General features: G+C 65.9%; 48 protein-coding genes, 3 tRNA genes and 1 pseudogene (2 of these 52 cut by a window edge). 27 read left to right on the top strand and 25 right to left on the bottom strand.

The window, feature by feature from the left end:
* Positions 1 to 953 carry the 3' portion of a helix-turn-helix domain-containing protein gene (locus BB934_RS13815; RefSeq protein ID WP_099510146.1) on the top strand. The gene continues 481 nt to the left of window position 1, outside the view, so the window shows 953 of its 1,434 coding nt (coding positions 482-1,434); the start codon falls outside the window, past its left edge; the stop codon is at positions 951 to 953.
* A 5-nt stretch (positions 954 to 958) separates the two neighbouring features.
* On the opposite strand, the gene BB934_RS13810 is transcribed toward BB934_RS13815, so the two are convergent.
* On the bottom strand, positions 959 to 1,474 hold the full coding sequence (locus BB934_RS13810) for a GNAT family N-acetyltransferase (protein ID WP_099510145.1): 516 nt from the start codon (positions 1,472 to 1,474) through the stop codon (positions 959 to 961).
* A gap of 6 nt (positions 1,475 to 1,480) precedes the next feature.
* Positions 1,481 to 2,203 (bottom strand): glutamine amidotransferase, encoded by a 723-nt coding sequence (locus tag BB934_RS13805; protein WP_099510144.1) that lies wholly within the window; start codon positions 2,201 to 2,203, stop codon positions 1,481 to 1,483.
* A 350-nt stretch (positions 2,204 to 2,553) separates the two neighbouring features.
* On the opposite strand from BB934_RS13805, the gene BB934_RS13800 reads away from it, so the two are divergent.
* The 4 genes from BB934_RS13800 to BB934_RS13785 all read left to right on the top strand — a co-directional run bounded on the left by BB934_RS13800 (position 2,554) and on the right by BB934_RS13785 (position 9,872).
* On the top strand, positions 2,554 to 2,943 hold the full coding sequence (locus BB934_RS13800) for a response regulator (RefSeq protein WP_099510143.1): 390 nt from the start codon (positions 2,554 to 2,556) through the stop codon (positions 2,941 to 2,943).
* Between the two features lie 214 nt (positions 2,944 to 3,157).
* A complete protein-coding gene (locus BB934_RS13795; protein ID WP_099510142.1) occupies positions 3,158 to 6,796 on the top strand; it encodes a FecR domain-containing protein in 3,639 nt (1,212 codons plus the stop codon).
* A 2-nt stretch (positions 6,797 to 6,798) separates the two neighbouring features.
* Positions 6,799 to 8,778: a CHASE2 domain-containing protein gene (locus tag BB934_RS13790; RefSeq protein WP_237050274.1), complete on the top strand. Its 1,980-nt coding sequence runs from the start codon at positions 6,799 to 6,801 to the stop codon at positions 8,776 to 8,778.
* Positions 8,779 to 8,984: 206 nt separating this feature from the next.
* Positions 8,985 to 9,872, top strand: coding sequence for a cation diffusion facilitator family transporter (locus BB934_RS13785; protein WP_099510141.1), 888 nt, complete (start codon positions 8,985 to 8,987; stop codon positions 9,870 to 9,872).
* Between the two features lie 66 nt (positions 9,873 to 9,938).
* On the opposite strand, the gene BB934_RS13780 is transcribed toward BB934_RS13785, so the two are convergent.
* Positions 9,939 to 10,472, bottom strand: coding sequence for an SRPBCC family protein (locus BB934_RS13780; protein WP_099510140.1), 534 nt, complete (start codon positions 10,470 to 10,472; stop codon positions 9,939 to 9,941).
* A gap of 504 nt (positions 10,473 to 10,976) precedes the next feature.
* Here BB934_RS13780 and BB934_RS13770 point away from each other — a divergent pair.
* On the top strand, positions 10,977 to 12,674 hold the full coding sequence (locus tag BB934_RS13770; protein ID WP_099510139.1) for a methyl-accepting chemotaxis protein: 1,698 nt from the start codon (positions 10,977 to 10,979) through the stop codon (positions 12,672 to 12,674).
* A gap of 498 nt (positions 12,675 to 13,172) precedes the next feature.
* Here the strand turns inward: BB934_RS13770 and BB934_RS13765 are convergent.
* From BB934_RS13765 to hemC, 7 genes are all read right to left on the bottom strand, one after another.
* A tRNA-Gly gene (locus tag BB934_RS13765) sits at positions 13,173 to 13,247 on the bottom strand.
* Positions 13,248 to 13,273: 26 nt separating this feature from the next.
* Positions 13,274 to 13,349: transfer RNA gene (locus BB934_RS13760), tRNA-Ala, on the bottom strand.
* Positions 13,350 to 13,398: 49 nt separating this feature from the next.
* Positions 13,399 to 13,474, bottom strand: a tRNA-Thr gene (locus BB934_RS13755).
* An 81-nt stretch (positions 13,475 to 13,555) separates the two neighbouring features.
* A complete protein-coding gene (locus BB934_RS13750) occupies positions 13,556 to 15,169 on the bottom strand; it encodes a heme biosynthesis protein HemY (protein WP_099510138.1) in 1,614 nt (537 codons plus the stop codon).
* Between the two features lie 15 nt (positions 15,170 to 15,184).
* The gene (locus BB934_RS13745; protein WP_099510137.1) at positions 15,185 to 16,828 is read right to left on the bottom strand and encodes a COG4223 family protein; all 1,644 of its coding nucleotides are present in this window, start codon (positions 16,826 to 16,828) and stop codon (positions 15,185 to 15,187) included.
* A 132-nt stretch (positions 16,829 to 16,960) separates the two neighbouring features.
* Positions 16,961 to 17,653 (bottom strand): uroporphyrinogen-III synthase, encoded by a 693-nt coding sequence (locus BB934_RS13740; protein ID WP_099510136.1) that lies wholly within the window; start codon positions 17,651 to 17,653, stop codon positions 16,961 to 16,963.
* Positions 17,653 to 18,579 (bottom strand): hydroxymethylbilane synthase, encoded by a 927-nt coding sequence (hemC, locus tag BB934_RS13735; RefSeq protein ID WP_099510135.1) that lies wholly within the window; start codon positions 18,577 to 18,579, stop codon positions 17,653 to 17,655. Before hemC ends, BB934_RS13740 begins: the two co-directional genes overlap by 1 nt.
* A 283-nt stretch (positions 18,580 to 18,862) precedes the next feature.
* Here hemC and tsaD point away from each other — a divergent pair, with 283 nt between their 5' ends.
* From tsaD to BB934_RS13715, 4 genes are all read left to right on the top strand, one after another.
* Positions 18,863 to 19,918, top strand: a complete 1,056-nt coding sequence (gene tsaD / locus BB934_RS13730; RefSeq protein ID WP_099510134.1) for a tRNA (adenosine(37)-N6)-threonylcarbamoyltransferase complex transferase subunit TsaD — start codon at positions 18,863 to 18,865, stop codon at positions 19,916 to 19,918.
* A 189-nt stretch (positions 19,919 to 20,107) separates the two neighbouring features.
* A complete protein-coding gene (locus BB934_RS13725) occupies positions 20,108 to 20,386 on the top strand; it encodes a hypothetical protein (RefSeq protein WP_099510133.1) in 279 nt (92 codons plus the stop codon).
* Positions 20,383 to 21,378 carry an NAD(P)H-dependent glycerol-3-phosphate dehydrogenase gene (locus tag BB934_RS13720; protein WP_099510132.1) on the top strand — a complete coding sequence of 332 codons (996 nt, stop codon included), beginning with the start codon at positions 20,383 to 20,385 and terminating at the stop codon, positions 21,376 to 21,378. The genes BB934_RS13725 and BB934_RS13720 overlap by 4 nt, the downstream gene beginning before the upstream one ends.
* Before the next feature lie 18 nt (positions 21,379 to 21,396).
* Positions 21,397 to 21,810: an EVE domain-containing protein gene (locus BB934_RS13715; protein WP_099510131.1), complete on the top strand. Its 414-nt coding sequence runs from the start codon at positions 21,397 to 21,399 to the stop codon at positions 21,808 to 21,810.
* Positions 21,811 to 21,876: 66 nt separating this feature from the next.
* On the opposite strand, the gene BB934_RS13710 is transcribed toward BB934_RS13715, so the two are convergent.
* A complete protein-coding gene (locus tag BB934_RS13710; protein WP_099510130.1) occupies positions 21,877 to 22,599 on the bottom strand; it encodes a Crp/Fnr family transcriptional regulator in 723 nt (240 codons plus the stop codon).
* A gap of 235 nt (positions 22,600 to 22,834) precedes the next feature.
* Here BB934_RS13710 and BB934_RS13705 point away from each other — a divergent pair, with 235 nt between their 5' ends.
* The 4 genes from BB934_RS13705 to BB934_RS13690 all read left to right on the top strand — a co-directional run bounded on the left by BB934_RS13705 (position 22,835) and on the right by BB934_RS13690 (position 26,367).
* Positions 22,835 to 23,245, top strand: coding sequence for a DUF1761 domain-containing protein (locus BB934_RS13705; protein ID WP_099510129.1), 411 nt, complete (start codon positions 22,835 to 22,837; stop codon positions 23,243 to 23,245).
* 123 nt (positions 23,246 to 23,368) lie between these two features.
* On the top strand, positions 23,369 to 25,327 hold the full coding sequence (acs, locus tag BB934_RS13700) for an acetate--CoA ligase (protein WP_099510128.1): 1,959 nt from the start codon (positions 23,369 to 23,371) through the stop codon (positions 25,325 to 25,327).
* A 185-nt stretch (positions 25,328 to 25,512) separates the two neighbouring features.
* A complete protein-coding gene (locus BB934_RS13695; RefSeq protein ID WP_099510127.1) occupies positions 25,513 to 25,776 on the top strand; it encodes a DUF6356 family protein in 264 nt (87 codons plus the stop codon).
* 84 nt (positions 25,777 to 25,860) lie between these two features.
* Positions 25,861 to 26,367, top strand: a complete 507-nt coding sequence (locus tag BB934_RS13690; RefSeq protein WP_099510126.1) for a L,D-transpeptidase — start codon at positions 25,861 to 25,863, stop codon at positions 26,365 to 26,367.
* Between the two features lie 62 nt (positions 26,368 to 26,429).
* Here the strand turns inward: BB934_RS13690 and BB934_RS13685 are convergent, their stop codons facing one another.
* The 6 genes from BB934_RS13685 to BB934_RS13660 all read right to left on the bottom strand — a co-directional run bounded on the left by BB934_RS13685 (position 26,430) and on the right by BB934_RS13660 (position 30,168).
* Complete coding sequence (locus BB934_RS13685) at positions 26,430 to 27,740, bottom strand: class I SAM-dependent methyltransferase (protein WP_173909455.1); 1,311 nt, start codon at positions 27,738 to 27,740, stop codon at positions 26,430 to 26,432.
* Positions 27,741 to 27,812: 72 nt separating this feature from the next.
* Positions 27,813 to 28,706: a sigma-70 family RNA polymerase sigma factor gene (locus tag BB934_RS13680; RefSeq protein ID WP_099510125.1), complete on the bottom strand. Its 894-nt coding sequence runs from the start codon at positions 28,704 to 28,706 to the stop codon at positions 27,813 to 27,815.
* Entirely contained in the window at positions 28,693 to 29,154 is a 462-nt protein-coding gene (locus BB934_RS13675) for a carboxymuconolactone decarboxylase family protein (RefSeq protein WP_210422166.1), read from the bottom strand. The genes BB934_RS13680 and BB934_RS13675 overlap by 14 nt, the downstream gene beginning before the upstream one ends.
* Positions 29,155 to 29,288: 134 nt before the next feature.
* Positions 29,289 to 29,588: a CcdB family protein gene (locus BB934_RS13670; RefSeq protein ID WP_099510123.1), complete on the bottom strand. Its 300-nt coding sequence runs from the start codon at positions 29,586 to 29,588 to the stop codon at positions 29,289 to 29,291.
* Entirely contained in the window at positions 29,588 to 29,833 is a 246-nt protein-coding gene (locus BB934_RS13665; RefSeq protein WP_099510122.1) for a type II toxin-antitoxin system CcdA family antitoxin, read from the bottom strand. Before BB934_RS13665 ends, BB934_RS13670 begins: the two co-directional genes overlap by 1 nt.
* Positions 29,834 to 29,937: 104 nt before the next feature.
* Complete coding sequence (locus tag BB934_RS13660) at positions 29,938 to 30,168, bottom strand: DUF1674 domain-containing protein (protein ID WP_173909454.1); 231 nt, start codon at positions 30,166 to 30,168, stop codon at positions 29,938 to 29,940.
* Between the two features lie 126 nt (positions 30,169 to 30,294).
* Here BB934_RS13660 and htpX point away from each other — a divergent pair, with 126 nt between their 5' ends.
* The 3 genes from htpX to BB934_RS13645 all read left to right on the top strand — a co-directional run bounded on the left by htpX (position 30,295) and on the right by BB934_RS13645 (position 34,400).
* A complete protein-coding gene (gene htpX / locus BB934_RS13655) occupies positions 30,295 to 31,233 on the top strand; it encodes a zinc metalloprotease HtpX (RefSeq protein WP_099510121.1) in 939 nt (312 codons plus the stop codon).
* A gap of 51 nt (positions 31,234 to 31,284) precedes the next feature.
* Positions 31,285 to 32,547 carry an RsmB/NOP family class I SAM-dependent RNA methyltransferase gene (locus BB934_RS13650; protein WP_099512837.1) on the top strand — a complete coding sequence of 421 codons (1,263 nt, stop codon included), beginning with the start codon at positions 31,285 to 31,287 and terminating at the stop codon, positions 32,545 to 32,547.
* Positions 32,548 to 32,642: 95 nt separating this feature from the next.
* Entirely contained in the window at positions 32,643 to 34,400 is a 1,758-nt protein-coding gene (locus BB934_RS13645; RefSeq protein WP_099510120.1) for a heparinase II/III family protein, read from the top strand.
* Positions 34,401 to 34,473: 73 nt separating this feature from the next.
* On the opposite strand, the gene BB934_RS13640 is transcribed toward BB934_RS13645, so the two are convergent.
* Positions 34,474 to 34,710, bottom strand: coding sequence for a hypothetical protein (locus BB934_RS13640; protein ID WP_099510119.1), 237 nt, complete (start codon positions 34,708 to 34,710; stop codon positions 34,474 to 34,476).
* A gap of 343 nt (positions 34,711 to 35,053) precedes the next feature.
* On the opposite strand from BB934_RS13640, the gene BB934_RS13635 reads away from it, so the two are divergent.
* The 3 genes from BB934_RS13635 (at position 35,054) to BB934_RS13625 (ending at position 38,124) form a co-directional block, all read left to right on the top strand.
* The gene (locus BB934_RS13635) at positions 35,054 to 35,857 is read left to right on the top strand and encodes a class I SAM-dependent methyltransferase (RefSeq protein ID WP_099510118.1); all 804 of its coding nucleotides are present in this window, start codon (positions 35,054 to 35,056) and stop codon (positions 35,855 to 35,857) included.
* 91 nt (positions 35,858 to 35,948) lie between these two features.
* A complete protein-coding gene (gene purH, locus BB934_RS13630; protein ID WP_099510117.1) occupies positions 35,949 to 37,541 on the top strand; it encodes a bifunctional phosphoribosylaminoimidazolecarboxamide formyltransferase/IMP cyclohydrolase in 1,593 nt (530 codons plus the stop codon).
* Between the two features lie 262 nt (positions 37,542 to 37,803).
* Positions 37,804 to 38,124 (top strand): heavy metal-binding domain-containing protein, encoded by a 321-nt coding sequence (locus BB934_RS13625; protein WP_099510116.1) that lies wholly within the window; start codon positions 37,804 to 37,806, stop codon positions 38,122 to 38,124.
* A gap of 7 nt (positions 38,125 to 38,131) precedes the next feature.
* Here BB934_RS13625 and BB934_RS13620 read toward each other — a convergent pair whose 3' ends face one another.
* The 3 genes from BB934_RS13620 to BB934_RS13610 all read right to left on the bottom strand — a co-directional run bounded on the left by BB934_RS13620 (position 38,132) and on the right by BB934_RS13610 (position 44,979).
* Positions 38,132 to 39,490: an MFS transporter gene (locus BB934_RS13620; protein WP_173909453.1), complete on the bottom strand. Its 1,359-nt coding sequence runs from the start codon at positions 39,488 to 39,490 to the stop codon at positions 38,132 to 38,134.
* Between the two features lie 199 nt (positions 39,491 to 39,689).
* Positions 39,690 to 44,513: an NAD-glutamate dehydrogenase gene (locus BB934_RS13615; RefSeq protein ID WP_099510114.1), complete on the bottom strand. Its 4,824-nt coding sequence runs from the start codon at positions 44,511 to 44,513 to the stop codon at positions 39,690 to 39,692.
* Positions 44,514 to 44,628: 115 nt separating this feature from the next.
* Positions 44,629 to 44,979 (bottom strand): winged helix-turn-helix transcriptional regulator, encoded by a 351-nt coding sequence (locus BB934_RS13610; RefSeq protein ID WP_099510113.1) that lies wholly within the window; start codon positions 44,977 to 44,979, stop codon positions 44,629 to 44,631.
* A gap of 95 nt (positions 44,980 to 45,074) precedes the next feature.
* Here BB934_RS13610 and BB934_RS13605 point away from each other — a divergent pair, with 95 nt between their 5' ends.
* From BB934_RS13605 to BB934_RS13595, 3 genes and pseudogenes are all read left to right on the top strand, one after another.
* Positions 45,075 to 46,091, top strand: coding sequence for a zinc-binding alcohol dehydrogenase family protein (locus tag BB934_RS13605; protein WP_099510112.1), 1,017 nt, complete (start codon positions 45,075 to 45,077; stop codon positions 46,089 to 46,091).
* A 79-nt stretch (positions 46,092 to 46,170) separates the two neighbouring features.
* Positions 46,171 to 47,128, top strand: a pseudogene (locus tag BB934_RS13600) (IS630 family transposase).
* A gap of 610 nt (positions 47,129 to 47,738) precedes the next feature.
* Positions 47,739 to 48,119, top strand: coding sequence for a DUF2794 domain-containing protein (locus tag BB934_RS13595; RefSeq protein WP_099512835.1), 381 nt, complete (start codon positions 47,739 to 47,741; stop codon positions 48,117 to 48,119).
* 13 nt (positions 48,120 to 48,132) lie between these two features.
* Here BB934_RS13595 and BB934_RS13590 read toward each other — a convergent pair whose 3' ends face one another.
* On the bottom strand, positions 48,133 to 48,675 hold the full coding sequence (locus BB934_RS13590; RefSeq protein WP_099510111.1) for a GNAT family N-acetyltransferase: 543 nt from the start codon (positions 48,673 to 48,675) through the stop codon (positions 48,133 to 48,135).
* Between the two features lie 87 nt (positions 48,676 to 48,762).
* Here BB934_RS13590 and BB934_RS13585 point away from each other — a divergent pair, with 87 nt between their 5' ends.
* A complete protein-coding gene (locus tag BB934_RS13585) occupies positions 48,763 to 50,295 on the top strand; it encodes an MFS transporter (RefSeq protein WP_099510110.1) in 1,533 nt (510 codons plus the stop codon).
* A 100-nt stretch (positions 50,296 to 50,395) separates the two neighbouring features.
* Positions 50,396 to 50,722 (top strand): GYD domain-containing protein, encoded by a 327-nt coding sequence (locus tag BB934_RS13580; protein WP_162299163.1) that lies wholly within the window; start codon positions 50,396 to 50,398, stop codon positions 50,720 to 50,722.
* A gap of 80 nt (positions 50,723 to 50,802) precedes the next feature.
* On the opposite strand, the gene BB934_RS13575 is transcribed toward BB934_RS13580, so the two are convergent.
* The 3 genes from BB934_RS13575 to BB934_RS13565 form a co-directional block, all read right to left on the bottom strand.
* Positions 50,803 to 51,585: a Bax inhibitor-1/YccA family protein gene (locus BB934_RS13575; RefSeq protein ID WP_099510109.1), complete on the bottom strand. Its 783-nt coding sequence runs from the start codon at positions 51,583 to 51,585 to the stop codon at positions 50,803 to 50,805.
* 228 nt (positions 51,586 to 51,813) lie between these two features.
* Positions 51,814 to 54,402, bottom strand: coding sequence for an ABC transporter permease (locus tag BB934_RS13570; RefSeq protein WP_099510108.1), 2,589 nt, complete (start codon positions 54,400 to 54,402; stop codon positions 51,814 to 51,816).
* Between the two features lie 12 nt (positions 54,403 to 54,414).
* Positions 54,415 to 55,107 (bottom strand): ABC transporter ATP-binding protein, encoded by a 693-nt coding sequence (locus tag BB934_RS13565; protein ID WP_099510107.1) that lies wholly within the window; start codon positions 55,105 to 55,107, stop codon positions 54,415 to 54,417.
* Between the two features lie 72 nt (positions 55,108 to 55,179).
* On the opposite strand from BB934_RS13565, the gene BB934_RS13560 reads away from it, so the two are divergent.
* Positions 55,180 to 55,854 carry an arylesterase gene (locus BB934_RS13560; RefSeq protein WP_099510106.1) on the top strand — a complete coding sequence of 225 codons (675 nt, stop codon included), beginning with the start codon at positions 55,180 to 55,182 and terminating at the stop codon, positions 55,852 to 55,854.
* Positions 55,855 to 55,920: 66 nt separating this feature from the next.
* On the top strand, positions 55,921 to 56,850 hold the 5' portion of the coding sequence (locus BB934_RS13555; protein WP_099510105.1) for an aldo/keto reductase. The gene runs 114 nt beyond the window's last position; only the first 930 of its 1,044 coding nucleotides appear in the window; its start codon is at positions 55,921 to 55,923; its stop codon lies beyond the right edge, outside the window.

Raw genomic sequence — 56,850 nt, 5'->3', positions numbered from 1 at the left:
ATTTTCCCGAACTGGACGAGGCCGCCGAAGCCCTGGCCTCGGACCTTGCCGCGACGGGCCACGAGCCGTTCTTCGCCATCGCCGAGCGTCTGCACGCCAAGCACAGTATCCGGGTGCGGGTGATGCCCATCGACGTGATGCCGGACTCATTGCGCCGCTACGACCACCACCGCCGGCAGCTCCTGATTTCCGAACTGGTGGATCCGTCCGGCAGGACCTTCCAGGCCGCCTACCAATTGGCCTTCGCCGAGATGCGCGACACCATCGATGCGCTGGCCGTGCGCCTGGAGCCGGTGGACGGGCCGGCCCGGCGCCTCCTGCGGGTCTCGTTCGGCAATTACTTCGCCGGGGCGCTGATGATGCCCTACGGCAAGTTCCACGCGGCGGCGGAGGCGCTCGGCTACGACGTCGAGGTGCTGGGCGCCCGCTTCGGCGCGAGCTTCGAGCAGGTGGCGCACCGGCTCACGACGCTGGCCCGCGCCAATGCGCGCGGCATTCCCTTCTTCCTGGTACGGGTGGATTCGGCCGGCAACGTGTCGAAGCGCTTCTCCTCGGGCCGCTTCCCGTTCTCGCAGTTCGGCGGCACCTGCCCGCTCTGGAACCTGCACTCCACTTTCCGCACACCCGGACATGTGGCGACCCAGATCGTCGAGCTGCCGGATTCCTCCCGCTGGTTTTCCATTGCGCGCACGGTCAAGCGCGCCTTCAACCCCTGGGGCGCTCCGGATCCGCAATTCGTGGTGGGCCTCGGCTGCGAGCTGAAATACGCCCACCGTCTCGTCTATGCGCGGGGTCTCGACCCTGCCTCTGCCGACGCCACGCCGATCGGCATCAATTGCCGCCTGTGCGAACGGCCCGCCTGCCCGCAGCGCGCGGCACCGCCTCTGATGCATGCCCTGATCGTCGACGAGATGAAGCGCGGCGTCTCGCCGTTCGAGTTCGACGCGACTTAAAGCCCTCAGGCAGGACGGTCGTGCCGATAGAAGGCATTCGGGATGCCGTGCAGATCGCGTAAGCCCGTGAACGCCATGCCGGCTTTTTCGAGCACCCTGCGGGACGCCATGTTCTCGGCAACCGCAAAGCCGATCACATGGTCGACGGGGACCATGCGGTAGATCCAGTCCAGAAGCGTCCCTGCGGCCTCGCTCGCATAGCCCCGGCCCCAGAACGGCCGCATGACGCTGTACCCGAGTTCGAGCTCGCCGGTCTCATCGAAGCGGCCGAAGCCGGCGCGCCCGAGAAAGCGGCCCTGCGGATCCAGAATTTTGAACTTGGTCCAACCGTTCTCGGCGTAATCTTTCCGAAAGCCGTCGAACTTCGCGCGCAGGAACGCCTCGTCCCAGGGCGGATCGCCCATCTGGAGGAAATGCTGCACCTCTGGGTCGCGGTGAAGCTCCGCGAGCAATGGAAAGTCATCAGCTTCCCAAGGATGGAAGCGCAGGCGCTCACTGACCAGAACAGGTGTCTTCATCATAGGCTATTATCGCTTTTCATCGAGCCAATGATCGAGGAACCGGTCGAGCCAGCGGGACACATGCGGATCGTGCTGGAAGCGTCCGGCCAACTGCCGGATGCGATCCTGCGCGCCGGGCATGCGCAGACGCTCCTCGGCCATCACGGTCCAGCGGCACATCATGGCGTGAGTGACCTCTGGGTGGAACTGGAGGCCGAAGGCCTTCTGGCCCGCCCGGATCGCCTGGGTCGGAAAGTCGTCGCCGGTCGCCAGGGTCTCGGCGCTGGCGGGGCAGTCGAAGCCCTCCCGGTGCCAGTGATAGACATGGCTCGGCCAGGGCACGCCCCAATCCTCGCTCAGGGCATTGCCCGCCGCCGTCGGCAGCAGCGGGTAATAGCCGATCTCGGCGCGGCCCTCGGGATGCGCCCAGACGCTGGCTCCGAGGTGCTTCGCCATCATCTGCGCGCCGAGGCAGAGGCCGAGATAAGGCTTGTTCTCCTTGAGCGGAACCGCGATCCAGTCGATCTCCGCCTTGACGAAATCGTCCGGATCGTTGGCGCTCATCGGGCCGCCGAAAATCACCGCGCCTGTATGTCCGGCCAGCGTTTCCGGCAGCGGATCGCCGTAGCGCGGGCGGCGGATGTCGAGGGGAAAGCCGCGCTCCCGCAGCAGGCGCCCGCCGCGCCCGGGGGTCGAATGCTCCTGGTGCAGGACGATGAGGATTGGTGCCTTGGGAGGCCGCCTAGGCATGGTGTCGGTCCGATTGGCAGGTCTTCAGGGTTGGGCGGGAGCAGTCGCGCGGGATCATGGCTCGATTATTCAGGACAAGGCCCGCCCTTCGCAAGGGGCGCGAAGGGAGGCCTGCCCTTTCCGAACGCAGCGCCATATCGACCCGGACAGACTAGGCAACGGAGATTAGCCCCCTAAATAGCGTGGCGGAACGATATCATGGATCGGCCGAGGTGCTGTGTTCTTTTGCATGGATGGGCAAAGGTGATAAAAGCCTCTGATTCACAGGGCCGACGTCCGAGGCATCAGGGCATGTCTCCTCCCTTCAGCGAAGAACTCCACCCGCGACCAGCGCGAAAGAAAGCGAAACCGTGACCGACAGCTTGACCAGCGAAGGCGACCTCAGCGGCCTGCGGATTCTTGTGGTGGAGGACGAGGCTGCGATCTCCCTGCTCCTGGAGGACATGCTTCTCGATTTCGGCTGCGAGGTGATCGGCCCGGCCGCGCGGTTGTCGGCAGCACTCGACGCGGTGGCGCGCGAACAGGTCGATCTGGCGATCCTAGACGTGAACGTTGCCGGCGAGCCGATTTACCCGGTGGCCGAGGCCCTGGCGCAGCGCTCGATCCCCTTCGTGTTCTCCACCGGCTACGGCAGTGCCGGAATCCGCGACACCTTCCGCGACCGCCCGGTCCTGCAGAAGCCCTTCGCCCAGCACGATCTGAAGCAGAAGCTCCTGATGGCGTGCAGGAAGGCGCCGTAACGGAAGCGATCTACGCAAATCGAAGTACTCCCTTCGAGGGCGTTCTTCGTGCCGCTCCCGGTCGAAGTGGCAAGTCTGTGGCGCGAATGCCGCAATCGTTCACCCTGTGCTGCAAAACACACCGTCCACGAAGTGAATCGGCTTTGATCCTGCGCTCTTGCTGCTAAGGTGCGGTAACGTTAGATCAGGTATTCTCCCGACCCGGCCGATTCCCATGCCCCTACGATTTCTCAGGCTTCTGGCCGCGACCAGCGCCCTCGCGCTTTGCCTTGCCGATGCGCAGGCGCAAGCCCCCGTGCCGCGCCCTGCGCCGGCCGCCGGCGCCATCGTGGCCGCCAAGGGCGGCGAGGAAATGCGCTTCGTGCGCGAGGATCTGTGGCGCTCCGCCCTCATCCAACAGAGCGTGCTGGGCGGCGATACGCTGCGCACCAACGAGATCGGCAACCTCGCGATCCTGTTCAACGACCAGACCCAGATTCGCGTCGGCCGCAACTCGACCCTGACCGTCAACGACGTCGCCGGCGGCACGGCCGGCACGACCCAGCTCAGCCTGCAGGGCGGCAACATCTGGGCCCGCGCGGCCCGCGGCGGCTCGGGCGTCGACGTCAAGACGCCGGCCGCGGTCGCCGCCATCCGCGGCACCGACTGGTCGCTCTCGGTCGACGGCAGCCGCACCTCGCTCATCGTGCTCGAGGGCGTGGTCGAACTGTCCAATGCCCAGGGCTCCGTGACGGTGCGCCAAGGCGAAGGCGCCGTTGCATCCCTCGGGCAGGCACCGACGAAGTTCGTGCTCACGAACTCCAACGACCGTGAGCAGATGCTCTTCTACATGAGCCTGCGCGACACCTTCTCCTCCATTTCCACGTCGCCGCTGACGGGACGGGCCTCGCGCGGCGAGCGCAACCGGATCGTCTCGATCCCGCCGCAGGCGCGCAGCGCGGAGGATTGGCTCGTCCTCGCCGAGGTGGCGCCCTCCCTCGATGGCCGCGCAGTCGCCACGGACGCCCTCGCCCAGGCCCGCAGCCAGCGCCTGAGCCCATCGCAACGCGCCCGCGCCGATCTCGTCGAGGCCGCTCTCCTCGGCTCGCAGCATCGCTGGTCCGAGGCGGCGGCCCTGTTTGCCAGGGCCGAGCGGGGTCTCGATCCGAAGCGGCGTATCTTTGCGTCCTACGGGCGCTACGTGGCCCAATCCCTGGCCGATCCGAAGCGAGCCTATGCCGAGCCGAAATTCTCGCAGAACGAGCCCTTTGCGGTGCTTGCCCATGCCTATGTGGTGGCCTTCCGCGAGGATCTGAAAGCTGCGGCGGAGGTGCTGAAAGGCGCGAAAAAGCGTTTCCCGAACGACGAGCGCATCGCGGTGATGTCGGCGCAGATTGCCTATGTCCTCAACCGGCGCGAGGAAATGCGCGAGGCCATCGCCAGGGCCAAGGCCATCGATCCGGACGACCCGGAGGTGATCACCGCCGACAGCAATATCCGCGGCGACATCGACGGTGAGGTGAACGCGGCCGTCGAGGCCCTGCGCCGGGCCGCCGCCATCGCGCCGGGCAACTCGAATGTCTGGAACAGCCTCGGCCTGTTCGAGTCCGATCGCGACCGGCCGCTCGCCGCCGAGGAGGCCCTGCGCCGCGCCATCGAAGCCGATCCGGGCAGCCCCGTCTCCTATGCCAATCTGGCGATCCTGCTGCTCGACCAGAGCCGGGTCGACGAGGCGGGAGCCCTGATCGACAAGGCCTTGTCCCTCGATCCCGCCTTCAGCGTCGGCTACATCGCCCGTGGCCGCTACCTGTTGCAGAAGGGCGAATCCGCCAAGGGGCTTGAGGCCATCCTCGCGGGATCTGCCGCCAATCCCGGCCTGTCTCAGGGCCTGCTCATGGCGGCCATCGCCTATTACCAGGACGGCGACGAGGAACTGGCGGATCAGGCCCTCGACAATGCGGACCGGCTCGACCCGAACGATCCCGTCGTCGCGAGCGTCCGCACAGCCATTGCCATCGACCAGTATCAGGCGGACCAGGCGGTGATCGCCGCGCGTGAGGCCGTGCGCCGCTATCGCCAGCGCGGCGGCGATTTCGCGGGCCTTGCCATCAACAAGGAAGGCGGCTCCTATCCGGCCCAGGCCTATCGCTTCCTGAACCTCAACGAATGGTCGCGCTTTTACGGCGACCGGGTCTTCGATCCCTTCAGCGCCTCGACCTATTTCGACCTCGCGGCCGTGGAGCGGCCGGCCCTCATCACAGGCAGGCCCGACATCTCGAACATCGAGAGCGGCGTCGGCGTGGATCTCACGGCGCTCAACCTCACGGTTCAGGGGCTATTCTTCGACCCGCTCGCCGTTTCGGGCCGCATCGGCCGCATCGACCTGCTGCGCCGCCCCTTCCTCGACGTGGAAGTCGGCGGGTCCCTGCTGCATCACAACGGCCGCAACGGCTGGGGCGCGGATGTGAATGTCCAGGGCTTCTCGAACGAGCCGCTTCCCACCTCCTTCAGCCTCACGGCAAGCCGCGCGAAGGCCAACGGGCGCGATATCATCGACCGGGATGGCGTCGACAACGGCTCCGTGTTCGTCGGCGTGGCTCCCTCGGCCGCCGACCGCTTCCTCGTCTTCGGCGCGGGAGCGAACCTGGACCCGGCGCTCGCACGGATCGAGACGGCAACCAATCTCTTCGAAGGGCGGCAGAATTCCCGGTCGCTGCTCGGCGGAGCAGGCTGGAGCCACAGCTTCAGCGACAGGAACGTCTTGACGGGAGCCGTCTTCGGCCTGAACGGCCTCGACCGGCGCTACACGAATACGGCCAGTGCCGAGATCCAGCCCGGTATCATCATCGGCGCCCGCGACTGGACCCGCAACAGGATCGAAGGCGTCTCGGCCGCCCTGTCGCATATGATCGGGATCGGAGACCTGACCCTTCATTACGGTCTTGAGGCGCAGCGGGGACGCAGCACCTCTCAAACCGTCAACAACGCCTTCGTCTATAACATCGCAACCCAGCAGTTCGAGTTCCTCGACACCGATGACCGCACATCGGCATCGTTCGAGAGCACCCGCCTCTATGCGGACGTGTTCTGGCGTCCGTTCGACTGGTTCGAAGCGCAGGCCGGCGTGCAGGGAAGCCGCATCGAGGTCGCCGGTCAGGACAACGACGCGGTGTCTCCGCGCATCGGCATCGGCGTCTCCCCTTTCGAAGGGCAATGGCTGCGCGCCGCCTATCGCGGAGACACGCTGCAGCCCATCGCCTTTACCTTGGCGCCCGTGACCACGGTGAGCCTCGTGCCGAACACGCTCCCCACGTCGCTCGGGGCAGAAACCAAGACGCTGATGCTGCGCTGGGATGCGGAATGGTCGCCGAACGTCTTCACCTCGGTGGAGTACCAGCGCCAGGATGCGGAGGATCTGAGCCTTCCGATCGCTTATAGCTTCGACAGCATCGACATCGCGAAAGCGCGCGTCGAGCGGCTGGCCGCATCGGCGAACCTTTGGCTGACCCACGGCATCGGCGTGTTCGGCACGATCGGCACGATCTCGTCGGAGGTGCGCTCGGAGGAAGCCCTCGGCGCGGACGTGCCCTTCATCGCCGGCAAGTTCGCCCGCGCCGGCGTCACCTTCGTTCACCCGAGCCGGCTCAGGCTCACCGTCGCCGGTACTTACGTCGGCGATCTCAAGGGCAACCTGGCTGGCCGCGCGATCGACGATTATTGGACTTCGGATGCAGCGCTGACCTGGGAGACGCCAGATCGCCGCCTGCTCTTCGGCCTGAGCGTGCTCAACATGTTCGACGAATATTACGAGCTCGTCCCCGACATCCGCGGACCGGGGCGCACCTTCGAGGCGAGCCTGCAAGCCAGGTTCTGAACATGAGCGACCGGAACGGGGCATCGAGCGATTACAGCGGCGGAGAGCCTCTCTGGCGCCACTTCGTCATGGCGGGCCTCATCGCGGCGCTCCTCATCCCTGTGCTGTTCTTCCCGCCCTTCCGCCTCATCGAGGCGCGGCTCTACGACATCCTCTCAGTCATCTCCCCGCCTCTTCCGGCAGAACCAGGCGCCGTGATCGTGGCGATCGACGAGCCCTCCATCGGCGAGATCGGCCAGCGCTGGCCCTGGCCGCGGGACATCCATGCAAAGCTCGTCGAGAGCCTGCGCGCGGCGGGTGCGAAGGTGATCGCGTTCGACATCATCTTCGCCGACCCGACCACCGAGGAGGCCGATACGGCGCTCGCAAAAGTGCTTGGCCCGGATGTGGTCCTGGCGGCGGACGACGTCACGACGCCGCTGGAGCAGGGCACCCAGGTCACCAGGGTCAATCCGCTCGATGCCTTTCTCGATGCCGGTGCCGTTGCAGGCGTCGCCTCCATGCATCTCGACGGGGACGCTTATCTGCGCCGCATGCCGCCGATATCGGATTCTTTCGCTGCCGAAGTGCTTCGGCTGAAGGGAGAACCGCAAGCCGTCGCTCCCGATGGCGCGCTGATCCAATACTTCGGACCTCGCCGTTCCTATCCGACCTCGTCCTATTACCAGGCCCTGGATCCGAAGAATTTTCTTCCGCCGAATTATTTCAAGGACAAGGTCGTGCTGGTGGGCTTGAGCCTCCAGGCCGCGACGACGGCCGATGCGGGAGCGCCCGATACATTCCCGACGCCCTATACGCTGACCGAGGGCACGCTCACGGCAGGCGTGGAGGTCCAGGCCACGATCCTCGACAACCTCCGGCACAATCGCTACCTGCTGCCCGTGCCACGCCCGGTCATGGTGCTGCTCGTGATCGCCGGAGCATTCCTCGCCGCCGCGTTCTGCACGCGCGGCGTCACCTGGCGGACAGGATTGTCGGCAGTCTTTCTTCTCGCCTTCTTCGTCGTCGGGGCCTGGGTGCTGCTGCGCTTCGGGCGCGTCTGGGCGCCGCCGGCTCTGCCGGCCGCTGCGGCGCTGGCCGTGTTCGGCAGCCGCTTCGGCCTCGACTATGCCCGTGAGCGGCATCTGCGCCGCACCGTGTCGGAAGCCTTCTCGCGTTATTTGTCACCCGATCTCGTGGCGCAGCTCGCCCGCGATCCGAGCGCCCTGAAGCTCGGCGGCGAGCGGCGCAACCTGTCGATCCTGTTCTGCGACGTGCGCGGCTTCACGACCCTGTCGGAGAAGCTGAAGGACGAGCCGGAGCGGCTCACCACCCTCATCAACCGCCTGCTCGACCCGCTCTCGGAGGCGGTTCTCTCGGAAGGCGGCACCATCGATAAATATATCGGCGATTGCGTCATGGCGTTCTGGAATGCGCCGCTGCCGAGCCCGGATCATCCCCTGTGCGCCGCCCGCGCCGCCATGCGCATGCTGGAGGCGGTCGAGATCCTGAATGCCGAGCTGCGGCAGGAGCAGGGTGAGGATGCGCCCGTCTTCGCCATCGGGGTCGGCATCAACACGGGCGATTGCGTGGTCGGCAACGTGGGGTCGCGCTGGCGCTACGATTATTCCGTGCTCGGCGACACGGTGAACCTCGCCTCGCGCCTCGAGAGCCTGTCGAAGGAATACGGCGTTTCCATCGTGCTCGGGCCTGCCACCGCGAAGGCCCTGCAGGACCATTTCGTGCTGATCGAGCTCGACCGCATCGCCGTCAAAGGCCGCAGCGAGAAATCGGCCATCTTCACCATCGTCGCGCCTGCCGGGCAAAGTCAGGATCCGGCGCTTGCGGAACTGATGGAGCTGCATCCCACGCTTCTCGACAGCATCGCGGCCGGCAGACGCGTGGAAGCCCTGGAGCTCGTTCAGCATTGCCAGACACTGGCGCCGTCCCTGTCGAAATACTACGGCAAGGTCCTGGTCAAGGCGGCTGCGATCCCCGAGTGATGCGGTCGCCCACGGGCCGTGGCGCCTATGGAGACAGGACCCGCGCTCGCGATTCCGCTGCCCACTTGACTCTCGTGCGAAATCTTCGTCCGCATCCGTGATTTTGCAAACCAATTGCAAGTAAAAACAATATCTTGCGCTTGCGGGAACAGTCTCTATAAGGTCGCCTCGTTCCTCCCGCCGAGCCCTCATTGTCGTATCGCGCCATGGACAAGATTCAAAAACTTGCCATCGGCAGCATATTCGTCGGAACCGTCGTTTTCGTCCTGAAATATGCCGCCTATTACATCACGGGCAGCATCGCGCTCTATTCGGACGCGCTGGAGAGCATCATCAACATGGTGACGGCGGTCACGGCCTTCCTGGCCGTCCGCCTCAGCGCCACGCCGGCGGACGCCAATCACCCTTACGGCCACCACAAGGTGGAGTATTTTTCCGCCGTCCTCGAGGGCGTGCTCATCATCGTCGCGGCGCTCGCGATCCTGCGCGAAGCCTCTTTCGCCTTCATGGCACCGAAAGCCATCGACGCGCCGCTTCCGGGCCTTGCCATCAACGCCCTGGCCGGCGCGATCAATGCGGTCTGGGCCTGGCTTCTGATTAGCCGCGGCCGGCGCATGCGCTCGCCGGCGCTGGTGGCCGACGGGCGCCACCTTCTCACCGACGTGTTCACGTCGGTGGGCGTGATCGTCGGCCTGCTGTTCGTCCCGCTCACCGGCTGGGCCTGGCTCGATTCGGCGCTTGCGGCTCTTGTTGCCATCAATATTCTCTGGTCGGGCTGGGGGCTGATGAAGGAGAGCATCGGCGGCCTCATGGACGAGGCCCTGCCGGAGGCGACGCTTGCCCGCGTCCGCGAGATCATCGCGATCAATGCGCAGGGCGCCATCGAGGCGCACGATCTGCGCACGCGCCATGCGGGCCGGATGACCTTCATCGATTTCCATCTGGTCGTGCCGGGCGGCATGAGCGTCACCGATGCCCACGACATCTGCGACCGCCTGGAGCGCGCGCTGAAGGCCGCTGTGGAGGATGCTCTCATCACGATCCACGTCGAGCCCGACAACAAGGCCAAGCACTCCGGTATCGTGGTTCTGTAGGGCGCTACCTTGCTGGATGCACCGCTCCGCCCGGTTCGACCGAGCGGAGCCTTGGCTTTGCGTTCGTCAGGCTGAAATCCGCCGGTCGTAGTCCTGGCGCAGGCGGGTCCAGCTGTCCCAGAACGGCTCCGGCTTCCGGCCCGTGGCATGGGCGACCAGGATATCGAGATGCGTATGCCATCCCGCGCCGACCATCAGCATCATCTTGCGATCGGGCAGGCGGCGGTGGACCACGGTGAGCAGCACCTCCTTGCCCCTCGGCTCGAGCTCGAAGGAGACGTCGCCGCTGCCTTCCCAAGTGATGGAAAGCCTGTGGGGCGGGTCGATCTCGGTGATCCGGCTCTGCATCCGGTGCTCGGCTGGGAATCCGTCCGGCCGCTGGCTCGACGGGTCGGTCAGCTCGTCGTTTCGCCACACCAGTTCGACGGGCGCGCCGGCCCTCATCTCCATCTGGCCTGCCGCCAGCCACCGGCTGCGCAAGTCGCTGTCCGTCAGATACGCCCAGATCCGTTCGACAGGTCCTGGCAGCAGGCGCTGGATCGTCAGCGTATCGGGCTCGGACAGCGTGCCGTAGGCGTCGAGGGTCGCGAGGTCGGTCATGGATCGTCTCCTTCGGGGGTGGGGGATTGGTTTGCATCCTCCTCGCGGAGGAGCCGTTCGAGCATGTCCAGGCGATCGTTCCAGAAATCATCGTATGAGTCGTCGTCGCAGAGGATCCAGGAGCGCGGATCGGCACCCGAAACCTGAAAGATACGGCCCAGCCGGGATGTTTCTAATTCAACCATGTGGTTTAATATAATCGCTCCTTTCGAAGAGTCAACCAAATGGTTTAATGACGTGCAGAGATCCTCCCTTCTGGAAATGGGATGGTGCGCTCGGGCTCGCGTCTCTGTCGAGTTGATGACGTTTCCACAAAGTAAATAATGAAAAAATCGTTAACAGATTTAAGCCAAACACAATAATTTTCTTACGAAAGCGAGCATGATTAAGTAATTCCCCGTAATGCATCGCCGTATTGGGACCGGTTATAAACGGACACCTGGTTTATGCGCGTCGCGGGGGCGCGCGCCCCTCGCGGCGATGCGAGCAGGTCATGTCAGAACCATGCGTTTCCTCAATAATCTCAAATTGATCGTCAAAATCGCGATCCCGACCGTTGTTTTCGTCGCCATCGCCATCGGATTGGTCACGGTCGCGAAAACCGGTCTCGACGCGCTGTCGGCTGACACCAAAGAGCTGACCGATGTCGAAACCGCCCGGCTGATCAGGATCCTGCAGATCAATGCCGAGGTGAACGAGGCAAGCATCCAGGAAAAGAACCTGATCCTGTTCTCCTCGGTGGAGGCCGACCGGCTTCAGAGCGCCGAAGGCGTCTATCAGCAGTACAAGAAGCTGGCCCTGCAGCACATGGACGAACTGACTGCCCTGTCCGGCACGCCGGAGCGCCGCGCCGTCAACGACAATATCAAAGCGACCCTCGTCGCCTATTTCAGCCAAATGGACAAAAGCGTTGCGCATGCGCTGAAGGATGACGATTTCTCCGCGCTGCAGATTTCCAACGGCGAGGCTCGCGACCTGCGCCGGAAGACCCGCGATCTCCTGACCGAACGCATCACCGCCAACCAGAAGGCTCTCGACCACGCGGCCCAGGAAGCGGAAGAGCTGGCGTCCGGGACCTCCACTCTCCTGATCGAAGCCTCTGTCCTCGGCCTGATCGTCGCCATCGGTCTGCTCGGCTGGATCGTGATCTACGCCATCGCGCGCCCGATCTCGGCGATGACCGGAGCCATGGACCGGCTTGCGAACGGCGACCTGTCGGTCACTGTGACCGGCACCGAGCGCAAGGACGAGGTCGGCGCGCTTGCCCGCTCGCTCCAGGTGTTCAAGGACAACGCGATCGAAGCCCGTCGTCTCGCCGCCGAGCAGGAGGTCGAGAACCAGGCCAAGATGCGTCGGGCGGAGGCGCTCGACCAGCTGACCCGGCGCTTCGAGACGAATGTCTCGACCCTGACGCAGGGCCTCTCAGCGGCCGCCACCGAGATGGAGGCCACAGCCCAGTCGATGACCCAGGTCGCAAGCCAGACCACCCGGCAATCGGTGACGGTCTCCTCCGCCGCCCAGCAGACCTCGGCCAATGTGCAGACGGTGGCTGCGGCGACGGAAGAGCTGTCGATCTCGATCCGCGAGATCGCGTCTCAGGTGGACCAGTCCTCGCAGATCGCCGACCGGGCGGTGCAGGGCGCGCGGCGCACCAACGCGGCGGTTCAGGATCTCGCGGTCACGGCTAGCCGGATCGGCGACGTGGTGCAGCTGATCAACACCATTGCCGGCCAGACCAACCTCCTGGCGCTCAACGCCACCATCGAGGCGGCGCGCGCCGGCGAAGCGGGCAAGGGCTTTGCCGTGGTGGCGACCGAGGTCAAGGAGCTGGCAAGCCAGACGGCCAAGGCGACGGAGGAGATCTCGACCCAGATCGGCTCGGTGCAGCACGCGACCCAGCAGACGGTGTCGGCCATTCAGGAGATCGCCCGCACGATCACCGAGATGGCACAGATCTCGACCTCGATCGCAGCGGCGATGGAGGAACAGGGTGCGGCGACCGCCGAGATTGCGCGCAATGTGCAGGAAGCGGCGCGCGGCACGGAAGCCGTGACCGGCAGCATCTCCGATGTGCAGCAGGGAGCGGGCGAGACGAGTTCGGCGGCTGGGCAGGTACTGGGCGCGGCTCAGGATCTGGCGCGCCATTCCAGCGATCTCGGCCAGGAGGTCGCCTCCTTCCTCCACGGCGTCAAAGCGGCGTAACGAACATCACGCGAGAGCTTCGACAATCGATTTGGGCCCGGCTATATCGTTAGCCGGGCTCATTTCTTTGCCGCTACGCTGAAACAAGCATCGCTCGAAGCGCTTTCTATTCATGACGGACCACGATCTCCCTCCTGGAGCAAGGCCCGTCAACGAGAGCGGATCGGCCACATGCTCGTGCGGGTTCCTTACCAAAGCCGCTTCCGCAGAAAATCGACAAACCGGGCACCCGCCCCGGCATAACTGGATGGAGGCTCGCATAGCGATTTCGCCTGGGCTGAAGACCCCCTCCACGTCGAGACATTGAGCGCTGGAGACACCTTCGGCCCGACAATCTGGAATTACGGACCGGTTTACCCGGATGAAACGTCAATGACGTGTGACCTTGAGTCACCGCGGGCCCGGCTCCAGCATGGAGCGGGCCCGTTTGCTTGAGGCCTAAACACGAAAGGCGCCCGCTTGGGCGCCTTTTCGATGGATTTCCTCATTCGAAGGAATTGGAGCGGGCGAAGGGATTCGAACCCTCGACCCCAACCTTGGCAAGGTTGTGCTCTACCCCTGAGCTACACCCGCACGCTCCGTTTTCTCTCTTAGCAGGATGGTGGAGCCAGGCGGAATCGAACCGCCGACCTCTTGAATGCCATTCAAGCGCTCTCCCAACTGAGCTATGACCCCCTGCCATTCCTTCCTCACCTTCAGCGATGATCACCGCCGAGGATGAGAATGGTGCCGCAAGAGGGATTCGAACCCCCGACCCCCTCATTACGAATGAGGTGCTCTACCAGCTGAGCTATTGCGGCATCGCAATTCTGCGATCCGAGAGGCCGCCCTCTTACCCTCTCACCTGCCGCTTGGCAAGGGAGGGTAAGGCTGGAATGGCTCTACCAGACCGAAAAAACGCTGCGGCGCGCGGCCGCCTCTTTCTCCGGCTTCGGCACGTCCGGCGGCGTGGTCGGGAACACCACCGGCTCTGGCAGTGGCGGTGTCGTATTGTCCTTGGTGTCGTCCTTCATGGCCTCCCTCACGGCCTCGACCTGGACCTCGTGCTCATCGACGGCAGACGCGACCGGAGGTGATGGAACGACAGGCTCGGCAACGGGTTCGCTCGGCGCGGGGACGACGGGCTCGGGCGCCAGGGGTATGGGCAGCGGCTTCGGCTCGTCGTCGAGATCCGCGGTCACGTCGTCGTGCAAGGTGAGTTCGGGCGCGATCAGAACATCCGGCGGCGCCTGCCAGACGAAGGCATCGAGGCGCCCGGTCACGGGCGAAATCGGCGCCCAATGGTCCGACACGACCCCGTCGGCGATCCAGGCCGGATCGCGCGGGGCGCGGGTGGCGCGGGCGAGCCATTCGCGGCCCTTGCCCGTCGAGCCGTGCTCGGCCTGTTCCAGATCGGACATGATGAGGCACACGCGCATGCTCGGCCGCTCCTGCAGGAGCGGTTCGAGCGCATCGCGGGCGCGGTCGAATTCCCGCGCCTCGAGGGCGGAGCGGGCGACAGCGAGGCGGCCCTCCGGCGCGTGGTTGGACAGGCGGGCGAGGGTCTCCGCGCGCTGGAGCCGGTCGAGCCCGGAATCGCCCGGCCGCAGATTGAGATAGACCTCCGCGAGATCCGGATGCGGCAGGCTGCGCCAGGCGGTCTCGACCACCTTGGCGGCCCGGCGCAGATCGCCCTTTCGCGCCAGGAGACGGCCGGCGAGCGCCGCTGCCGGCACGAGATCGGGCGCGAGCTTCACCGCATCCTGAGCGCTCCTGAGCGCCCCTTCGGGATCGTGATCGGCCCGCTCCAGGGCATCCGCGGTAAGCAGCACGGCGCGATGGCGCCGGGCGGTCGCCTTGTCGAGCAGGCCAAGCGAGGTGCGCCGCTCGACCGTCTCCAGGGCGCCGCGCCAGTCGCGGTCGGCACAGCGCGCCTCGAGCACCGCGTCGCTCGCCCAGGCCGCCGCCGGGGCGAGACGGACCGCCTCGGACGCGAATTGCTGCGCGGCCGGAATATCGCCCCGGCGCCGCGCCTCGACGAAGAGGCCGCGCAGGCCGAGCACCCGGGTCTCATTCTCCTCCATCATCTGCGTGAAGGCGGCCTCGGCAGCCTCGCGGTTGCCCGAGACCTGTGCCGCCTGCGCCTTGAGCAGCAGCGTCAGGGGCTCACGCCCCAGAAGGCGCTCCGCCTCGTTGGCATAGCGCCGGGCGGCAATGGTGTCGCCGGCGCCGACAGCCACCATGCCGCGGGAGACCGCCTGATAGCCGCGCGACCGGCGGCGCGACCGCGACGCGAAGGTCAGGCGGGAGGGAAGCTGGAGCAGGCCCGTGACCAGGGACCAGAGCAGAGCCAGAGCCAGGGCGAGACCCGCAAGCGCGATGGCGGCCACCGCCATCGACATCTGGATCTCGTAGCCGCCGAAGGTGATCAGGACCGTGCCCGGCCGGTCGGCCAGCCAGACCGCGCCGAAGGCCGCGACGCAGAGAAGACCGATGAAGACAAGTGCGCGCCACATGCTGGGCAGATCCTTTTATTGCGTCGTACGGTTGAGGGTGGCGAGAGCATCGGTGGCAACGGCCTGGGCCGCCTGCTGTGCCTGAGCCACGGCCTTGACCTGCCGGCCCCAATCCTCGGACAGCCGCCGCGCCGGCTCGGGCAGCGCGTCCCATGCGGCAGCCGCTTCCACCACATCGCCCCTGTCCAGGGCCTGCCGGATGCGCGCGACGAGGGCCGGCACGCCGGTGGAGCCGGGCTCGTTCACCGGTTTGACGGTCACGACCCGGTCGGCCATGCGCAGGATGCGGTCGGTCCAGCCCTCGGCCGGGCCGCGGCTTTCGCGCAGGATCGCCGTCTCGAGCGGATCGAAGCTCTTTGCCAGAGCCGCCGCCGTCGGTGCGCCCTGCGCCGCAAAGGGCTCGAGCGCCGCGACGCGGGCCGGATCGGTGCCGGCCTTCCTGACACCCTCGAGCACCTCCGCATAAGGCGCGCCGTTGTGCAGGGCATCGTTCAGGCGACCCGCCAGGACGACCCGGGTTCCAGTCTGGCCCGCGGTCTCGGCATTGCGGGCGTTCTCTGTCGCCTGCTGTGACAGGGCCGCGATCCGCTGCTCCTGCTCACTGAGCCGGCGTTCCGTATCCGTGAACCGGCGCTCGACATCGGTGAAACGCCTCTCGGCTTCGCCGAACCGGCGATCCTGGTCGGCGAAGCGCCGATCGAGATCCGCGATGCGGCCGTCGAGGCCCTGCGCGGCATTGGCCGCATTGGTCAGGTTTTCGGCATTGGTGCGGACCTGACCCTCCAGACCCGAGAGACGGTTGGACAGGTCGGTGAGCGCCGCCTCATTCTGCGGTGCGGGGGCCGGAGGCTCAGGGACCGGACGGTTCAAGGCTTCCTGCGCCTGTCGGGCCGCCTGCTCGGCGGATCCCTGTACGGCCTGGAGCTGCTGGTTGAGCTCGCCCTTGGCGGTCTCCAGGGTCTGGACCCGCTCAGATAGCGCCTGGAGGTTGCCCTGGACCGGGCCGGGCGGGCCCGGCTGCCGCAGGGCTCCCACGCGCTGCTCGAGCTGCGCCAGACGCAGCTCCACCGGCTGGCCTCCGCCGGGCGATGTCTGCCAGGCCTGCAATCCATAGAGGAGCCCGGCACCGATCACGCCGCCGAGCAGGCCGGCCCCGATCAGGGCACCGGCCGAGCTGCGACGCTCGGGAGCGGGTGGCGGAAGCACAGTGTCCTCACGCATCTGGAATGTGGGAGTCTCCTGGAAGAAACTATCGGATGACGTGGCATCCGACCTTCCAGGCTCCTCGCCGGAGGGAAGCGTATCCGTGCCGATGCCGGAATCGAGGGTGACCTGCTGCGGCGACGCCAGATCCTCGGCCGGAGGCTCGCTGCCGCCGACGGTGGTCTCGTCGGGCTGCACATCTGGCGTTCCGGTTGCAGCCATCGTCTCCTGAGCGGAAGCCTCCGCCGCAAGGGTATCCGGCCCAAACGCGTCCGGTCCCAGCGTCTCCTTTCCCAGGGTCTCCTCTCCCAGAGTCTCCTGGGCCTCGGCGCCCGGGCCGCTGGAAGGGGCGGTGCCGTCGTCGATCACGGTGGCCTTCAGGTCGATGGTCGCCGGCTCGCGCGAGGACTTCTTGCGGGAGGATTTCGGGCGTCGGGGATCGGATGAATCGGTCACGGGTCACTCTTGCTCGGGCGAGATCTTCAAAAGGCGAGATCTTCAATAGGTCGGCGTGTTCGGCAATTGAGGCAAGCTTGGGCGCAGCGTTTCGTTCCTTCTCTCGACCATGATCGACATCGCCGGCGGATGTTACGGGAGACGATCGAGAAGCGCGAGAAGCGCATCCTCGGAAGGATCTCCCGCCACGAGGGTTGCGGCGGTCGAAGCCAGAGGCGCGGCCGCATCGGCCGACAGGCAGAGATGGGGGAATGCCCGGAGTTCGGATGCGAGACCCGCCTCCCCCGCCAGCCGGACGACGAGATCCGCGCTCCTCCGGGAATAATGGAGCGCGGCGCCGATTTGGCCAGAGCGCAGGGCCGCGATGGCGGTCTCGGGCAGCGATTCGACGGCGCGCGCCTCGTAGGCCTCCCAGTGAATCACCAGGAAGCCTGCGGCCCTCAAGGACCAAGCCGGCTCCTCCTTGTGGTGGCGCGCCGTCACATGGAGAAGTGCGAGGCCGGCCCGCAGATTTCCGCGAATCAGCCGCGACAGGGAAACGGCATCACCATCCGCAACGGTCACGTCGCCAAATCCTTGCGAGCGCACCGCATCGGCCGTGCGCCCGCCCACGGCGAAGACCGGCTTCATCCGATCGAGATCCGCCAGGGCATCAGCCGCATGGGCACTCGTGACGATGAGGGCATCGTAATGCGCCCCGGGACAAGGATCCCCCGTCGGAACGATTCGAGTCACGGGCGCAAGACACGCCTCGTGACCGAGCGCCGCCAGCCTCTCGGCGGTGCGTTCCGCGTCATCGGGCGAGCGGGTGACGAGAACCTGCATCAGGCTTTCAGGAAATCGGGCGGCATGCGCGCGCGCAGCTCGCGTCCCGCCTCGCGTCCGAGCGCCGCCGCATCGTCGGGCGAACCGCGGCGAACCACCTCTAGGCTCTCCGACCCGTCGGGACGCAGCACGAGGCCGCGGATCTCGAGCTCGCCGCCGACGAGACGCGCATGACCCGCGATCGGCGTGCGGCAGGAGCCGTCGAGAACGGTGAGGAAGGAGCGCTCGGCAGCGAGCGCCTGGCCTGTCGGCCCATCGAGAATCGGGGCAAGCGCTTCACGCACCCGCGCATACTCGGCGCGGATGGCGATGGCGATGGCCCCCTGCCCGACGGCGGGAAGAAAATCGTCCGTTTCGAGAATTGTCGTCACGTGATCGGTGAGCCCGAGGCGGCTTAAGCCCGCCATGGCGAGCAAGGTCGCATCGACCTCGCCGCGTTCGAGCTTGGCGAGGCGCGTCTGCACGTTGCCGCGCAGGAGCGTGACCTTGAGATCGGGCCGCAGGCGGCGCACCTGCGCCTGACGCCGCAACGAGGCCGAGCCGACGACCGCGCCTTCAGGCAGATCGGCGAGGCTCTTGAAGCGATGGCTGATGAAGGCGTCGCGCACGTCCTCGCGCGGCAGGAAGCCGGCGATGGCGATACCCTCCGGCAGCGCCGTCGGCAGGTCCTTGGCGGAATGGACGGCGAGATCGATGGAGCCGTCCAGGAGCGCGATGTCGAGCTCTTTGGTGAAGAGCCCCTTGCCGCCCGCTTCCGAGAGCGGCCGGTCCTGGATGGCATCGCCCGTGGTCTTGATGATCGACAGGGGCAGGTGCTCCACGCTCCAGCCATGGGCGGCGATCAGCCTGTCCTGTGTCTCGTGGGCCTGCGCGAGGGCGAGCGGGCTTCCCCGCGTGCCGATGACCAGGGTGGGTGAAGAGGCCATTCTGCCTGAGTTCTCCTATCAAGGATTCCTGACGAAACTCACCTCAAGCCTCATTCTGAGGAGCAGCGAAGCTGCGTCTCGAAGGAGCTTCCAGAGAGTGCTGGATCCTCCTTCGAAACGGTCGCTCCGCGACCTCCTCAGGATGAGGCCGGAATTTTGTCAGATCATCCAAAAACAACATCCACGTTTGATCACGTTTGATCTTGTGCGGCGCGGCGGACTATAGGGGGAGGAGCGCCGGGCCGAAAGCCCGGACAACACCTTAATCGAGCGGCCAGAGATCATGCGCATTCTAGGCATCGAGACCACCTGCGACGAGACCGCGGCTGCCGTGGTCGGCATCGGCTTCGACGGACGCGGCGAGATTCTGTCCAACGAGGTCCTGAGCCAGATCGCCGAGCATGCCCGCTATGGCGGCGTGGTGCCGGAGATCGCGGCGCGCGCCCATGTGGAGGTGATCGACCGCCTCGTGGTCCGCGCCCTGAAGAATGCGAACTGCTCCGTGAAGGATGTCGACGGCATCGCAGTGGCGGCAGGCCCCGGCCTGATCGGCGGCGTGCTGGTGGGGCTGACCACCGCCAAGGCCATCGCGCTCGTCACCCGCAAGCCCCTGATGGCGGTGAACCATCTCGAGGCCCATGCGCTCACCGCGCGGCTCACCGACGGCATCGGTTTCCCCTATCTGCTGCTGCTCGCCTCCGGCGGCCATACGCAGCTCGTGGCGGTGCGCGGCGTCGGCGATTATGTGCGCCTCGGCACCACCATCGACGACGCCATCGGCGAGGCCTTCGACAAGGTCGCCAAGATGCTGGGTCTGGGCTATCCCGGCGGGCCGCATGTGGAGCGCGAGGCCGCGAAGGGAAACCCCGAGCGCTTCGCCTTCCCGCGCCCGATGCAGGGCCGCAAGGAACCGAATTTTTCCCTGTCCGGCCTGAAGACCGCCGTGCGGATCGAGGCGGAGAAGATCGCACCGCTCACCGGAAGCGACATCTCCGATCTCTGCGCGAGCTTCCAGGCCGCCATCGTCGACGTGGTGGTCGACCGCACCCGTGTGGCGCTGCGCGGATTCCGCGAGATCGCGGGCCATCCGACCGCGCTCGTGGTCGCGGGCGGCGTCGCGGCGAACCAGGGCATGCGCCAGGGCCTTCAGCGCCTTGCGGTGGAAGCGGGTCTCAAGCTCGTCGCCCCGCCGGTGGCTTTGTGCGGCGACAACGGCGCCATGATCGCGTGGGCCGGCCTCGAGCGCATGCGCCTCGGCCTCATCGACGATATCGGCGCCCCCGCCCGCGCCCGCTGGCCCCTCGACACGAGCCGCGACGAGGCGGGAGCGAAGGCGTGAGATGGCTGTCCTAAGTTGCATCCTCATGAAGCACGGACAGTATGTTTCAAGGCATCAGCGCCTTTTCCCTCCCCCTTGTGGGGAGGGATTAAGGGTGGGGGTGTCGGCGCCAGAGTCTGATCGGATAGCGCTCACACCCCCACCTCCAACTCCTCCCCACAAGGGGGAGGAGGGCTTGGAGGGAGCCGCATGATGAACCGAACTCTCAGTATGCTCATTGGCTTGGTCAGCATCACTTTTGGAGCGGCCGTCGGTTCGTTGATTGGCACTCTCGGTGCAGCTGAAATTTTTTCCCTGACTTTCGGGATGAGCGCTTCATCATCGGAAGGAACGAAGTACGAATTCTATTCGATCCTTATGACTTTCAATGGCGCGATCTTCGGTCTCGTCGGAGGTGGCTTTGCGGGTCTTATGCTGGCGCGAAACATGCTTCGCGCCAGAATCTCAGCTGATAATCATTTGAAATGACGGCGCAGATTCAAACCATCGGCATCGCCGGAGCCGGCGCCTGGGGAACGGCGCTTGCGAACGCGGCCGCCATCGCCGGCAACGACGTGGTGCTGTGGATGCGCTCGCCCGAACAGGCGGCGGCGCTGGCGGCAACGCGCAGCAACGCGCGCTTCCTGCCCGATGTGCCCCTGCACGAACGTATTCGCGCCACGGCGGATCTGAAGGAGCTCGCCGCCACCGGCGCCGTGCTTCTCGTCACGCCCGCGCAGACGACGCGGGAGATGACGTCCGCCCTGTCCGCCATCCTGCCCTCCGCAACGCCGCTGGTGCTCTGCGCCAAGGGCATCGAGCGCGCGAGCGGCGCCTTTCTCTGCGACGTGGTGGAAGAGGTGCGCCCCGGCTCGGCCATCGCCGTGCTCTCCGGTCCCAGCTTTGCCGACGATGTGGCGCGCGGTCTGCCCACCGCCGTGACGCTCGCCTGCCGCGACGCGGCGCTGGCGGAAGAGCTTGCGACGGCGCTGTCCGGCCCGACGCTGCGCGTCTATCACCGCCAGGACGTGCGCGGGGTCGAGATCGGGGGGGCTGCCAAGAACGTGCTCGCCATCGCCTGCGGCGCGGTGGCCGGGAAAGGTCTCGGCGAGAGCGCGAAGGCGGCCCTCATCGCCCGCGGCTTCGCGGAGCTTCTGCGCTTTGCCCGCGCCTATGGCGGCGACGCGGAGACCCTGATGGGGCTCTCCGGCCTCGGAGACCTGGTGCTCACCTGCTCCTCCGCCCATTCCCGCAACTTTGCCTTCGGCCATCGTCTCGGCTTGGGGCTCAGCGTCGAGGAGGCCGCCGGCGGCAAGCTGGTGGAGGGCGCTGCGACCGCGAGCGCCCTCATGACGCTGGCGCGTGCAAAAAACGTCGACATGCCGATCGCGGAAGCGGTCGACCAGATCCTTTCCGGCGCATGGAATCTCGACCAGGCGGTCGATGCGCTGATGAACCGTCCGATCAAGTCCGAAACGTAAAACGAAGAGTATGCGTCGATGGCCCACTGGCTCTACAAATCCGAACCCTCCACCTGGTCCTGGGACGCCCAGGTCGCCGAAGGCAAGAAGGGGACGCACTGGAACGGCGTGCGCAACCACGTCGCCAAGCAGAACCTGATGGCCATGAAGAAGGGCGAGCAGGGCTTCTTCTACCATTCCAACGAGGGCAAGGCCGTCGTCGGCATCGTCGAGGTGATCAAGGAATACTACCCGGACCACACGGACGAGACCGGCAAGTTCGGCATGGTCGACATCAAGGCAGTCAAAGCGCTGCCGAAGCCCGTGACCCTGGAAGACATCAAGAAGGAGCCGCGGCTCAAGGACATGATCCTCGTCAACAATTCCCGCCTCTCGGTGCAGCCGGTGACGGACGAGGAATGGAAGCTCATCTGCAAGATGGGCGGGCTTTAAGGATCGGAAAGCCGAACCGGAACGAGAGGATCCGCCAGGAATGAGTCCGGTCAAGGATGAGTCCGGTCAAGGATACGTGGCGGGCAGCAGACGCTGGTAGATCTGGCGGATCCGGCCGTAGCATTCACAGGCCGTCTCTTCGAGACCCGCCCGGTCGATCACGGTGATGCCGCCGCGGCTCTGTCGGATCAGTCCCGCCTCCTGGAGCGTGCGGCCGACCGTGCTGACGGTGGAGCGCTGCACCCCGAGCATTTCGGCCAGGAACTCGTGGGTCAGGGACAGTTTGTCCTGATCGGCCCGGTCATGCATGCTGAGGATCCAGCGGCAGCAGCGCGCCTCGACCGGATGGATGGCATTGCACGAGACGGTCTGGAAGGTCTGGGCAAGAAGGGCTTCGCTGTAGTTCCGGATCAGCTGGCGCAAGCCGGGACGGGCGTTGCGGACCTCGTCGAGGCGCTCGAGCGAAACGCGCGAGGCGGAGCCCGCCATCTGCACGATATAGCGTCCGAACGCCTTGTGGCTGACCTGCGCGCTCAGCAGGCCGAGAACACCCTCGCGTCCGAACACCGCCACTTCGGTGGTGGTGCCGTCCTTCATGACATTCACCAGCGAAACGATGGCGTCATGGGGGAAATAAGCGTGGCTGACATGATCCTCCATTTCGTAGAGGACCTGCTTCAGCGCCAGATCGACCAGCACGAGATCGGCTTCAAGGCATGCAAAATCCGCCGGCTCCAAGGCGGCCAGGAGCCGATTGGCGCGATGATCGGAGTTGAGGGGCTCGGCCATGGTGACTGCGACACCTCGCCAGGACAACGCCGGGAAGGCCGGATCGTCTCAGCGCCGGTTCCAAATACTTCATAGCGATGGAGCAGGATGAGGGGACTTCTTCGAAAACTCGAACGAGGACGAGGCGGTGAAACCGCTGCCGAAGCCCTGAAGCCTGGAGGAATGGAAGCTCATCTGCAAGATGGGCGGATTGAAGGAAACGTTCTATCCTGACACCTTTCCAGGGGGCTGAAGAATGTCTGGCATCAATTATCTCGCCGTTTTCCTCGCCGTGATCGCCGCATGGCTCGTCGGGGCGGTCTGGTACATGGCCTTGGGCAAGTCGTGGATGACGGCCCTCGGCAAGACGCGGGAGGAGCTGACGGGCTCCTCCGGCAAACCCTCGGTTGCGCCTTTCATCACATCCTTCGTCGCGGAACTGGTTATGGCATCGGTGCTGGCATTCTTCATCGTCCAGCTCGGGCCGGTGACGCTCGCGAGCGGAATCGCGACGGGCTTCCTCGCTTGGCTCGGCTTCGTTGCCACCAGCATGGTCGTGAATCACCGCTTTTCCGGAGCGCGACCGCTCCTGACCCTTATCGACAGCGGCCATTGGCTTGCGGTCCTGTTCGTGGAGGGGGCGGTGATCGGCGCCTTCGGCATGTAGGTCCGGTAACCCTCCGAAAGGAGCAAAGACCAAAGTCCGATCCCCGCCCCGCTTGCCGGGCCCCTCTCTCTTTCCTTAAACCTAGCGCTAATTCTATTCGAGGATGCGTCTGGGAGAAGCGCCATGGAAGAGAAGATCTACGACGTTCCGTCCGAGTGGAGCCACCGCGCCTATCTGGACGATGCCGGCTATCTGGCGAAGTACGAGGCTTCCATCAAGGATCCGGACGCCTTCTGGGCCGAGGAAGCCAAGCGCATCCACTGGTTCAAGGCCCCGACCCGGATCAAGAACACCAATTTCGGCCCCGGCAACGTCGCGATCCGCTGGTTCGAGGACGGCGTCACCAACGTCGCCTATAACTGCATCGACCGGCATCTCCACACGAGAGGCGATCAGGTCGCGATCATCTGGGAAGGCGACGACCCAGCCGAGTCGAAGACGATCACCTATCGTGAGCTTCACGACGAGGTCTGCCGCATGGCCAACATCATGCGCAACCGCGGCGTCGAGAAGGGCGACCGGGTCACGATCTACATGCCGATGATCCCGGAAGCGGCCTATGCCATGCTCGCCTGCGCCAGGCTCGGCGCGATCCACTCGGTCGTGTTCGGCGGCTTCTCGCCGGATTCGCTCGCAAGCCGCATCCAGGACGCCAAGTCCGCCTTCATCATCACCGCCGACGAGGGCCTGCGCGGCGGCCGCAAGGTGCCGCTGAAGGTGAACGTGGACGCCGCCATCGAGCGCGTCGGCGCGGGCGTCGTCGATCACGTGCTGGTCGTGCGCCGCACCGGCTCTCCCGTCAACATGGTGCCGGGCCGCGACGTCTATTACCACGAGGCCGCCGAGCTCGTGTCCGACGAATGCCCCTACGAGGAGATGAACGCGGAGGATCCGCTCTTCATCCTCTACACCTCGGGCTCGACCGGCACGCCGAAGGGCGTGCTGCACACCACCGGCGGCTATCTCGTCTACGCCGCGATGACGCACCAACACGTCTTCGACTACCACGACGGCGACATCTACTGGTGCACGGCCGATGTGGGCTGGGTGACGGGCCATTCCTACATCCTCTACGGACCGCTGGCGAACGGCGCCACGACCCTGATGTTCGAGGGCGTGCCGACCTATCCCTCGATCTCCCGCTTCTGGGAGGTGATCGACAAGCACAAGGTCAACATTTTCTACACCGCCCCGACCGCGATCCGCTCGCTCATGCAGGCGGGCGAGGAGCCGGTGAAGCGGACCTCGCGCAAGTCGCTGCGCCTCTTGGGCTCGGTCGGCGAGCCGATCAATCCGGAAGCCTGGGAATGGTACCATCGCGTGGTCGGCGACGACCGCTGCCCGATCGTCGACACCTGGTGGCAGACGGAGACCGGCGGCATCCTGATCACGCCGCTCCCCGGCGCGACGAAGCTCAAGCCGGGCTCGGCCACACGGCCCTTCTTCGGCGTGAAGCCGGAGGTGGTGGATGCGGACGGCAAGGTGCTCGACGGCACGGCCGAGGGTAATCTCGTGATCGCCGATTCCTGGCCCGGCCAGATGCGCACGGTCTACGGCGACCACGAGCGCTTCGTGCAGACCTATTTTTCGACCTATCCGGGCAAGTACTTCACCGGCGACGGCTGCCGGCGCGATGCGGACGGCTATTACTGGATCACCGGCCGCGTCGACGACGTGATCAACGTCTCCGGCCACCGCATGGGCACGGCGGAGGTGGAATCGGCGCTGGTCGCCCATCCGAAGGTGTCGGAGGCCGCGGTTGTCGGCTATCCGCACGACATCAAGGGCCAGGGCATCTACGCCTATGTCACCCTGATGGCGGGCGAGGAGCCCTCGGAGGACCTGCGCAAGGAGCTGGTCGCCTGGGTGCGCAAGGAGATCGGCCCCATCGCCTCGCCCGACCTGATCCAGTTCGCCCCCAGCCTGCCGAAGACCCGCTCAGGAAAAATCATGCGCCGCATCCTGCGCAAGATCGCCGAGGACGAGTTCGGCGCGCTCGGCGACACCTCGACGCTCGCCGATCCGGCCGTGGTCGACGACCTGATCAGCAACAGACAGAACAAGCGCACGCAGGCGGCTTAGGACGTGCCGTCGGACAAGACGCCATCATGGCCGGGCACCGTCCCGGCCATGTTCTTATCGGCAGGCTGCAGCACCGGCTGATCGATGATCGTGAAGTGACGGGACGCACAACTTGGCCGGAGGAATGCTGTTGAGCTTGCTCCGCTCCGGGCATACCCTCAAGGTGTCCTCCAGGAGCGCATCGCATGTCCTTGAAGCATCTTTTCACCGATCATCCGGAATCCGTGGGCGAAAGTTATTTCGAGCACATGAATGTCGCCCTGAGCTTCGCCGGCCCGCTTCTCGCCGCCGGTATGGCGGCCCTGGTCCACGCCTTCCTGCCCTTCCTCTTCCTCACGACCGCCAGCCGCACGGTGAAGCAGCTGCATGCGCGAATGGTGAACCGTCGTCCGCAGCAGGTTTCGCATGACGCCGACGACCGCATGCTGGCCTGGGATCCGGTGATCTGAACCGCATCGGCGCATAGCGGCTGGAACCTTGAGCATTCCTCTCGCGTCTCATCCTCACGCATCATCCGCGGGAGGGTTCGAGACATGTGTGTGCGCACCGCATTCGCCATGGCCGCCATGATCGGCATCGCTTTCAGCGCCGCAAGCGCATCCGCCCGCGAGGTCGTGCCCTTCGACGGGCGCGTTTCACCGGGCACCGTTCTCATCAAGACCGGCGAGCGTAAGCTCTATTTCGTGCGCGGCGACGGCACCGCCCTGCGCTACCGGGTGGCGGTGGGCAAGCCCGGCAAGCAATGGTTCGGCGAGGCGCAGATCGACGGCAAATATGTCCGCCCGGCCTGGTCGCCGCCGGCGGAGGTCAAGCACGACAACCCGCGTCTGCCCGACGTGATCCCCGGCGGCGCGCCGAACAATCCCATGGGCGCACGGGCGCTCACCCTCAGCCTCGACGAATACGCCATCCACGGCACCAACCGCCCGAGCTCCATCGGCACCTACGCGTCCTACGGCTGCATCCGCATGCTCAACGAGGACATCGTCCATCTCTACGATCAGGTGAGCGTCGGCACGCGCGTGGTGGTGGTGCCGTAACACCCCTCGTCACCGGCCTTGTGCCGGTGAACGCGATGACAGAAGCACCACAGTGCCCTTCCTTATGAATACAAATCCGCCCGGCTCGACGGCACGCCAGAGGCTCCGCGCGTGCGCTTGGAGGCGAGCGTCTGGTTGACGCCCACCGCCGCACGCTCGAAGGCGAGCGAGCAGCCGGCGAGATAGAGCAGCCACATGCGCGTCTTCTCCGGCCCGACGAGCGCCTCCGCCTCTTTCCGGCGGGCGTTGAGGTTTTCCCACCACAGCCGCGTGGTGCGCTGGTAATGCTCGCGCCAGGCCTCCACGTCGTGGACCTCGAAGCCGTAGCGCTCCAGGTTGGAGATGGACATGCCGAGATGATCGAGCTCGCCGCCGGGGAAGATGTAGCGGGTGAGCGCCTTGTATTCGGGCTTCAGCTTGCGGAAGGCTTTTTCGCTGCGCTTGGCGCGCCGCGCGATGGTGTGATGGAGATACAATCCCCGCGGGCGCAGCAGGCGATGCACGGCGGTGAAATAGGACGGGTGGTTGGCGATCCCGACATGCTCGAACATGCCGATGGAGGAGATCTTGTCGAACTCGCCTTCCATCTGTGTGAAATCCTTCACCAGCACCTCGACCCGGTCCTGCAGCCCTAAGCGCTGCACCTTCTCCCGCGCCAAAGCCGCCTGCTCCTCGGCGAGCGTCACGCCGGTGGCCTTGACGCCGTAATGCTGCGCCGCGTGGCAGATGAGAGCGCCCCAGCCGCAGCCGATGTCGAGAAGACGCTCGCCGGGTTTGAGCCGCAGCTTGCGGCAGATCATGTCGAGCTTGTCGACTTGAGCACGGGCGATGTCGTCGTGCCAGTCCGGCTGGAAATAGGCGCAGGTATAGACCATCTCCGGGTCGAGGAAGAGCTGATAGAACTCATTCGACACATCGTAATGGTAGGCGACGTTCTGCTTGTTGGTCTGGGGCCTGCCATCCCGCGCGTCCGCCTTGTCCTCGACCCGGGCGAGGGGGCGCGGCATGTCGGCCGGCGCGCGCAGGAAGTGATAGGCGGTCTTCAGTGCCTTGAGCTTGCCGATCCCCTTCAGCTGGCGCCCGACCTTCCCGCGCGGCCGCTGGTCGGCGAGGTCGAAGATCGTGCCATTCTTGAGATCGAGCAACCCGGATACATAGGCGTTGAGCGCCGTGTCCAGGTTCGGGCGGCGAAGAAGAGCCGCGACCACGCTCTCGCGCCTGATGACGAGGCGCATGGCATAGGACGGCAGATCCGCCGGGATCGTCGAGCCGTCCCACAGCTCAAAACCGAACTGGAGATCGAGCGCGCGGTGCGCATCGCTCAACAGATCCCGGAACATCTCCAGCCGTGCCGTCTCGCCTGCCCCAGCCATGCACTTTCCCCTTTCGGGGCAAGGTAGCGGGCGGCGGCAGGCAGAACAACCTGTCCCGCGCCACCATCCACGTCAGGAAAGGGTTTTGGAGCCCGGCAGATCCGACAGGTGCCCGAGCTTTTCGGGATTTCGCACGATGTAGATCCCGACGACACGGCCATCCTCGATGTCGATGGCCGTGGTCTGGACGACCCCGTCCTGTTCCAGGGTGACATAGCCGGGAAGCCCGTTGATCAGGCCCTTGTAGAGAACAGGCGGCATGGCGAAGTCCGTCTTGCGCGCCACGCCCCTGAACAGGCCAGAGACCCTGTGGAAGCCGAAGAGCGGATTCAGCGCCGCGTTGCGGATGCCGCCGCCATCGGTATAGGCGACCACGTTCTCGGCCAGGATCGTCCGCAAAGCCGTCAGGTCGCCGCTGCGCGAGGCGGCGAGAAAGGCGTCGGTCATCCGCTCGCCCTCCTCGCGGTCGATGGCATAGCGCGGCCTGTCGGCCTGCACATTCTTGCGCGCCCGCGCCGCGAGCTGGCGGACGGCGGCCGGATCCCGGTCCAAAGTCGTGGCGACCTCGTCGAAGCCGAGGCCGAACACGTCGTGCAGCAGGAAGGCCGCGCGTTCGAGGGGCGAGAGCCGCTCCAGCGCCAGCATCAGCGTCATGGAGAGGTCCTCGCTCATCTCGTCCGCGCCCTCCGTTTCCAGAACCGGCTCGGGCAGCCAGGGCCCGATATAGGTCTCGCGCTTGACCCGCGCCGATTTGAGGATGTCGAGGCACAGGCGCGTGACGGTCTTGGACAGGAAGGCGCCCGGTTCGCGAATGGCGGAGCGGTCCGTCTGATGCCAGCGGATATAGGCCTCCTGCACCACATCCTCGGCTTCCGCGATGGAGCCGAGCATGCGGTAGGCGAGGCGGACCAGCCCCGGCCTGAGGGGCTGGAACCGGTCCGCGGCGTCGCCGTCAGGCAGCGACACGGCTCGCCTCGACCGGATGGATGGAACGGAAGCCGATGGCGATCCGGTTCCAGGTGTTGATCGCACCGATCAGGAGCGTCAGCTTGACCTGCTCCTCGGGCGTGAAGTGCCGGCTGAGCTCCTCATAGTCCTCATCGGGAGCATGGGTCTCGGACACCAGCGTCAGGGCCTCGGTCCAGGCGAGCGCGGCCCGCTCGCGGTCGCTGTAGAGGGGTGATTCCCGCCAGGCGCTCAGGAGATAAAGCCTCTCCTCGGTCTCGCCGTTGGCGCGGGCATCCTTGGTGTGCATGTGGATGCAATAGGCGCAGCCGTTGATCTGCGAGGCGCGGGTCTTCACCAGCTCGATCAGGCTGTGCTCGAGACCGCTGTTCGTCAGGTTCTTTTCCAGCTCGATCATTGGCTTGAGGGCGCCAGGTGCGACCTCGAAGGGGATCAACCGGGCTTTCAGCATCGTCTTAAGTCCTTATGCATCGTGTTGCTTACGATGCTAAGACGAGACAGCGATGACGGATGTGACATGCGGCTAAAGATTTTTTCGGCTCCTCCGATTTTGTATAGAGCCGCTCGCTTTTCGCAACACACTCAAAAGCCGAGGAACAGAACGTCGAGTGCCCGCTTGATCGCGTCCTGATCGGTGGCGAGGGAACCGACGGGGCGCTGCAACTCGCGGACGGGAATAGACGCCAGGAGCGGGATCATCACGACGAGATCGCGCCCGTCGAGGCGAACCAGCGGAGTCAGTTCGGTGAGGAGTGGTGTCTCGCTCCGCTGGAAGAGTGGCGCAACGATGCGCGTGGCGATCGGTGCCAGGATGTCGGATTGCAGATCGACCACAAGCCGGGTGGAGCGGCCGATGCCGGCATAAACGTCGAACTGGCCCATCAGAATTGCCGGAACTCGTCCAGCGGCAACCCGTCCCGTTCGACCATCACGTTGTAGGCTTCGATGGCGTCCTTGTTTTCCTCCAGCCAACGGGCTTTCCGGGCTTCCGCCACCGAGCGAGCCAATCCGCTTTCGCAAGCCTGGGAGACATTGATGTCGAGGGCTTTCGCCTCGGAAACGAGCGCGACAGGAAGGGTGACATTGGTTGGGCGCCGATCCCGCGCTTGTCCGGCAGGCTTGGGCATTGCTATCTCCCAAAAAACATATGTGCATATATTATGCGCATATGCCGCGTGAGTAAAGTTCGGCCTTGCGGGCTGGCTCCGCATCGAGGTTCGAAAGTCGCTCTTCAAAAATCGCTCGCCAGGCCCTTCACCTCCCAATCCTCGTAGCGGACGGGCTCGAGGCCGCCGCGGCCCTGGAGTTCCTTCTGCCTGGCGATCTCGGCCGCGCGGGCATCGATCTCGAGGCGGCGTTTCGCGGCCTCCTCCAGCGCGCGCTGGGCTGCGGGAGACAGAGGCTTGCCGGGGGCGGCGCCTTCGATGGGGCGATCCGAGGGGGTGTTGTCGTTCATGCTCATGCGGCGCCTTATGCCAGATCTCCGCGCCTCATGGGAGGCTGTTGGGAGGCTCTTGGGAGAGAGCTGGACCGTTCCCACATAGGGTTCGAAGGATGGATTTTCGTTGACGTTGAGGTGGAGACCGCAATGAACACCGTCAAGACCGGAATGCTGCTGGCAGGCCTGATGGCCCTGTTTGGCGTGGTCGGCTACTTTCTCGGCGGTGGGACCGGCATGATGATCGCGTTGGGCTTAGGCCTTGCGACCAACGTCTTCGCCTATTGGAATTCCGACCGCTTGGCGCTCGCCGCCCACCACGCGGTGGAAGTGGACGAGCGCACCGCGCCGGAGTTGGTCCATATGGTGCGCGACCTTGCAGGACGGGCCGGGCTGCCCATGCCGCGGGTCTACCTGATCGACAACCCGCAGCCCAATGCCTTCGCCACCGGGCGCAACCCGGAGAATGCGGCGGTGGCGGCCACCACGGGCCTGCTGCACATGCTCTCCCATGACGAGGTGGCGGCCGTGATGGCGCACGAGCTTGCGCATATCAAGAACCGCGATACGCTCATCATGACCGTAAGCGCCACCATCGCCGGCGCCATCGCGACGCTGGCGCAGTTCGGCTTCCTCTTCGGCGGCCGGGGCGAGAACCGGCCGAACCCCATCGTGATGCTGGCCACCGCCCTGCTCGCGCCGTTCGCCGCCATGATCATCCAGATGGCGATCAGCCGTTCGCGGGAATACGACGCCGACAAGCTCGGCGCCGAGATCAGCGGCCAGCCGCTGTCGCTCGCCTCGGCGCTCGCGCGCATCGCCGGCGGCGTGGCGCATATTCCCAACATGGACGCGGAGCGCCATCCGGCCTCGGCCTCGCTCTTCATCATCAACCCGCTCTCGGGGCGGGGCGTGGACAACCTGTTCTCGACCCACCCCGCGACGGAAAACCGGATTGCGGCCCTGCACGCTTTGGCGCAGGAGATGGGCACGCCGGCGCAGCCGCCCGGCTTCTTCCAGCAGCGTTCATCGAGCCCTTGGGGTTCTACTGGGGGCTCGACCGGCACACGCCGCGGGCCCTGGGGATAAATTTTGGATCAATCGAACGAACAGGGCCTTGGGCCACGCCGCCTCGCCTGGATGGCGGTGACGGAGACCATGAAGCGGCGCGTGCCGCTCGACGACGTCATGGAGGAGCTGTCCCGCGCGGAAAATCTCTCCGCCCGCGACGAGGCGCTCGCCCGCGCCATCGCCATCGTCACCTTCCGGCGCCTGGGCACTCTCGGCCACGCCTTAAGGGAACGGCTCAACAAGCCGCCCAAGGACGAGCGCCTGATGCATCTGCTCGCCATCGGCGCCGCGCAAATCCTGTTTCTCGACGTGCCGGACCATGCCGCCGTCGACAGCGCGGTGCAGCTCGCCCAGGACGATCCCAAGCTCCATCACGCCGGCGGCTTCATCAATGCCGTCCTGCGCCGTGTCGCCCGCGAGCGCGATCAGATCCTTGAACAGGACGATCCCTGGCTCGATACCCCCACCTGGCTCGAGCAGCGCTGGATCGCGCAATACGGAGAGCCGCTCGCCGCGCAGATCGTCGAGGCGCACCGCGCCATGGCCTCCGTCGATGTGACGGTGAAGGCGGATCTGGAAGCCTGGGCCGAGCGCCTCGGCGGCGTGCTTCTGCCCACCGGCAGCATCCGCCTCGTCGAGCGCACCGCGATCCGCGAGCTCCCCGGTTACGAAGACGGCGAATGGTGGGTGCAGGATGCGGCCGCCGCCCTCCCCGCCCGCCTGCTCCAGGCGAAGCCCGGCGAGCGCATCGCCGACCTCTGCGCCGCGCCCGGCGGCAAGACCGCGCAGCTCGCAGCGGCCGGCGCCGAGGTGCTCGCGGTCGACCGCTCGGCCAAGCGGCTGGAGCGGCTCGCGGAAAACCTCGCCCGCCTGCATCTGAAGGCCGAGACCAAGGCCCTCGATGCGGAAAAGCTCGATGCTGAGCCCTTCGACGCGATCCTGCTCGACGCCCCCTGCTCGGCCACCGGCACCATCCGCCGCCATCCGGACGTAGCCTGGACCAAAAGCGAGGAAGACATCCGCAAGCTCTCGGGCCTTCAGACCCGCCTGCTCGACAAGGCGGCAGGACTGCTCAAGCCCGGCGGGCGGCTGGTCTACTGCACCTGCTCGCTCGAAGCCGAGGAAGGCGAGCGTCAGGCAGAGGCCTTCCTGGCCCGCCATCCCGACTTCGCCCGCAAGCCCGTCACTCCCGACGAGATCGGCGGGTTTTCCGAATGCATCACGCCGCAGGGCGACCTGCGCACCCTGCCGAGCCATCTGGTCCTCGCAGACCATGACCGCTCCGGCCTCGACGGCTTCTTTGTCGCACGTTTTGTGCACAAAGGATCGTAGCTAAGGTGAATCGTCTCTTACCGGCTGTTAACCGGTCAGCAGGAACTCCTCTTCTAAGTTGGCTGGGATTCAAGCCGACAGAGGGAGCGCCACGGGTGGATTTCGGGCCGGATCGCTGGCGTCTGTACAGGCTTGCCGTTCGCGAGGCCGGCCGCGCCATGCGCGAAGGCATGGTGTGGAGCCTGACGCGCCTCTCGAGCGCGCCCGTGCCGACCCGGCTGCACTTCGCGCCGCAGGATCTGCGCACGGCCGATCCCACCATCGCCACCGACATCTATTCCGGCTTCTTCGCCTTTTCCGGCCGCGCGATCACCACGGGCGGGCGCTCGCCCTTCGCCTTCACCCCGCCGAGCCGCGCCTGGGGCGAGGCGCTCTACGGCTTCGGCTGGCTGCGCCACCTAAGGGCCGCCGGCACCGCGCTCGCCCAGGCCAATGCCCGCTCCCTGGTAGACGAGTTCGTCACCTCCAAGCTCGGCGACAAGCGCATCGCCTGCAGTCCCGAGATCACCGCGCGGCGGCTCATGTCCCTGATCAGCCAGTCGCCGCTGATCCTGGAAGGCGCCGACCACGCCTTCTACCAGCGTTTCCTGAGAATCATCGGCCAGCACGTGCGCAAGCTGGAACGGCAGGTCCGCTCCGGCGCCCTGCCCTTCCAGCAGCTCATGGCGGCGATCGCGCTCTGCTATGCCGGCCTGTGCTGCGAGGGCCTCGACCGCAATTTGCGTCGCGCAAGCCGCCTGCTCGCCCGCGAGCTCGAACGGCAGATCCTGGCGGACGGTGGCCATGTCAGCCGCAACCCGCGCATTGCCGTCGATCTCCTGTTCGATCTCCTGCCCCTGCGCCAGATGTTCGCCAGCCGCGAGGTCGACACGCCGGACGCCCTGCTCCACGCCATCGACCGGATGCTGCCGATGGTGCGCCTGTTCCGGCACGGGGACGGCACCCTCTCCCATTTCAACGGCATGGGCGTGACGGCTGCCGATCATCTTGCGACGCTGCTCACCTACGACGACATGCGCAGCCAGCCGATCCAGCACGCGCCGCATTCCGGCTACGAGCGGCTGGAGGCCGGCCGCACGCTGCTGGTGGCCGATGTGGGCGCTCCCCCGCCGCGTCCCCTGTCGCAGAATGCCGGCGCCGGCTGCCTGTCCTTCGAGTTCTCGAGCGCCGCGCAGCGCATCGTGGTCAATTGCGGAACGCCCTATATCGCGGGCGATGCGATCATCCAGGCCTCGCGTTCGACCGCGGCCCATTCGACCGCTTCCATCGACGACGTGTCGTCGTGCCAGATCGTCGACAAGAAGGGCGGCTGGCTGCAGCGCAGGATCTCGGCCTGGCTTCTGCGCCGGGTCGGCCCCATCGTCCTCAGCGCGCCTGAGCGGGTGGCGGCGGAGCGCAGCGAGCGCGAGCACGCTCAGATCCTCGGCGCCAGCCATGACGGCTACAAGCCGCGTTTCGGCATCACCCATGAGCGGCGCTGGCAGCTCTCGCCCAAGGGCAACGTGCTGGACGGCGAGGACAATTTCCTGACCGTAGGCGGCCGCGCCGGAACGGCGCAGGCGGTCATCCGCTTCCATCTGGCGCCCGGCATCAAGGCGAGCCGCGCTCAAGGAGGCCGGGCGGTGATGCTGGTGTTGCCCAACAAGGAGGCCTGGCAGTTTTCCGCCGCTCCGACCGAGGCGCAGCTCGAGGACAGCATCTTTCTCGCCACCGCCGACGGGATGCGGCGCACGGAGCAGATAGTGCTGACCATCCGCCCCAGCGAGACGCCTGTCGTGCGCTGGCGTTTTGAACGTCTGGCGCGCAGCTACGATCCGAGCGAGCCTCAGGATCTGGGGCCGGAGCTGCTCTGAAGACAGGTCTGTCGATCCGTTAGTGAAGACTCGGAGGATTTGAAGTCCCCGAGCCCTCACCATCTTCGTTTCATCAAGGCGGCGGATTCATTCTCCACCACTCGTCCATCCGGCTTTCAGGCTCGCGCCAGAGACCGATGTCTCGCAGCGCATGGTCGTTGAGCTGCTCCAGCCTTTGCAATGCCCGCCGGTGGATAAATCGGTTCCACCGCCCGCGGATACTGCTCACCCAGGATGCAAAATTCCTGAAAGCGAGAATGGCCGGATAGAAGCGGATCTTGCGTTTCGGCGAAGGGAAATGTGTGTTCATGCTCGCTCTCCACAATCGACATGAGGAGAGCAGAACCACAGGACCCTACCCGCCTCGGGAGGGTCCTCGGAATGATCACGCACGCATCAGCGCAACAGCCATCCCGCGCACCCTCTCAGGTACGTCCAGTGCATGGTAAGGCGGGACACGCGGTTGATCATGACAGAAGTCCTAGCAGAAGAAACACTATCCGCCAAGCTTCTTGAACCGCGAGGCAAGTGCTGCCGAGGTCTGGCGATGTCCGCCTCCGGCCTATCTCCAAAGGAGACTGCCATCGAGGCCCGCTCATCTGCTACGATTGAGCGGCGTTGCGTTCGAATCCCCGACGACATTGGAGCGAAGCATGTCCTCCAAGTTCCATGCGAAGAGTGCCGATGCGTATGAGCAGCTCATGGGCCGGTGGAGCCGGAGACTCGCACGGCCCTTTCTCGAATTTGCGGGGCTGGAACCGGGCGAGCGGGTGCTCGATGTCGGCTGCGGCACGGGCAGCCTGACCTTCACCATCCCTGAGGTCGCCGATGTCGGCAGCATCGACGGCATCGACTATTCCGAGACCTATGTGGAAGCCGCGCGGGAGCGGAACACCGATTCCCGGATCACGATCGCCCGCGGCGATGCCTGCGAACTTCCGTTTCCGGACGATTCCTTCGACAGGACCGTGGCGCTGCTGGTGCTTCATTTCATCCCGGAATCGGAGCAGGCGCTGAGCGAGATGACTCGCGTGACGAAACCCGGCGGGGTGGTTGCTGCTGCCGTCTGGGACAGTTTCGGCGGCATGCCGGTCCAGCGCATGTTCTGGGATACGGCGGCCGTGCTCGACCCTTCCTCCGCGAGCATTCGTGGCGAGAACTACTTCAAGCCGCTGACGCGACGCGGCGAGATGCAGGCGCTCTGGACGAAAACCGGTCTCGACAAGGTCAAGGAAACCGCCATCACGATCCACATGGACTTTCAGGATTTCGAGGATTACTGGCGCCCGATCGCCGATGGCGAAGGGCCGCTCGGGAAATATACCACCGGCCTGGACGACGAGCGCCGTGCGGCGTTCGAGCGAGCCTTGCGCGCCGCCTACGAAGCCGGCGAGCCCGATGGCCCGCGATCCTTCGCGGCCACCGCCTGGGTCTGCCGCGGAATCGTGCCGCGCTAGCGTCTTCCGCCTATGCGGCCGCAGCAGGTTCCCATCCCCGGCCTGCCGTGGTATCGCGCCCGCATCTTTTTCCTTGAATGGAGCGGCCGCCATGCCGAGCGACCTGAAGCGCGTCACCCGCGCTCTGCTTTCCGTATCCGACAAGACGGGTCTCGTGGATTTCGCCCGCGCGCTCTCCGAGCGCGGCATCGAGCTCGTCTCCACCGGCGGCACGCACAAGGCGCTGAGCGAAGCCGGCCTGGCGGTGAAGGACGTGAGCGAGGTCACCGGCTTTCCGGAGATGATGGACGGGCGCGTGAAGACGCTGCACCCGTCCGTCCACGGGGGGCTCCTTGGCATCCGCGGCAATCCGGAGCATCAGGCGGCGATGCTTGCCCATGGCATCCGCCCCATCGACCTGCTGGTGGTCAATCTCTACCCGTTCGAGACGACGGTGGCAGCCGGCAGGCCCTATGACGATTGCATCGAGAACATCGATATCGGCGGGCCGGCGATGATCCGCGCCGCCGCCAAGAACCACGGCGACGTGGCGGTGGTGGTGGACGGCGCCGATTACGCGTCCGTCCTCGACGATCTCGCCCGATACGACGGCTCGGTCACGCTGACCCTGCGTCGCCGCCTCGCCCAGAAGGCCTATTCCCGCACCGCCGCCTACGATGCGGCGATCTCCAACTGGTTCGCCGCCGAGCTCGCCGAGGAGACCCCACCCTTCCGCGCGCTCGGCGGCACCATCGCGGAGGTGCTGCGCTACGGCGAGAACCCGCACCAGAGCGCCGCTTTCTACCGCACGCCGGAAACCCGCCCCGGCGTCGCCACCGCCCGGCAGGTGCAGGGCAAGCAGCTTTCCTACAACAACATCAACGACACCGATGCCGCCTACGAGGCCGTGGCGGAGTTCGTCCCTGAGCGCTCCGCCGCCATCGTGATCGTCAAGCACGCCAACCCCTGCGGCGTAGCGGAGGGCACCACCCTGCGCGAGGCCTACGAGAAGGCTTTGCGCTGCGATCCGGTCTCGGCTTTCGGCGGCATCGTCGCCATGAACCGCCCGCTCGATGCTGAAGCCGCCAAGGCCATCACCGAGATTTTTACGGAAGTGATCATTGCACCCGATGCGACCGACGAGGCCATTGCCATCGTTGCCGCCAAGAAGAACCTGCGCCTGCTGCTCGCTGGCACCCTGCCCGATCCTCGGGCGGAGGGCCTGACCCTGCGCACCGTCGCCGGCGGGTTCCTGGCGCAGAACCGCGACAACGCGGTGGTCGAGGCCATGGACCTCAAGGTGGTCACGAAGCGCGCGCCCACGGAGCGCGAGCTCGACGACCTGCGCTTCGCCTTCCGCGTCGCCAAGCATGTGAAGTCGAACGCCATCGTCTACGCGAAGGATCTCGCCACGGTGGGCATCGGCGCCGGCCAGATGAGCCGCGTCGATTCCTCCCGCATCGCCGCCTGGAAGGCCGCCGAGGCGGCAAAGGCCGCAGGCCTGCCCGAGACCCTCGCCAGGGGCTCGGTGGTCGCCTCAGACGCTTTCTTCCCCTTCGCCGACGGTCTTCTCGCCGCGGCCGAGGCCGGCGCCACCGCCGTGATCCAGCCCGGCGGCTCCATGCGCGACGACGAGGTCATCAAGGCCGCCGACGAGGCCGGGCTCGCGATGGTGTTTACGGGGTATCGGCATTTCCGGCACTAAGACCGGCGCCGGCCGCCTAAATTCTATCCCACGTCATCACCGGCCTTGTGCCGGTGATCTCGATTGAGAGAAGCGCTCTTCTGATCGGGATGGCCGGGACAAGCCCGGCCATGACGTGGCGGGTGAGATGTGAGTGTGTCACCCCGTCGAACCACCCCCACCCCTGCCCCTCCCCGCAAGGGGCGCGGGAAAGCGCAAACACCGTCCCTGATGACGTTTCTCCCCTCCCTCCCCATATGAAGCGGAGCAGAAGGAGATTTCGATGATCGTCACCACCACGCCCAGCATCGAAGGCCGCCGCATCGCCGCCTACAAGGGCATCGTCTCGGGCGAGGCGATTCTCGGCGCCAACGTGTTCCGCGATTTCTTCGCCTCCATCCGCGACGTGGTCGGCGGGCGCTCGGGCTCCTATGAGCGCGTGCTGCGCGACGGACGCGACACCGCGCTCGAGGAGATGATCGACGAGGCGCAGCGCCTCGGCGCCCATGCCATCGTCGGCGTTCACATGGATTACGGCGCCATCGGCAAGAACGAGGGCATGATGATGGTGACCGTCAGCGGCACGGCGGTGACGCTGGAGTGAGCAGCGCTCACACGCGCTTGACGCCGCTCAAGAGCCAGAAACCGACGCACAGGAACAGGATCAGCACCGCCGGTCCCGCTCCTTGAGTCTGGAATATCGCGGTGGCGACGGCGACGGCGAGCGGGGCGAGGAAGGACGTGACTTTGCCTGAGAGCGCCAGCAGGCCGAAATAGCGGCCCGCGGCCTCGGCGGGAACGAGGCGCGCGAGCAGGCTGCGGGACGAGGCCTGCAACGGTCCCGCGACGGCGCCGATGACGAGGCCGAGCAGCACGAAGATCTTTTCCGGTGCTGAGCCGTACAGGCCGTCGTCGGGTGCGGGCGGGGCCGTCGGAATGACAAAGAGAACATGCTCGCGCCCGAGCGACAGCACGCCGACACAGACCAGCGCGAGGATGAGGATCGCGCCGAGGATCACGGGCTTGGCGCCGATGCGGTCGTCGAGCCGCCCGCCGACGAGCGCGCCCAGCGTCCCGGTGATGGTGAGCAGGATGCCGAAGATCCCGAGCTCGATCGCCTGCCAGCCGAACACGCCGGCGCCGTAGATGCCGCCGAAGGCGAAGAGCGCCACCAGCGCATCCTGATAGACCATGTTGGCGACGAGAAAGCGGCCGACGCTCTCGTGGCGGCGCGCATCCGCAATGGTGTTCTTCACCTGCGCGATTCCTGTTCTGGCAGCCTGCTTGAGGCTCATGGCGGAGCGGGGAATGTCGGGCGTGAACAGAAAGAGCGGCAGCACGAAGAGAAGGAACCACAGAGCCGAGAACGGACCGGTGATGCGGTCGCCCTCGCGGGCAGCCGGATCGAGGCCGAAGAGCGGATGGAGGCCGAAGACCGTCTTCATCGAAACGGGATCGGCGGCAAGGAAGCCCAGCACGATCACGAGCGAGACGAGGCCGCCGCAATAGCCCATCGCCCAGCCCGTTCCGGACAAGCGGCCGTAGCGCTCCGGCGGCACGAGATGCGGGATCATGGCATTGTTGAACACCGCCGCCACCTCCACGGCCACCGTGCCGAAGGCAAAGCCGACGAGCGCAATCGCGATGGCATGCGATTGCCCCGGCGCCGCGTACCAGAGCGCGAAGGATGCAGCGAACAGCACGAGGCCGCAGGTCGCGATCCACGGCTTCTTGGGTCCCGTCGCATCGGCGATCGAGCCCAGCACCGGCGAGAGGACGGCAAGCACCAACCCCGCTGCCGCGGTCGCATAGCCCCAGAGGCTCTGCCCCGTCACCGGATCGGGCGCCAGCGCGGAGGCGAAATAAGGCGCGAAGACGAAGGTGGTGACGAGGGTGAAGAAGGGCTGGCAGGCCCAGTCGAACAGAAGCCAGCCGAGGATCGCGGGGCGTGAGGCCTTTCGCGAGGGCATGAGGGGATTGGTGTCTCTCACAGGGCTTTGGTTTCCCTTAGCTTAGGGCTCTCGCTCTTTCCCCCTCCCCCTTGTGGGGAGGGGCTAGGGGTGGGGGTGTTTCCGCCACACGCGGATAGGCTACGCCCACACCCCCACCTCCAACTCCTCCCCACAAGGGGGAGGAGGGCTTGCTGCACTCTGTCTCGAACAGAAGAATTCAACTCATCCGCGCGAGATCGCCGAGCAGGCTCGCCGCGACGGTGATCTTCGACAGGGTCAGGCCCGAGGAGACGATGCCGTCGACCGCGCTTCGGATACGGTTGACGTCGGCGCCGCGCTTCTCGCTCCAGGCGCGCACCGCCTCCGCGCCCGAGAGGTCGAGCGAGGACACCTCAGCCGTCAGGCCGCGATGGGCATAGGCGATGCTGTCGATGGCGCGGTCGAGCGCCAGCCGGTCGAAATAATCGCTGACGGGGATGTCCTGCGCCGCGCCGATGAGCGCGCCGAGCCGGAAGGAGGCCTCGAGCGCGAAATGGGTGCGGGCGATGTCGGCAACGGGCTTGCCGGTCTTCTGTGCCGTCTGCACGATGTCGGGAGCCGCCACCAGATCGGGCAGCGCCGCGATGCGCCGGGCAAGCTCCTCCGGCGTGCCTTCGTCCACGAGCGCCTTCGTGCGTGCATCCCATGCGGCGAGCGATTCGGGCGACAGCGTCTCCTTGAGATGACGCTCCACCTCGGCAACCCCGGACTGGTAGGTGCCGATGATCTCGTCGAGGGAGTGATTGACGAAATCCACGTTGCGGATGAACCAGACGATCCGGTTCATGAGCACATCCTGCAATTCGCCGTAGAGACGCAGCTGCACCTGCCCTGGCACCTTGTCGTCGAGCGCATCGATGGCCGCATTCATCTCGGTAAGCCCGAAGGAATCGCGGGTCGCTGCATAGGCCGCCGCGATGGTGGGCGCATCCGCGCCGGTCTGGTCGACGAGGCGGGCCACCATGGTCGAGCCGCCGCGGTTGATGATCGCGTTGGCGAGCTGCGTCGCGATGATCTCGCGGCGCAGGCGATGGCTGGCGATCGCATCGGGGAAGCGCTCGCGCATCTCGGCGGGGAAATAGCGCTCCAGCTCCTTGCCGAGATAGGGATCGTCCGGCACCGGGCTCTCGAGCAGGGCGTCGTGCAGGGAGAGCTTGGCGTAAGCCAGCAGCACCGCGAGCTCGGGCCGCGTCAGCGCCTCGCCGCGGCGGGCACGCTCGGCGAGGATGCTGTCGTCGGGCAGATATTCCACCGCGCGGTTGAGGCGGCCTTGCGCTTCGAGCATATGCATCAGCCGGCGCGCGAAGCCGAGATCCGCGAGGCCACGCTGCTCTGACAGCGAGAGCGCGAGCGTCTGCAGGTAGTTGTTGCGCAGCACGAGCGCTGCGACGTCCTCCGTCATGTCCGCGAGAAGCGCGTTACGCTGGTCTTGCGTGAGGCGTCCGTCGCGCTCAGGGGTGGTCAGCCCGATCTTGATGTTCACCTCCACGTCGGAGGTGTTGACGCCGGCCGAATTGTCGATGGCATCCGTGTTGAGGCGCACGCCCTTCTGCGCGGCCTCGATGCGTCCGCGCTGGGTCACGCCGAGATTGGCGCCCTCGCCGATCACCTTGGCGCGCACGTCCGGCCCACTGATGCGGATCGCATCGTTGGCGCGGTCGCCCACCTGCTCGTCGGTCTCGGACGCGGCGCGGATATAGGTGCCGATGCCGCCGAACCAGAGCAGGTCGACGCGGGCTTTGAGGATCGCGTTCATCACCTCGGCGGGCGTCGCGTGCGGCTTGTCGATGTCGAGAAGCGCGCGGATCTCGTCCGAGAGCGGGATCGACTTCGCGTTGCGCGGGAACACGCCGCCGCCGGCCGAGATCAGGCTCTTGTCGTAATCCTGCCAGCTCGATCGCGGCAGGGCGAACAGCCGCTCGCGCTCCAAGAACGAGGCTTCCGGATCGGGATTCGGATCGATGAAGATGTCGCGGTGGTCGAAGGCCGCCACGAGCTTGAGCGCCCGCGACAGCAGCATGCCGTTGCCGAACACGTCGCCCGACATGTCGCCGACGCCGGCCACCGTCACCGGCGTCGTCTGGATGTCGATGTCGATCTCGCGGAAATGGCGCTTCACCGCCTCCCAGGCGCCCCGCGCCGTGATGCCCATCTTCTTGTGGTCGTAGCCCTGGCTGCCGCCCGAGGCGAAGGCGTCGCCGAGCCAATGGCCCTTCTCGATGGAGAGCGCATTGGCGATGTCGGAGAAGGTGGCCGTTCCCTTGTCGGCGGCGACCACGAGATAAGGATCGTCGCCGTCATGGCGCACCGTATCGGCCGGCGGCACCACATCGTCGCCGACGATGTTGTCGGTGAGCTGGAGCAGCGTGCGCACGAAGATCTTGTAGCTCTCGGTTCCCTCCGTCAGCCAAGCCTGCCGGTCGCTCGCCGGCGGCAGGTGCTTGGGCACGAAGCCGCCCTTGGCGCCCACCGGCACGATGACCGCATTCTTGACCTGCTGCGCCTTGACGAGGCCGAGCACCTCGGTGCGGAAATCCTGCGGACGGTCGGACCAGCGGAGGCCGCCGCGCGCCACCTTGCCGAAGCGCAGATGCACGCCTTCGACGCGGGGCGAATAGACGAAGATCTCGTAGAGCGGCCGCGGCAGGGCAAGCCCTTCCACCTTCGCGCATTCGAACTTGAACGCGATGGTCTGGCGCGGCAGGCCGTTGTCCTCGAGCTGGAAGAAGTTGGTGCGGATCGCGGCTTCGATCAGGTTGATGAAGCGGCGCAGGATCCGGTCGTCGTCGAGGCTCGTGACATTCTTAAGCTGTTCCTCGATCCGCTCGCGGATCGAGGCCTCGGCGGCGGCGCGCCCGGCCTCCTTGCGCGGGTCGAAGCGGGCGTAGAAGAGCTTGACCAGCTCGGCAGCAATGCCGCCGTGCCGGGCCAGCGTTTCGGCGATGTAATCCTGCGCGTAGGTGACCTGGATCTGGCGCAGGTAGCGGCCGAGCGCGCGCACCATGGCGACGTCGCGCCAGCCGAGGCCGGCTTCGAGCACGAGACGGTTGTAGCCGTCCGACTCCGCGAGGCCGCGGAAGAGCGCGAGCAGGGCCGCCTCGATCAGCGCCTGGATCTCGTCGATCTTGATGACGCCGCCCGCCGCGCGCTCCAGGGTCATGTCGTGCAGCCACACCCGGTCGGTGTTGCTGAAGGCGACCCGGTAGGTTCGCTCGTTGACGACGCGGAAACCGAGGTTCTCCAGAAGCGGCACCCGCTCCGAGAGCGGCAGCGCCACGTTGAGCGAGAACACCTTCAGGTTCACGCGTGTTTCTTCGTCGCCCTCGCGGCGGTAGAGATCGACGGCGCGCGGCCGCGCCTCCGAGAGCTGCTCCAGAAGCGCGATGTCGGCGATGGCCTGCTCGGCTCCGAAAGCCTCGCGATAGGCGGCGCTGAAGGCTTCGGCATACCGGGTGGCGAGCGAACGCGCCCGCGCGCCGCCGACGGTCTCGTCGAGCGCATCGCGCAGGGCGTCGCTCCAAGTGCGGACGATGGCGGAAATGCCCTTCTCCAGGGTCTCTCGCGCCACCTGCGGCGTCTGACCCTCGTCGCGGCCGATGATGTAATGCGTGCGCGAGAGCGGCCCTTCCGGATAGGCCGGATAGGAGGCGGACATGCGCCCCTCGTAGATCGAGGCGAGGAACTGGCCGATGCGCAGGCGGGCCTGCGTGTCGTAGCGGTCCTTCGGCACGAAGACGAGAACCGACACGAAGCGGTCGAACTCGTCGACGCGGGCGAGCGCGCGTACCCGCGGACGCTCCGACAGGTTCATGATGTCGATGGCGAAGTGGTAGAGCGTATCCTCGTCGATCTGGAACAGCTCGTCGCGCGGATAGTTCTCCAGCACGTTGAGGAGCGCACGGCTCGCATAGCTCGACGGGTCGAAACCGGCGCGGGCGATCAGCTTCGCCACCTTGAGGCGCAGGTAAGGCACCTCGGCGGTGGTGTTGGTATAGGCGCTCGCCGTGAACAGGCCGACGATGCGCAACTCGCCGCGCAGGCGCCCGTTCTCGTCGAACAGCTTGACGCCGATATAGTCGAGATGCGCCCGGCGGTGGACGCGGGATTTCACGTTCGCCTTGGTGATGATGAGGGCCTGCGGCCGCTCCAGGAAGGCGCGGATTTCCGGCGTCATCGCCACGAGCTCGCGCCCGCGCCGCAACACGCGCACGGACGGATCGCGCAGAAGCCCGAGGCCCGAGCCCTCCACCGGATCAGCGGCGGTGTCGCCCGAAGGCAGACGGTATTCACGTAACCCCAAGAACGTGAAGTTGTCGCGCGAGATCCAGTCGAGGAAGGCGGTCGCCTCCTTGACCTCGTCCTCCGGCAGGGGCGGAGGGTTGAGGCGGTAATTGTGCACGATCTCCGCGACGCGGGCGCGCATGCCCGGCCAGTCGTGCACGGCGACCGCCACGTCGTTGTGGACGAGGCGCATGGTGTCGATCAGGCGGGTGCGGGTTTCCGGATCGTCGATGCGGGGCAGGTGAATGTGGATGAAGCTTTCGCGCTTCACCCCGAGCCGCAAGGCTGCCGTGGCCTCGCCGACGAGGCGCACGAGCGCACCGCTCGCATCCCGTTCCACCGCCAGGATCGGATGCGCCACGAGCAGCGGCTCATAGCCCTCGTCGACGATCTCGGCGAGCGTCGAATCGAGCAGGAAGGGCATGTTGTCGTTGACGATCTCGAGCACCGTCACGTCCTGGCGCCGGCCCTCGCGCTCGATCTCGAAATCGAAGAGGCGGATGTCGGCGCCGTCCGGGGTGCGGGGCGCCTTGAGGTGCTCGAAGGCTTCCGCTGCGAGATCCGCCAGCGTCTGCGGCGAATAGGGGGCGAGGTCCTCGGGCGGCACGCGCCCGAACAGATCGCGCAGGAAGGTTGGCGGAATGGCCTTATGGCCTTTTTCCAGCACGGCAACGGCCTCGGCCGTCAACTCGCTTCCGCTGGTCGGTGTATCCAGCTTCATGCGCGCATCCTCTTGTGTTTAGTTGCGGGAGCGTTGCCACAGAGCGTAAGGTTGCGCAACCGAAGCCTGCCGTTCCGTGCGGGGTAGCGTTAAGTTATTGCAGCGCACAGACGATTTACGCTGCCTGAGCCTCCGCCGACGACAGATTCGCGTCGCCCCATTCCTTCATCGCCATGAGCACCGGCTCAAGGCTCCGGCCGCGGGCCGTGAGCGTATATTCGACCCGGGGCGGGACCTGGGCATAGACCGTGCGGACGATGAGCCTGTCGGCCTCGAGCTCCCGCAATTGATGGGTGAGCATGCGCTGGGTGATCGACGGGATGAGCCGGCGCAGCTCGTTGAAACGCAAGGTTCCGCGCAGGAGCTTGTAGAGTACGATGATTTTCCACTTGCCGTCGATCAGGCTCATCGTCCGTTCGACGGAGCAACCCTGAACCCTCGGCACCCTCCGGGACCCACGCGGCATCACGGTATCCTTTTTGACACTATGGGCTGTTTTTGTGCGTTCTTGCAGCATCCTACCCTATGCCCAACTATGTCCCCATCACCAGGAGACAAGCCATGCGCGCCGTCGGATACCAGCAATCCCTGCCCATCGACCAAGATTCCTCCCTCGTCGATGTCGACCTGCCCCGCCCCGAGCCCGGGCCGCGCGACCTGCTTGTGGAGATCAAGGCTGTGTCCCTGAACCCGGTCGACACCAAGGTGCGCATGCGGGCTCAAGCGGAGCCCGGCGGCTGGAAGGTCCTGGGCTTCGATGCCTCCGGGATCGTCAGAGGAACGGGCAAGGACGTGTCCCTGTTCAAGGAGGGCGACGAGGTGTTCTATGCCGGGGCCATCACGCGGCCCGGCACCAATGCCGAGTTTCACGCGGTCGACGAGCGGCTGGTCGGCGCCAAGCCGAAATCCCTCAGCTTCGAGGAGGCGGCCGCCATGCCGCTCACGACCCTGACCGCCTGGGAAACCCTGTTCGACCGGCTCGAGATCAAGCGTCCGGTCAAGGGCGCGGCTCCGGCGATCCTGATCGTCGGCGGGGCTGGCGGCGTCGGCTCCATCGCGACCCAGCTCGCGCGAAAGCTCACGGATCTCACCGTGATCGCCACCGCCTCGCGGCCGGAGACGCAGGCTTGGGTCAAGGAGCTTGGCGCGCATCATGTGGTCGATCACAGCAAGCCCCTCGCCGCTCAGGTCGAGGCTTTGGGGCTCGGCGCGCCGGCCTTCATCTTCTCGATCACCCAGACCGAGACGCATTTCGCGGAGATCGCCAAAACCATCGCGCCGCAGGGCCGCTTCGCCCTGATCGACGATCCGAAGACGCCACTCGACATCAGCCTGCTGAAGGGCAAGAGCGTGTCGATCCACTGGGAATCCATGTTCACCCGCTCGACCTTCCAGACCGCCGACATGGAGCGTCAGCACGAGATCCTGAGCGAGGCGTCGCGCCTCGTCGATGCGGGCACGATCAGGACGACGCTCGCCGATGTGATCGGCACCATCGATGCCGTCAATCTCAGGCGCGCGCACGGCCTCATCGAGAGCGGCCGCACGCGCGGCAAGATCGTGCTGTCGGGGTTTTAGAGCCTCGGACCGGAAATGAGACTCCTGGCTTCTGTGCGAGGCCGAGCTGTGATTCACTGCCTGGACTGGGAGGTGGATTATGGGTCATTGCTATTCCCTGGATCTGCGGGTGCGCGTCGCCGACTTTGTCGATGCAGGTCATTCCTGCCGGGCGGCAGCCCAGCACTTTGACGTCAGCGAGAGTTTCGCCATCAAGCTGGTGCAGCGGAAGCGGCGGTTCGGCTCGCCGGCACCGGCCCGGCAAGGCCGTCCGCCCGGACGCGGCAAGCTGGTGCCCTATGAGAGCTTCTTGATCCAGACGGTCGAGGCCGAGCCGGCCATCACCATGCCCGAGCTGGCCGCAAGGCTGCTGACTGAGCATGGGATCGTTGCGGCTCCCGCGATGCTCTCGCGCTTCCTGTGCCGGCACGGCTTCTCATATAAAAAAATGCCTGATGGCGGCGGAGTGCGCACGCGCCGATGTGCGGGATGAGCGCCGGGTCTGGCATGCCCAGCGCCAGCCGCGCATGCGCCAGGAGACGCACCGGCTGGTGTTCCTGGACGAGACGTATGTCAACACCAAGATGACGCGCCTGCGCGGGCGGAGCCGCAGGGGCCAGCGCCTACGCATGAAAGCTCCCTTTGGACACTGGAAAACCCATACCTTTCTGGCTGGGCTACGGTGCAACGAGTTGTGCGCGCCGTGGATCATCGATGGCCCGATCACCCGGTTGGCGTTCGAGGCTTACATTGAGACGCAGCTCGCGCCGACGCTGCGCAAAGGCGATGTGGTGATCCTCGACAACCTGGCTGTCCACAAGAGCGAGAAGGCCGCTCAGTGTCTGAAGCAACGCGGAGCCTGGTTCCTGTTTTTACCTGCTTATTCGCCTGATCTTAATCCAATTGAACAGGCCTTTGCCAAGATCAAAGCGCACTTGCGCAAGGCCGAGGCCCGAACGTTCGACGCGCTCTGGCGAGCGCTCGGTGAGATCTGCAACCTGTTCGAACCACAAGAGTGCTGGAACTACCTTAAGGCTGCCGGATATGCGTCCGTTTAACCGTCCGATGCTCTAGAGCATCGGACGAAAAAGCGGATCCACGACGCTCCGCCTCTTTCCACTGAGCAGAGGTGGGAACCAAGCGGGTCCGACAAATCGTCCGATGCTCTAGCGCATCTTTGAAGAGCGCATCGTTGGGCGCGGACCCAGCGGGCCACGCCAGTGAAAACCGGGTCCACTTTTCACTGACGTGGCCCTCGGGTCGCTGACGCGGCCCTCTGGGTCCGCACGATGCGCTGGTGATCTGCGGATGCGGGCTTTGTCTTTACGAAACGTTAACGACAAAACGATTTCGGAGCGCTTTGCGATGTCGATGCGCAAAGCGCTCTCGACAAAAGAAAAGGCTGCCGTGAAGGCAGCCTTGTGTCTCGAGGGTGGCCCGGCTCCTCAAGCGACTCAGAGGGCTGGGGGGCTGACGTGTCCAAGCCGTTCGATGAGCCGGGCCGTCGAGGCAACTTGAGCATTTACGGAATTCAGTACGGCTCCTTCGGGGCACGAATGCGGCAGGAATAAGATTTGCAAAAGAACCCGTGATTCAATGTGTCGTGATGGGTTGATCCCTTAGCCGACGAAGCCCATCATCAGGGGACAACGTTTCATGGGAGGCTTCATGAGCGAAGGTGACGTCGCAGAGCCGCTGCGCGGCGGCGCGATGCAGGGTTCGGCCCACATCGTTCCTTTCCCCGCCGCGCCGAAACAGGTTTCATTCGACCGGGCCGAATTGCAGGCCATCTTGAATCTCTACGGCCGCATGGTGGCGGCCGGCGAATGGCGCGATTACGCGATCGACTTCATGCCCGAGAAGGCCGTGTTCTCCATCTTCCGGCGCGCCTCGGAAGTGCCCCTCTACCGCATCGAGAAGGATCCGAAGCTCGCCAAGAAACTGGGTGCCTATTCGGTCATCGTCTCGACGGGTCTGATCCTCAAGCGCGGACATGAACTCGCGCGCGTGCTGCGCGTGCTCGACAAGCCGAAGGTCGTATCCGCTTAAGCGACGGGAAGAATTAACCGGCGGCGATGGGCCGTGTCGGCGGCGCCTCGATGCCGTGCCCCAGCCTGCGCTCCATCAGCACGGTCGAGAGCCAGCGCCCGTGCTTGTAGCCGATGCCCTTGAAAACTCCGACAAGCTCGAAGCCGAGGCTCCTGTGCAGGGCGATGGAGCCATGCGAATCCTCGTCGCCGATGACCGCCACGATGAGCCGGAAATCGAGCGCCTCGCATTCATCGAGCAGAGCGCCAAGAAGCGCCCGCCCGACGCCCTTTCCCTGCGCGGAAGGCGCGACATAAATCGAGTCCTCCACCGTCGAACGGTAGGCCGGACGCGTGCGATAGGCGCCCGCATAGGCATAGCCGAGGATCGTGCCGTCCTTCTCCGCCACGATATACGGATAGCCGCCATCGAGGATCGCGGCCCGGCGGCCGGCCATCTCCGTCCTTGAGGGCGGATCAAGCTCGAAGGATGCCGTGCCATACGTCACGGCATGGGCATAGATGGCGGTGATGGCGTCGAGATCGGATTCGGCGGAAGGGCGGATGAGGATCGTCATGCGGATTCTCTAAAACACTTTCGACCGGATAGGGAATAGCATTCCGCATGTGGGAAGACTGTCTTTCGGTCCCCGTTTGGTCCTAGCATGGAGCATCAAGAGAAAGGCCTGCGCGTGAACCAGCTCAGCCCGAGCGAGATGGCGCCGTCCGGAGAATCCCGGACGCAGGCCTATGTGGTGTGGACGGCGATCCTCGCCTCCAGCATGGTCTTTGCCGATGGCGCCATCGTCACCGTCGCGATCCCGCAGATGCGGGAGAGCCTGCAGGCTTCCCTGTCGGAGATGCAGTGGATCAGCAACGCCTATGCGCTGACGCTCTCCGCCTTCCTGCTGCTGGGCGGCGCGGCGGGCGATGCCTATGGCCTCAGGCGGATCTTCATGATCGGCATCGCCGGCTTCGGCCTGACCTCGCTGTGGTGCGGCCTGTCCGGATCGGCCGGGATGCTGATCGCGGCCCGGACTTTCCAGGGGATCGGCGGCGCGCTCCTGGTGCCGGGTTCGCTCGCGCTGATCAGCGCCCATTTCCCGAAAGAGGCGCGGGGCAAGGCCATCGGCACCTGGGCGGCCGCCTCCGCCATCGCCGCGGCGCTCGGGCCGATCCTCGGCGGCTGGCTGATCGATATCGGCCCTTGGCAGGCGATCTTCTGGATCAACCTGCCCATCGCCGCCCTAGCCCTGTGGCTGTGCTGGAAACATATCCCGGAAAGCCAAGTGGCACATGGCGCCGCCATGGACTGGCTGGGCGGCGCCCTTGCCGTGATCGGCCTCGGGCTCCTCGCCTATGGATTGACGGCTTTCGGCGAAAAGGACAGCCATCGCGGCCTGGCCGTCGGGCTGACGCTCGCCGGCGCGGCGGTGCTCGGCCTCTTCATCCACCATGAGAAGCGGGCGGCGGCTCCGATGATGCCGCTCGACCTGTTTCGCTCCTCCGCCTTCACCAATGTCAATCTGTTGACGCTGCTGCTCTATTTCGCGCTCAGCGGGGCCCTGTTCTTTCTGCCGACGGCGCTGATCGAGGCTCACGGCTATTCGGCCGCCAAGGCCGGCTCCGTCTTCCTGCCGTTCACGCTCGTCATGGCCCTCCTGTCCCGGCTCGGAGGCACGATGGCCGATCGGTTCGGCGTAAAAATGCTGCTGACGGTCGGGCCCGCCATCACGGGGGTGAGCTTCGCGCTTCTGGCGCTTGCCGTGTTTCACGGCAGCTACTGGTTCGCGGTCGCGCCCGTCATGGCCGCGATGGGACTGGGCATGGGAATCACCGTCGCGCCGCTGTCGACCACCGTCATGAACGCGGTTTCCGACGACCGCATCGGGGTCGCCTCGGGCATCAACAATGCGATCTCGCGCGTCGCGGGCCTGATCGCCGTCGCCGGGCTCGGCGTCGTCGCCACATTCGGATTCCAGCACGCCGCCGCATGGGTCAGCCCGGCTATGGCCGATCTTTTCACGCAGGCGACCTTCGGCACGCCTCTGCCGTCCGAAGCTCAAACCGAGGCCGTGCGGGAGATCTATGCCGCGTCCATAATCGGCGGGTTCGCGCTGGTGGCGCTGATCTGCGCCGCGGCCGCCATCGCGAGCGCTTATTTCGGCCACCGGTCGGCGCCCTCGGGACAGGCTTAAGTTCTTTCACGCGCTCACTCACGCAAAGGACTCGCCGCTTCGCTGATTTGGGCGTTAACTGCCTCGGCTGGGGCCAAACTCTGACGGGACGAGGTGAGCCATGGCCATGTATCTTACGCGCTTCAGCTACACGCCCGAGACCTGGGCGCGCCTGATCGAGAACCCTGAGGATCGGCGAAAGGCAGCCAGTTCGTACATCGAATCGGTCGGCGGAAAGCTGCACGGGTTCTGGTACGCCTTCGGCGAACACGATGGCTGGAACTTATGGGAAGCGCCGGACAACGTGTCGATGGCGTCCGTCGTGCTAGCCATCGGCGCGGGCGGCGCACTGCGCTCGAGCGAGACGACCGTCCTCATCAGCGTCGAAGAGCTGATGCAGGCCCTCGCGAAGGCGAAGTCGGTCAAGTATCGCCCGCCGGGAACATGAGGGCTGTCGGGCGCCCGCCGCGAATAAGAAAAGCCCCGGCCTCTCGGCCGGGGCTTCGCGATCACTCGCTCCGTTCGTCCTTACTCGTTGCGGTTGCCAACGAGCGCGAGGAGGAACTGGAACATGTTGATGAAGTCCAGATACAGCGTCAGGGCGCCGAACACGGAGGCCTTCGCGGCAGTCTCGGAGTCGAAATTGCCGTAGAGGTACATCTCCTTCAGCTTCTGCGTGTCGTAAGCCGTCAGGCCTGCGAAGATCAGCACGCCGATCACGGAAATGCCGAACTGCAGCATGCTCGACGCCACGAAGATGTTGACGATCGAGGCCAGGATCAGGCCGACGAGACCCATGATCAGGAACGAGCCCATGCCGGATAGGCTGCGGTTCGTGGTGTAGCCCCAGAGCGACAGCGAGCCGAAGGCCGCCGCCGTGATGAAGAACACCTGCACGACGCTCGCGCCGGTGTAGCGGATGAGCAGCGTCGAGAGCGAAGCACCCATCACCGCCGCGAAGGCGAAGAAGGTGCCGCGGGCCGCAGCCGCCGACATCCGGTCCATCCGGAACGAGAAGAAGAAGATGAAGGCCAGCGGCGCCAGCGCCACGACCCACATCAGCGGCGAGCCGTACAGCGTCGCGCCGAACTGGGTCAGGTTCACGCCGCCTATGCGGGCGACGGCCTGGGACGGGTCGCTCGTCGTGGCCAGCATGTTGATGCCGAGCGCGACCAGGGCCGAGATGGCCAGACCCAGGACCATGTTGTTGTAGACGCCGAGCATAAAGGCGCGCAGGCCCTGGTCGACCTGAGCTGCCGTCCGGGCAAAGCCGGTGCCATAGGCGGTTTGGTTTTGCTCATACGGTTGCATCGGAGTCCTTTCTCACGGTGTCCCGATATGTTCTCTCAAAAGGCTGTGGCCAGCCCTCCGCCGCCGCAGGATTACGGCGACACGTAAAATATGAGAGGTTGGCGCTTGTTCCGCAAGAGGGATCGCCTGGCTTCAAAGTTTCGTGAAAGGATATTCGGAGAGCAGTTCTGAGGCTGCTCTCCAGCGAGGTCCAGATGCTCTTTCAGCCTTCGGTCGAACGGCCGGGCTTCAAAGATTTCTCAAGTATTGAGCCGGCTTTTGACTGAGGATGCGCCAGGTCCCCATCAGCCCCAATCCGACGCTGACGAGAACCGCCAGCAGGCAGGCGAGCAGAGCGCCGGAGAGATCCAGGGTGAAGGCGAGATTCATGACCCGCGTCAGGATGAAATAGGCGGCGAGCGTGCCTGCGAGCAGGCCGAACGCGGCGGTGGCGAGCCCCAGAAGCCCGTATTCGAGGGCATAGGCCGATAGAAGCCGCGTCCGGGTGGCGCCAAGCGTCTTCAGCACCACCGCATCGTAGAGTCGCGCCCGATGCCCAGCCGCTAGCGCGCCGGCGAGCACCAGGAGGCTCGCGATCAGGGCGATGGAGCTCGCCCCGCGGATCGCCATGACGAGTTGCGAGACCACGTCGTTGACCGCCTCCAGAGCGTCCTTCACCCGCACGCTCGTGACCATGGGATAGGCCACGGCCGAGCTTCTCAAGATTCGGGCATCGAGCGCCGGATCCGAGCCGTTCGGGAAGGTGACGGTGGCCAGATGCGTGTGCGGCGCGCCGGCGAAGGCGTTGGGCGAGAACACCATGACGAAGTTGATGCCCATGGAGCGCCATTCCACCTCGCGCAAGTTGGCGATGGTGGCGGAGATGTTGCGCCCGAGCACGTTGACCGTGATCTCGTCGCCGATCTTGAGGCCCAGGCCCTCAGCGATCTTGCGGTCGAACGAGACCAGAGGTTTGCCGCGATAGCCTTCCGACCACCATTCGCCCGCAACGATGTTCGAGCCCTCCGGCGGCCGGCTGGCATAGGTGATGCCCCGGTCGCCCTCCAGCACCCAGGAGACGTCCTCGGGCGCCTTGACTTCGGCGACAGGACGTCCGCCGAGCGTCACGAGGCGCCCGCGCATCATCGGCACGCGCTCGATATGGGCGTCGGCGGCCTGGTTCTTCAAAAAGCCTTCGAAGGCATCGGCCTGCTGGTTCGGGATGTCGAGGAAGAAGAAGCTCGGCGCCTTCTCCGGCAGGCTCTGCGTGAGCTGGCGCGTCAGGTTGCTGTCGATGACCGCAAGCGTCACGAGGAGCGTGATGCCGAGGCCGAGCGAGAGCACCAGCGAGGGCGTGAGCGCGCCCGGGCGGTGGATGTTGGCAAGCGCCAGCCGCGGCGCCGTTCTCTTCGAACGGGGAAGGCGGCGGGCGAGCGCCATGATGCCGAGCGCGACGAGGCGGAGGAGCACGAAGGATCCGGCCGCGGCACCCACGAACATGAGCGCGATGCGCTGGTCATAGGCCGCGAGCAGGGACAATCCCACCAGCGCCGCGACCGAGACCGCGAGCGCAGCGATGTAACGCTTGCGCGGCCAGCGCCGCTCCGGATCGATCTGGTCGCGGAACAGGCCTGAGACCGGCACGTCATGGGCGCGGCCCAAAGGCGCGATGGCAAAGACCAGGGCCGTGAGCGCGCCGTAGAGAAGCGCGATCCCGAGCTCGGTCCAGGCCAGCGTCGGCTGGATCGGGATCGGCAGGAGATGGCCGAAGAGGGCTGTGATCACGAAGGGCAAGGCGGCACCGAAGGCGAGACCGATTCCGATGCCGACGACGGCGATCAGCATCACCTGCGTGAGGTAGAGCAGCACCACCTGCCCGCCCGGCGCGCCGAGGCTCTTCAGGGTGGCGATGGAGGCGCGCTTGCGGTCGACGAAGCCGCGCACCGCATTGGCGACGCCGACGCCGCCCACAAGCAGGGCGGTGAGGCCGACGAGGGTCAGGAACTGGGTGAAGCGCTCGATGTTGCGGGCAAAGCGCGGATCGGCATTGAGCCGCGTGCGGACGTTCCAGCCGGCCTCGGGCAGGAGGTGGTTCGCCTCCGCCTCGATCTGGGTCAGCCCCTCCTCGGTCGAGAGCGAGGGCGGCAGGGTGAGCCGATAGGTCCAGCGCACGAGGCTTCCCGGCTGGACGAGCCCGGTCGCCTTCAGCGCCTCCTGCGACAGGAGAAGCCGCGGCCCGAAGCCGATGCCGTCGGCGATCTTGTCGGGCTCGGAATCGAGGCGCGCCCGCAACTCCACGTTGGCCGCGCCGACCGTCACCCGGTCGCCGACCTTCAGGTCGAGCCGCGCGAGAAGCGCCGGGTCCACCGCCGCGCCGAAGGCGCCGTTGCGCTCGGCGAAGAGATCGGCGGGGGCGAGCTGAGGATCGGTCTCGAGGGCGCCGACGGTGGGATAGCCCCCATCGACCGCCTTCATCTCCACGAGGCCCGAGCCTTTCTCGCCGGCCACCGCCATGGCGCGCATGGTGGCGACGACGTTGACCCGTCCCTTGGTTTCCAGGAAGGCGCGTTCGGGCCCTGCCGCCTCGCGCTGGAGCAGGGAAAAGGCCATGTCGCCGCCGAGGATCCGCCGGCCCTCGCGGGTGATGCCCTCGGTAAGCGAGCGGGAGAGGGAGGAGACGCTGGCGATCGCGGCGACGCCGAGCGCGATGCAGGCGAGGAAGATGCCGAAGCCTTGCAGGCCTCCGCGCAGCTCGCGGAAGGCGAGGCGCAGCAGGAGCGGCAGGCGGGAGCCGGAGGCAGGCCGTCTCTGCGGCGTGGCGGGAAGGGTGCCGTGCATGAAAGGTGATCCTTAAGCGACGGCGGAGGCCGCGCCGGTCTCAACCTGGCCCGAGCGCAGGCGCACCATGCGGTCGCAGAGGCGGGCGAGGTTAAGATCGTGGGTCACGAGCACCAGGGTCGCGCCCCGGTCGCGCTTGAGGGCGAACAGCAGGTCGATGATGGACTGGCCGGTAGTCTCGTCGAGATTGCCGGTGGGCTCGTCCGCCACCAGGATCGCCGGATCCGGCACGATCGCGCGGGCGATCGCCACGCGCTGCTGCTCGCCACCCGAGAGCTGCGCCGGATAATGATGCAGGCGATGGCCTAAGCCCACCGCCTGCAGCTCGGCCTCGGCCCGCTCGAAGGCCTCGTCCTTGCCGGCGAGCTCGAGGGGCAGCGCCACGTTCTCCAGGGCCGTCATGGTCGGGACGAGGTGGAAGGACTGGAACACGATGCCGATCCGGCGGCCGCGAAAGCGCGCGAGAGCATCCTCGTCGAGGCCGGAAAGGTCGGTGCCGTCGACGACGATCCGGCCCGAATCGGGCCGTTCGAGCCCGGCCATGGTCATGAGCAGGGTCGACTTTCCCGAGCCCGAAGGCCCGACGAGGCCCACCGCCTCGCCCCTGGCGATATCGAGGGAGATTCCTTTGAGGATATGCACCCGCGCAGCGCCGCGCCCGAGACTCAAATCGACGTCGTGCAGCGCGATGGCCTTGTCCTGCATGCCTCTTCACCCGATCTTTTGGAAAACTGAAACTTGTCCGGTTCTAGTCCCGGAGAGATAGGAAGCCTATCGATGAAGCGCCAATCCGGCTCATTCATGACGATCATTTTTGCGTGTGCGGCCCTGCTTGCCACCGCCTTTGCCGCCGTGATCGCCACCCTTCCGGCAGCCCAGGCGCAAGGCCAGCCGATCCGCCTCGTGGCGCTCGGCGACAGCCTGAGCGCCGGCTACAACCTGCCGCAGGAGGCCGCCTTCCCGACCGTGCTGGAGCGCGCCCTGAAGGCCAAGGGCTACAAGGTGGAGGTCGCCAATGCGGGCGTCTCCGGCGACACCTCCTCCGGCGGGCTCGACCGGCTCGACTGGTCCGTGCCCGACGGCACCGACGGGGTGATCCTGGAGCTCGGCGCCAACGATATGCTGCGCGGGCTCGATCCCGTCGGCACCCGCAAGAACCTGGAGACCATCGTCGAGCGGCTCAAAAGCCGCAACATCCCGGTGCTGCTCGCGGGCATGGTTGCCTCGCGCAATCTCGGCCCGGCTTATGTGCAGAAATTCGACAGCATCTATCCGGACATTGCGAAGACGCACGACCTTGTGCTCTATCCCTTCTTCCTGGACGGAGTCGCCGGCGATCGGTCCCTCAACCTGCCCGACGGGCTGCACCCGACGGCCAAGGGCGTGGAGATCATCGTCGAGCGCATTCTGCCCAGCGTCGAGAGCTTTCTCGCCCGCCTTGCCCAGCGCTGAAAGGTTTCAGCGCCTCATTCTTGCCTGAACGCGGCGGATGATTCCGTCGCGAGGAGCTAAATACCCATGGAACATCGCCGCCTCGGCCGCACGGATCTCAATGTCAGCCTCATCTGCCTCGGCACCATGACCTGGGGCCAGCAGAACACCGAAGCCGACGGTCATGCGCAGATGGATTATGCCCTCGACAAGGGCATCAACTTCTTCGACACGGCCGAACTCTACTCGATCCCGCCGCGGCCGGAGACGCAAGGCTCCACGGAGCGGATCATCGGCTCCTGGTTCAAGGCCCGCGGCAGCCGCGACAAGGTGATTCTGGCCACCAAGGTGATCGGCCGCTCCGACAACACGTGGTTCCGCGACGACGGCTCCAAGGGCGAATTGTCCCGGGCGCAGGTCGAGGAGGCGGTGAACAAGAGCCTGAAGCGGCTCCAGACCGACTATATCGATCTCTACCAGATCCACTGGCCCGACCGCCCGATGCCCTGGGGCTCGAACCCGACGATCTTCCGCCACCAGGAGGGCGAATCCCATCCCATCGCTGAGACGGTCGAGATCATGACGGACCTGGTGAAGGCCGGAAAGATCCGCCATTTCGGGCTGTCCAACGAGAGCGCCTGGGGCACCATGAGCTTCCTCAAGCATGCGGATGCCAAGGGCCAGGCCCGGGTGCAGTCGGTGCAGAACGCCTACAACCTCCTCAACCGCACCTACGAGGTGGCGCTCGCCGAGGTGACGATGCAGGAGAACGTGAGCCTGCTCGCCTATTCGCCGCTCGGCCAGGGCTACCTGACCGGCAAATATCTCGACGGCGCCCGTCCGCCCGGCACGCGGACCACCCTGTTCGGCCGCGGCCAGCGCTACCAGAACCCGACCGCCGAGGCCGCGATCCGCAAATACATCGCGCTCGCCAAGGAGTTTAATCTCGATCCGGCCCAGATGGCGCTCGCCTTCGTCAACTCGCGCCCCTTCCTCACATCGAACATCATCGGCGCG

Source organism: Microvirga ossetica (assembly GCF_002741015.1).
Taxonomy (GTDB): Bacteria; Pseudomonadota; Alphaproteobacteria; order Rhizobiales; family Beijerinckiaceae; genus Microvirga; species Microvirga ossetica.
Note: the sequence above shows the minus strand (reverse complement) of the source record. Positions and strands in the feature narration are given on the sequence as shown.

Bases quoted from the DNA above. Each gene is read 5' to 3' on its own strand.
- BB934_RS13810 (WP_099510145.1), bottom strand. From the start codon at position 1,474: ATGATGAAGACACCTGTTCTGGTCAGTGAGCGCCTGCGCTTCCATCCT.
- BB934_RS13805 (WP_099510144.1), bottom strand. From the start codon at position 2,203: ATGCCTAGGCGGCCTCCCAAGGCACCAATCCTCATCGTCCTGCACCAG.
- BB934_RS13795 (WP_099510142.1), top strand. From the start codon at position 3,158: ATGCCCCTACGATTTCTCAGGCTTCTGGCCGCGACCAGCGCCCTCGCG.
- BB934_RS13790 (WP_237050274.1), top strand. From the start codon at position 6,799: ATGAGCGACCGGAACGGGGCATCGAGCGATTACAGCGGCGGAGAGCCT.
- BB934_RS13785 (WP_099510141.1), top strand. From the start codon at position 8,985: ATGGACAAGATTCAAAAACTTGCCATCGGCAGCATATTCGTCGGAACC.
- BB934_RS13780 (WP_099510140.1), bottom strand. From the start codon at position 10,472: ATGACCGACCTCGCGACCCTCGACGCCTACGGCACGCTGTCCGAGCCC.
- BB934_RS13770 (WP_099510139.1), top strand. From the start codon at position 10,977: ATGCGTTTCCTCAATAATCTCAAATTGATCGTCAAAATCGCGATCCCG.
- BB934_RS13750 (WP_099510138.1), bottom strand. From the start codon at position 15,169: ATGTGGCGCGCACTTGTCTTCATCGGTCTTCTCTGCGTCGCGGCCTTC.
- BB934_RS13740 (WP_099510136.1), bottom strand. From the start codon at position 17,653: ATGCAGGTTCTCGTCACCCGCTCGCCCGATGACGCGGAACGCACCGCC.
- hemC (WP_099510135.1), bottom strand. From the start codon at position 18,579: ATGGCCTCTTCACCCACCCTGGTCATCGGCACGCGGGGAAGCCCGCTC.
- tsaD (WP_099510134.1), top strand. From the start codon at position 18,863: ATGCGCATTCTAGGCATCGAGACCACCTGCGACGAGACCGCGGCTGCC.
- BB934_RS13725 (WP_099510133.1), top strand. From the start codon at position 20,108: ATGATGAACCGAACTCTCAGTATGCTCATTGGCTTGGTCAGCATCACT.
- BB934_RS13720 (WP_099510132.1), top strand. From the start codon at position 20,383: ATGACGGCGCAGATTCAAACCATCGGCATCGCCGGAGCCGGCGCCTGG.
- BB934_RS13715 (WP_099510131.1), top strand. From the start codon at position 21,397: ATGGCCCACTGGCTCTACAAATCCGAACCCTCCACCTGGTCCTGGGAC.
- BB934_RS13710 (WP_099510130.1), bottom strand. From the start codon at position 22,599: ATGGCCGAGCCCCTCAACTCCGATCATCGCGCCAATCGGCTCCTGGCC.
- BB934_RS13705 (WP_099510129.1), top strand. From the start codon at position 22,835: ATGTCTGGCATCAATTATCTCGCCGTTTTCCTCGCCGTGATCGCCGCA.
- acs (WP_099510128.1), top strand. From the start codon at position 23,369: ATGGAAGAGAAGATCTACGACGTTCCGTCCGAGTGGAGCCACCGCGCC.
- BB934_RS13695 (WP_099510127.1), top strand. From the start codon at position 25,513: ATGTCCTTGAAGCATCTTTTCACCGATCATCCGGAATCCGTGGGCGAA.
- BB934_RS13690 (WP_099510126.1), top strand. From the start codon at position 25,861: ATGTGTGTGCGCACCGCATTCGCCATGGCCGCCATGATCGGCATCGCT.
- BB934_RS13685 (WP_173909455.1), bottom strand. From the start codon at position 27,740: ATGGCTGGGGCAGGCGAGACGGCACGGCTGGAGATGTTCCGGGATCTG.
- BB934_RS13670 (WP_099510123.1), bottom strand. From the start codon at position 29,588: ATGGGCCAGTTCGACGTTTATGCCGGCATCGGCCGCTCCACCCGGCTT.
- BB934_RS13665 (WP_099510122.1), bottom strand. From the start codon at position 29,833: ATGCCCAAGCCTGCCGGACAAGCGCGGGATCGGCGCCCAACCAATGTC.
- BB934_RS13660 (WP_173909454.1), bottom strand. From the start codon at position 30,168: ATGAGCATGAACGACAACACCCCCTCGGATCGCCCCATCGAAGGCGCC.
- htpX (WP_099510121.1), top strand. From the start codon at position 30,295: ATGAACACCGTCAAGACCGGAATGCTGCTGGCAGGCCTGATGGCCCTG.
- BB934_RS13650 (WP_099512837.1), top strand. From the start codon at position 31,285: ATGGCGGTGACGGAGACCATGAAGCGGCGCGTGCCGCTCGACGACGTC.
- BB934_RS13640 (WP_099510119.1), bottom strand. From the start codon at position 34,710: ATGAACACACATTTCCCTTCGCCGAAACGCAAGATCCGCTTCTATCCG.
- BB934_RS13635 (WP_099510118.1), top strand. From the start codon at position 35,054: ATGTCCTCCAAGTTCCATGCGAAGAGTGCCGATGCGTATGAGCAGCTC.
- purH (WP_099510117.1), top strand. From the start codon at position 35,949: ATGCCGAGCGACCTGAAGCGCGTCACCCGCGCTCTGCTTTCCGTATCC.
- BB934_RS13625 (WP_099510116.1), top strand. From the start codon at position 37,804: ATGATCGTCACCACCACGCCCAGCATCGAAGGCCGCCGCATCGCCGCC.
- BB934_RS13620 (WP_173909453.1), bottom strand. From the start codon at position 39,490: ATGCCCTCGCGAAAGGCCTCACGCCCCGCGATCCTCGGCTGGCTTCTG.
- BB934_RS13615 (WP_099510114.1), bottom strand. From the start codon at position 44,513: ATGAAGCTGGATACACCGACCAGCGGAAGCGAGTTGACGGCCGAGGCC.
- BB934_RS13610 (WP_099510113.1), bottom strand. From the start codon at position 44,979: ATGCCGCGTGGGTCCCGGAGGGTGCCGAGGGTTCAGGGTTGCTCCGTC.
- BB934_RS13605 (WP_099510112.1), top strand. From the start codon at position 45,075: ATGCGCGCCGTCGGATACCAGCAATCCCTGCCCATCGACCAAGATTCC.
- BB934_RS13595 (WP_099512835.1), top strand. From the start codon at position 47,739: ATGAGCGAAGGTGACGTCGCAGAGCCGCTGCGCGGCGGCGCGATGCAG.
- BB934_RS13590 (WP_099510111.1), bottom strand. From the start codon at position 48,675: ATGACGATCCTCATCCGCCCTTCCGCCGAATCCGATCTCGACGCCATC.
- BB934_RS13585 (WP_099510110.1), top strand. From the start codon at position 48,763: ATGGAGCATCAAGAGAAAGGCCTGCGCGTGAACCAGCTCAGCCCGAGC.
- BB934_RS13580 (WP_162299163.1), top strand. From the start codon at position 50,396: ATGGCCATGTATCTTACGCGCTTCAGCTACACGCCCGAGACCTGGGCG.
- BB934_RS13575 (WP_099510109.1), bottom strand. From the start codon at position 51,585: ATGCAACCGTATGAGCAAAACCAAACCGCCTATGGCACCGGCTTTGCC.
- BB934_RS13570 (WP_099510108.1), bottom strand. From the start codon at position 54,402: ATGCACGGCACCCTTCCCGCCACGCCGCAGAGACGGCCTGCCTCCGGC.
- BB934_RS13565 (WP_099510107.1), bottom strand. From the start codon at position 55,107: ATGCAGGACAAGGCCATCGCGCTGCACGACGTCGATTTGAGTCTCGGG.
- BB934_RS13560 (WP_099510106.1), top strand. From the start codon at position 55,180: ATGAAGCGCCAATCCGGCTCATTCATGACGATCATTTTTGCGTGTGCG.